Annotated in this window: 43 protein-coding genes (2 of these 43 cut by a window edge); 23 read left to right on the top strand and 20 right to left on the bottom strand. The window is 62.3% G+C overall.

The features are described 5' to 3' along the window. From BM046_RS07175 to BM046_RS07165, 3 genes are all read left to right on the top strand, one after another. A protein-coding gene (locus BM046_RS07175) for a transglycosylase domain-containing protein (protein WP_090538400.1) crosses the window boundary here: on the top strand, window positions 1-380 show its 3' portion. Its footprint begins 2,605 nt before the window's first position; 380 of the gene's 2,985 nt are visible here — the last part of the coding sequence; its start codon lies off the left edge, out of view; the stop codon is at window positions 378-380. Window positions 381-446: 66 nt separating this feature from the next. Then, window positions 447-1,310: a uroporphyrinogen-III synthase gene (locus tag BM046_RS07170; RefSeq protein WP_218150010.1), complete on the top strand. Its 864-nt coding sequence runs from the start codon at window positions 447-449 to the stop codon at window positions 1,308-1,310. Between the two features lie 31 nt (window positions 1,311-1,341). Next, window positions 1,342-3,774, top strand: coding sequence for a Lon protease family protein (locus BM046_RS07165; RefSeq protein ID WP_090538398.1), 2,433 nt, complete (start codon window positions 1,342-1,344; stop codon window positions 3,772-3,774). Between the two features lie 1,309 nt (window positions 3,775-5,083). On the opposite strand, the gene radA is transcribed toward BM046_RS07165, so the two are convergent. Further along, window positions 5,084-6,457, bottom strand: coding sequence for a DNA repair protein RadA (gene radA / locus BM046_RS07160; RefSeq protein ID WP_090538397.1), 1,374 nt, complete (start codon window positions 6,455-6,457; stop codon window positions 5,084-5,086). A gap of 155 nt (window positions 6,458-6,612) precedes the next feature. On the opposite strand from radA, the gene BM046_RS07155 reads away from it, so the two are divergent. Next, the gene (locus BM046_RS07155; protein WP_090538396.1) at window positions 6,613-7,731 is read left to right on the top strand and encodes a methyltransferase; all 1,119 of its coding nucleotides are present in this window, start codon (window positions 6,613-6,615) and stop codon (window positions 7,729-7,731) included. A gap of 5 nt (window positions 7,732-7,736) precedes the next feature. Here BM046_RS07155 and BM046_RS07150 read toward each other — a convergent pair whose 3' ends face one another. The 3 genes from BM046_RS07150 to ettA all read right to left on the bottom strand — a co-directional run bounded on the left by BM046_RS07150 (window position 7,737) and on the right by ettA (window position 11,509). After that, window positions 7,737-8,096: a PilZ domain-containing protein gene (locus BM046_RS07150; protein ID WP_090538395.1), complete on the bottom strand. Its 360-nt coding sequence runs from the start codon at window positions 8,094-8,096 to the stop codon at window positions 7,737-7,739. Window positions 8,097-8,235: 139 nt separating this feature from the next. Next, complete coding sequence (gdhA, locus tag BM046_RS07145) at window positions 8,236-9,576, bottom strand: NADP-specific glutamate dehydrogenase (protein ID WP_090538394.1); 1,341 nt, start codon at window positions 9,574-9,576, stop codon at window positions 8,236-8,238. A 268-nt stretch (window positions 9,577-9,844) separates the two neighbouring features. After that, complete coding sequence (gene ettA, locus BM046_RS07140) at window positions 9,845-11,509, bottom strand: energy-dependent translational throttle protein EttA (RefSeq protein ID WP_090538393.1); 1,665 nt, start codon at window positions 11,507-11,509, stop codon at window positions 9,845-9,847. Between the two features lie 215 nt (window positions 11,510-11,724). Here ettA and glyA point away from each other — a divergent pair, with 215 nt between their 5' ends. Together glyA and BM046_RS07130 are read left to right on the top strand one after the other, a co-directional pair. Continuing rightward, a complete protein-coding gene (glyA, locus tag BM046_RS07135; RefSeq protein WP_090538392.1) occupies window positions 11,725-12,981 on the top strand; it encodes a serine hydroxymethyltransferase in 1,257 nt (418 codons plus the stop codon). A 116-nt stretch (window positions 12,982-13,097) separates the two neighbouring features. After that, window positions 13,098-13,832, top strand: a complete 735-nt coding sequence (locus BM046_RS07130; protein ID WP_090538391.1) for a substrate-binding periplasmic protein — start codon at window positions 13,098-13,100, stop codon at window positions 13,830-13,832. A gap of 43 nt (window positions 13,833-13,875) precedes the next feature. On the opposite strand, the gene mqo is transcribed toward BM046_RS07130, so the two are convergent. The 4 genes from mqo to BM046_RS07110 all read right to left on the bottom strand — a co-directional run bounded on the left by mqo (window position 13,876) and on the right by BM046_RS07110 (window position 19,306). After that, window positions 13,876-15,363, bottom strand: coding sequence for a malate dehydrogenase (quinone) (gene mqo / locus BM046_RS07125; protein WP_090538390.1), 1,488 nt, complete (start codon window positions 15,361-15,363; stop codon window positions 13,876-13,878). Window positions 15,364-16,123: 760 nt separating this feature from the next. Next, complete coding sequence (locus BM046_RS07120; protein WP_090538389.1) at window positions 16,124-17,467, bottom strand: sigma-54-dependent transcriptional regulator; 1,344 nt, start codon at window positions 17,465-17,467, stop codon at window positions 16,124-16,126. Between the two features lie 35 nt (window positions 17,468-17,502). Continuing rightward, window positions 17,503-19,095 carry a sensor histidine kinase gene (locus tag BM046_RS07115; protein ID WP_090538388.1) on the bottom strand — a complete coding sequence of 531 codons (1,593 nt, stop codon included), beginning with the start codon at window positions 19,093-19,095 and terminating at the stop codon, window positions 17,503-17,505. Continuing rightward, on the bottom strand, window positions 19,076-19,306 hold the full coding sequence (locus BM046_RS07110; protein WP_090538387.1) for a PP0621 family protein: 231 nt from the start codon (window positions 19,304-19,306) through the stop codon (window positions 19,076-19,078). Before BM046_RS07110 ends, BM046_RS07115 begins: the two co-directional genes overlap by 20 nt. A 135-nt stretch (window positions 19,307-19,441) precedes the next feature. Between BM046_RS07110 and BM046_RS07105 the strand changes: the two genes are divergently transcribed. After that, window positions 19,442-21,073 (top strand): NAD+ synthase, encoded by a 1,632-nt coding sequence (locus BM046_RS07105; RefSeq protein ID WP_090538386.1) that lies wholly within the window; start codon window positions 19,442-19,444, stop codon window positions 21,071-21,073. 449 nt (window positions 21,074-21,522) lie between these two features. Here BM046_RS07105 and BM046_RS07100 read toward each other — a convergent pair whose 3' ends face one another. After that, window positions 21,523-22,524 (bottom strand): outer membrane protein assembly factor BamD, encoded by a 1,002-nt coding sequence (locus tag BM046_RS07100; RefSeq protein ID WP_090538385.1) that lies wholly within the window; start codon window positions 22,522-22,524, stop codon window positions 21,523-21,525. Window positions 22,525-22,706: 182 nt separating this feature from the next. On the opposite strand from BM046_RS07100, the gene rluD reads away from it, so the two are divergent. The 4 genes from rluD (at window position 22,707) to BM046_RS07080 (ending at window position 28,075) form a co-directional block, all read left to right on the top strand. After that, complete coding sequence (gene rluD / locus BM046_RS07095) at window positions 22,707-23,666, top strand: 23S rRNA pseudouridine(1911/1915/1917) synthase RluD (protein ID WP_090538384.1); 960 nt, start codon at window positions 22,707-22,709, stop codon at window positions 23,664-23,666. Continuing rightward, entirely contained in the window at window positions 23,663-24,394 is a 732-nt protein-coding gene (pgeF, locus tag BM046_RS07090) for a peptidoglycan editing factor PgeF (RefSeq protein ID WP_090538383.1), read from the top strand. The genes rluD and pgeF overlap by 4 nt, the downstream gene beginning before the upstream one ends. 97 nt (window positions 24,395-24,491) lie before the next feature. Further along, the gene (gene clpB, locus BM046_RS07085; protein ID WP_090538382.1) at window positions 24,492-27,059 is read left to right on the top strand and encodes an ATP-dependent chaperone ClpB; all 2,568 of its coding nucleotides are present in this window, start codon (window positions 24,492-24,494) and stop codon (window positions 27,057-27,059) included. A 404-nt stretch (window positions 27,060-27,463) separates the two neighbouring features. Continuing rightward, window positions 27,464-28,075, top strand: coding sequence for an REP-associated tyrosine transposase (locus tag BM046_RS07080; protein WP_090538381.1), 612 nt, complete (start codon window positions 27,464-27,466; stop codon window positions 28,073-28,075). Between the two features lie 314 nt (window positions 28,076-28,389). On the opposite strand, the gene aceF is transcribed toward BM046_RS07080, so the two are convergent. Both aceF and aceE read right to left on the bottom strand, forming a co-directional pair. Further along, a complete protein-coding gene (aceF, locus tag BM046_RS07075; RefSeq protein WP_090538380.1) occupies window positions 28,390-30,036 on the bottom strand; it encodes a dihydrolipoyllysine-residue acetyltransferase in 1,647 nt (548 codons plus the stop codon). Window positions 30,037-30,047: 11 nt separating this feature from the next. Then, complete coding sequence (aceE, locus tag BM046_RS07070; RefSeq protein WP_090538378.1) at window positions 30,048-32,699, bottom strand: pyruvate dehydrogenase (acetyl-transferring), homodimeric type; 2,652 nt, start codon at window positions 32,697-32,699, stop codon at window positions 30,048-30,050. Window positions 32,700-32,944: 245 nt separating this feature from the next. Here aceE and glnE point away from each other — a divergent pair, with 245 nt between their 5' ends. The 9 genes from glnE (at window position 32,945) to BM046_RS07025 (ending at window position 44,424) form a co-directional block, all read left to right on the top strand. Further along, complete coding sequence (glnE, locus tag BM046_RS07065; RefSeq protein ID WP_090538376.1) at window positions 32,945-35,887, top strand: bifunctional [glutamate--ammonia ligase]-adenylyl-L-tyrosine phosphorylase/[glutamate--ammonia-ligase] adenylyltransferase; 2,943 nt, start codon at window positions 32,945-32,947, stop codon at window positions 35,885-35,887. Between the two features lie 101 nt (window positions 35,888-35,988). Then, complete coding sequence (locus BM046_RS07060) at window positions 35,989-36,912, top strand: branched-chain amino acid transaminase (protein WP_090538435.1); 924 nt, start codon at window positions 35,989-35,991, stop codon at window positions 36,910-36,912. 395 nt (window positions 36,913-37,307) lie between these two features. Then, on the top strand, window positions 37,308-38,354 hold the full coding sequence (gene waaF, locus BM046_RS07055; RefSeq protein WP_090538374.1) for a lipopolysaccharide heptosyltransferase II: 1,047 nt from the start codon (window positions 37,308-37,310) through the stop codon (window positions 38,352-38,354). Between the two features lie 2 nt (window positions 38,355-38,356). After that, on the top strand, window positions 38,357-39,421 hold the full coding sequence (gene waaC, locus BM046_RS07050; protein WP_090538372.1) for a lipopolysaccharide heptosyltransferase I: 1,065 nt from the start codon (window positions 38,357-38,359) through the stop codon (window positions 39,419-39,421). Window positions 39,422-39,550: 129 nt separating this feature from the next. Further along, window positions 39,551-40,672 (top strand): glycosyltransferase family 4 protein, encoded by a 1,122-nt coding sequence (locus BM046_RS07045; protein ID WP_090538370.1) that lies wholly within the window; start codon window positions 39,551-39,553, stop codon window positions 40,670-40,672. After that, on the top strand, window positions 40,669-41,487 hold the full coding sequence (gene rfaP, locus BM046_RS07040) for a lipopolysaccharide core heptose(I) kinase RfaP (RefSeq protein ID WP_090538368.1): 819 nt from the start codon (window positions 40,669-40,671) through the stop codon (window positions 41,485-41,487). The genes BM046_RS07045 and rfaP overlap by 4 nt, the downstream gene beginning before the upstream one ends. Continuing rightward, window positions 41,484-42,230, top strand: a complete 747-nt coding sequence (locus tag BM046_RS07035) for a lipopolysaccharide kinase InaA family protein (RefSeq protein WP_090538366.1) — start codon at window positions 41,484-41,486, stop codon at window positions 42,228-42,230. The genes rfaP and BM046_RS07035 overlap by 4 nt, the downstream gene beginning before the upstream one ends. Then, window positions 42,227-43,003 carry a lipopolysaccharide kinase InaA family protein gene (locus BM046_RS07030; protein ID WP_090538364.1) on the top strand — a complete coding sequence of 259 codons (777 nt, stop codon included), beginning with the start codon at window positions 42,227-42,229 and terminating at the stop codon, window positions 43,001-43,003. Before BM046_RS07035 ends, BM046_RS07030 begins: the two co-directional genes overlap by 4 nt. After that, a complete protein-coding gene (locus tag BM046_RS07025; protein WP_218150009.1) occupies window positions 43,003-44,424 on the top strand; it encodes a lipopolysaccharide kinase InaA family protein in 1,422 nt (473 codons plus the stop codon). Before BM046_RS07030 ends, BM046_RS07025 begins: the two co-directional genes overlap by 1 nt. Here BM046_RS07025 and BM046_RS07020 read toward each other — a convergent pair whose 3' ends face one another. Next, window positions 44,425-45,171 (bottom strand): RES family NAD+ phosphorylase, encoded by a 747-nt coding sequence (locus BM046_RS07020; RefSeq protein ID WP_090538362.1) that lies wholly within the window; start codon window positions 45,169-45,171, stop codon window positions 44,425-44,427. Then, the gene (locus tag BM046_RS07015; protein WP_090538361.1) at window positions 45,171-45,542 is read right to left on the bottom strand and encodes an MbcA/ParS/Xre antitoxin family protein; all 372 of its coding nucleotides are present in this window, start codon (window positions 45,540-45,542) and stop codon (window positions 45,171-45,173) included. The genes BM046_RS07020 and BM046_RS07015 overlap by 1 nt, the downstream gene beginning before the upstream one ends. 167 nt (window positions 45,543-45,709) lie before the next feature. Here BM046_RS07015 and BM046_RS07010 point away from each other — a divergent pair, with 167 nt between their 5' ends. The 3 genes from BM046_RS07010 to BM046_RS07000 are packed head-to-tail and all read left to right on the top strand — an operon-like array spanning window position 45,710 to window position 49,459. Next, entirely contained in the window at window positions 45,710-47,455 is a 1,746-nt protein-coding gene (locus BM046_RS07010) for a carbamoyltransferase family protein (RefSeq protein ID WP_090538360.1), read from the top strand. Then, window positions 47,452-48,591: a glycosyltransferase gene (locus BM046_RS07005; RefSeq protein WP_090538358.1), complete on the top strand. Its 1,140-nt coding sequence runs from the start codon at window positions 47,452-47,454 to the stop codon at window positions 48,589-48,591. The genes BM046_RS07010 and BM046_RS07005 overlap by 4 nt, the downstream gene beginning before the upstream one ends. Further along, on the top strand, window positions 48,581-49,459 hold the full coding sequence (locus BM046_RS07000) for a DUF6625 family protein (protein ID WP_407920437.1): 879 nt from the start codon (window positions 48,581-48,583) through the stop codon (window positions 49,457-49,459). Before BM046_RS07005 ends, BM046_RS07000 begins: the two co-directional genes overlap by 11 nt. Before the next feature lie 4 nt (window positions 49,460-49,463). On the opposite strand, the gene BM046_RS06995 is transcribed toward BM046_RS07000, so the two are convergent. From BM046_RS06995 to BM046_RS06965, 7 genes are all read right to left on the bottom strand, one after another. Next, entirely contained in the window at window positions 49,464-50,780 is a 1,317-nt protein-coding gene (locus BM046_RS06995) for an O-antigen ligase family protein (protein WP_090538356.1), read from the bottom strand. A gap of 360 nt (window positions 50,781-51,140) precedes the next feature. Next, window positions 51,141-52,289: a glycosyltransferase family 4 protein gene (locus tag BM046_RS06990; protein WP_090538431.1), complete on the bottom strand. Its 1,149-nt coding sequence runs from the start codon at window positions 52,287-52,289 to the stop codon at window positions 51,141-51,143. Beyond that, window positions 52,289-53,425 carry a glycosyltransferase family 4 protein gene (locus BM046_RS06985; RefSeq protein ID WP_090538432.1) on the bottom strand — a complete coding sequence of 379 codons (1,137 nt, stop codon included), beginning with the start codon at window positions 53,423-53,425 and terminating at the stop codon, window positions 52,289-52,291. Before BM046_RS06985 ends, BM046_RS06990 begins: the two co-directional genes overlap by 1 nt. 1 nt (window position 53,426) lies before the next feature. Beyond that, window positions 53,427-54,770 carry a glycosyltransferase family 4 protein gene (locus tag BM046_RS06980; protein ID WP_090538355.1) on the bottom strand — a complete coding sequence of 448 codons (1,344 nt, stop codon included), beginning with the start codon at window positions 54,768-54,770 and terminating at the stop codon, window positions 53,427-53,429. Further along, window positions 54,754-56,016, bottom strand: coding sequence for an ABC transporter ATP-binding protein (locus BM046_RS06975; RefSeq protein ID WP_090538353.1), 1,263 nt, complete (start codon window positions 56,014-56,016; stop codon window positions 54,754-54,756). Before BM046_RS06975 ends, BM046_RS06980 begins: the two co-directional genes overlap by 17 nt. After that, the gene (locus tag BM046_RS06970; protein WP_090538350.1) at window positions 56,016-56,813 is read right to left on the bottom strand and encodes an ABC transporter permease; all 798 of its coding nucleotides are present in this window, start codon (window positions 56,811-56,813) and stop codon (window positions 56,016-56,018) included. Before BM046_RS06970 ends, BM046_RS06975 begins: the two co-directional genes overlap by 1 nt. Beyond that, window positions 56,813-57,671, bottom strand: partial view of a mannose-1-phosphate guanylyltransferase/mannose-6-phosphate isomerase gene (locus BM046_RS06965; protein ID WP_090538348.1) — the 3' portion only. 590 nt of this gene lie beyond the right edge of the window; 859 of the gene's 1,449 nt are visible here — the last part of the coding sequence; its start codon lies off the right edge, out of view; the stop codon is at window positions 56,813-56,815. The genes BM046_RS06970 and BM046_RS06965 overlap by 1 nt, the downstream gene beginning before the upstream one ends.

Genomic DNA, 57,671 nt, shown 5'->3' with positions numbered 1-57,671 from the left:
CGCTGCGCGGTGCGCTGTCGGCGGTGGTGCTGGATGGTACCGGTCGCCGGCTGCAGGGCGTGTTCACCGATGCCGAGGGCCAGCCCCTGGTGGTCGGTGGCAAGACCGGCACCGGTGACAACCGCATCCATACCGTGACCCGCTCGGGGGCCATCGTTGCCTCTTCGGTACTCAACCGCACCGCGACCTTCGTGTTCTTTATCGGCGACCGCCACTTCGGCACGCTGACCGCCTTCGTTCCGGGGGAGGATGCCGGGTCCTTCCACTTCACCTCGGCGTTGCCGGCGCAGGTGCTGAAAAGCATGGCCCCGGTACTGGCGCCACATCTGACTTCACCCGACTCGGTCGGCGAGCTGCAGGCCCGGGCGTCGCTGCCCTGAGGGGCGACGGCCCGTGGCAAACCGGTTAGCATTGACCCCCTGTGATTCCCGGAACGGATGCTTGCCATGTCTGACAATCTGCCCCTCAGCGGGCGCCGTATCGCCCTGCCCGAGAGCCGTGAACTTGATCTGTTTGCCGATATGCTGCTCAAACGTGGTGCTCAGGTATTGCGCTGCCCGCTGGTCTCCATCCATGACGCCCCCGACCAGCAGCCGGTCCAGGAGTGGCTGGTCCGTTTCACCAATGAGCCCTGGGATGACTTCATTGCCCTGACCGGTGAGGGTATCCGCCGGCTGCTCGCTGCCGCCGAGCGAGCCGGAGGCACCCTGCGCGAGGATTTCATCGCCCGGCTGGCGCAGGTACGCAAGATCACCCGCGGCCCCAAACCCGGTGCAGCGCTGCGCACTATCGGTCTCAAGGCTGACCTGGTAGCGGTGGAGCCGACCACCGAAGGCGTGATCCGCACCCTGGCGGACGAGAACCTGCAGGGACGGCGGATTGCCGTGCAGCTCTACGGGACTGATCCCAACCCGACACTGATGGATTTCCTCCGTCAGGCCGGGGCGGTGACCGCGCCGGTGGCCCCCTACGTCTACGCCGACGATGTGGAAAATCGGCAGGTGGAGGAGCTGATACAGGAGCTGGGCTCCGGCACACTGGATGCCATTGCCTTTACCAGCGCTACCCAGGTTCGCCGGCTGTTCCAGATCGGTCGGCGCAGTGTCGGCGAAACGCAGCTGGTTTCAATTCTGAGAGGGGTGGCCGTTGCCGCGGTCGGCCCCGTCGTGGCCGAAGAGCTGCGCGATCGCGGTGTTGAGGTGGATCTGATGCCCGAGCAGAGCTTCTTCATGAAGCCGCTGGTGCGCGAGCTGGTACGCCGGTTCGCCAACCCGGCCGCAGGTCCGGGCTCGGATACTGGTTTACACTGATCCCATTCACCTCGTTACCAAAGGAAGTTTGATGAGCAAATCCGGTCCGCTTCGTTTGCTGCCAGAGCAGCTGACTGTTCCGATCGATCTGGAGAGCCTGGGCTTTTCCACCACTGATGATCTGGAGCCCTTCAAGGGCATCCTCGGTCAGGATCGGGCCGTCGAAGCCATGCATTTCGGGGTGGCCATGAAGCGCGCCGGTTACAACATGTTCGTCATGGGTGAACCGGGTACCGGGCGTTTTTCCTATGCCATGCGCTATCTGAAGGCGGAGGCCAAGCGCATGCCGACGCCGCAGGACTGCGCCTACGTCAACAATTTCGAGGAGAGCCGTGCACCCCGTGCGCTGCATATGGCTGCCGGGACCTCCGGGCGCTTCGTCGAAGACATCGAGAATCTGGTGGACAACCTGCTGGCGACCTTTCCGGCGGCCTTCGAGCACCCGGCCTTCCAGCAGAAGAAGAACGCCATCGACCAGAAATTCAACCGCCGCTATGACGCCGCCATAGAGAGCGTCGAACGTCAGGCCCTGGAACGCAACATCATGCTCTACCGGGACAACGGCAACCTGGCGTTCACCCCCATCCGTGAGGGCAGGGGATTGGAGGAGGCCGAGTTCGCACAGTTGCCCGAGGCCGAGCGCGAGCGCTACCACGCCGATATTGCCGAACTCGAGGATCTGCTCAGCGAGGCACTGTCCAGCCTGCCGCAATGGAAGCGCGAGTCCAGCAACGAGCTGCGCGAGCTGAACGAGCAAACCATTACCGAGGCGCTCAACCCACTGCTGGTGCCATTGACCGAACGCTACTGCGACAACCCGGCGATGTGCGAGTACATCCAGGCTGTACACCAGAACCTGCTCAAGGTGGTGGTGGAGCTGCTGGTCGACGAGCGCGCCGAGTTGCGCTCCGATGCGGTGAAGAAAGCGGCCCTGATCGACCATTACAGTCCCAACGTCATCGTCGAGCACAGCGGTTCACCGGGGGCGCCTGTGGTCCACGAGCCGCACCCGTCCTATGACAACCTGTTCGGACGGGTGGAATACACCTCCGAGCAGGGGGCGCTGGTCACCAGCTACCGAAATATCCGTGCCGGTGCGCTGCACCGGGCGAACTACGGTTACCTGGTCCTGGAGGCTGACAAGCTGCTGGCCGAACCCTTCGCCTGGGAGGCGCTCAAACGGGCGCTGCATTCCCGCCAGCTGAAGATGGAATCACCCTGGGCGGACCTCGGTCGGCTGACCACGGTCACCCTGACGCCCCAGGTGATTCCGCTGTCGGTGAAGGTGGTGCTGATCGGATCGCGGCGCGCCTACTACATGCTGCAGGATTACGATCCGGACTTTCAGGAGCTGTTCCGCGTGCTGGTGGACTTCGATGACCACCTGCCACGTACACCCGACAGCATCGAGGGCATGGCCCAGTTGCTCAAGACCCGCGTCGACGAGGAAGGCATGGCTCCTCTGACCGTCGCTGCGGTGGCCCGCATCCTGACCTACAGTGCGCGCCTGGCTGAACACCAGCAGCACCTGTCCGCCAGCATCAGCGACATTTTCCAGCTGGTAGCCGAAGCGGATCTGGTGCGGGAGCTGGCCGGCGACCGCATCACCGACACCGGCCATATCGAGCGCGCGCTGCAGGCCAAGGAGAACCGCACCGGCCGAGCCAGCGCGCGGATTCGCGAGGACATGCTGTCCGGCGTCATCCTCATCGATACCGACGGCGCCGCTGTGGGCAAGTGCAACGGCCTGACGGTGCTGGCCATCGGTGATTCGGTGTTCGGCGTGCCGGCCCGCATCAGTGCCACGGTGTATCCGGGCAGCAGCGGCATCGTGGATATCGAGCGGGAGGTCAATCTTGGTCAGCCCATCCACTCAAAGGGGGTGATGATCCTCACCGGCTATCTGGGCAGCCGCTACGCGCAGGATCATGAGCTGGAGATCTCCGCGAGCATCGCCCTTGAGCAATCCTACGGCTATATCGACGGCGACAGCGCCTCGCTGGGCGAGGTCTGCGCACTGATCTCCGCCTTGGCCAAGGTACCGCTCAAGCAGTGCTTCGCCATCACCGGCTCGATCAACCAGTTCGGCGAGGTCCAGGCCATCGGCGGGGTCAACGTCAAGATCGAGGGCTTCTTCCGCCTGTGTCAGGCCCGCGGCCTGACCGGGGAGCAGGGGGTGATCATTCCCCGCTCCAATGTACCCAATCTGATGCTGCATCAGACGGTACTGGATGCAGCACGCGAGGGACTGTTCCATATCTACGCGGTGGATAACGTCGATCAGGCGCTGAGTCTGCTGGCCGGGGAGGACGCCGGAGAGCCGGATGAGGACGGCAACTTCCCCGCCGGCTCCATCAATGACCGGGTGGTACGACGACTCCAGGCGATCAGCCAGCGCAACCAGCATGATGACCGGGAAAGCCCCGGCGAAGCGCCCGGCATCGAGCCCCTGCTCAAACCCTGATCAGCCCTTTCCAAGCCAGAGCTGACAAGCGTTCGCGCTGTATTTCCCATGAATGCTCACAGGGTTATCCACAGTTTGTGTGGATTACCCTGTTGGCTCTGCTGGCGTGAATTGCTGTCAATCACCCTTTCCGGTGATCCGTGAACCAGTCGACCTTTTTTCTTATCAGCGAGGCGGCAGCCCCGTAATGGTGCGGCTTTGAGCTGCAGCTGCCCCCCTTTTTGAGACCAGCCGGTCGGGGTTGTCCATTTTTTGAACGAATTGCCTCACAGCCTGTCGTGGCGTGGCCCAGCGGCAGTTGCTCCTAGGCTGCTCACAGAGTTATCCACAGATTGTGTGGGCAACTGCGACGGGGATCGTCCATCACCCCGTTCGCACCCGGGGCGGGTGCTCCTACGGTTGGCGCGTGCTGATTGTAGGAGCACCGCCCTCGGTGCGAAGGGTGAAGCCAGAACACCGAGCCAGCCGTTGTTCGCACCCGGGGCGGGTGCTCCTACGGTGGGTTCGTGTTTGATTGTAGGAGCACCGCCCCCGGTGCGAAGGGTGAAGCCAGAACACCGAGCCGGCCGTTGTTCGCACCCGGGGCGGGTGCTCCTACAGGAGAGGCGTGTGTTGATTGCAGGAGCACCGCCCCCGGTGCGAAGGGTGAAGCCAGAACACCGAGCCGGCCGTTGTTCGCACCCGGGGCGGGTGCTCCTACGCAGGAGGCGCGTGCTGATTGTAGGAGCACCGCCCCCGGTGCGAAGGGTGAAGCCAGAGCACCGAGCCGGCCGTTGTTCGCACCCGGGGCGGGTGCTCCTACGGTGGAGGGGTGTGTTGATTGTAGGAGCACCGCCCCCGGTGCGAAGGGTGAAGCCAGAACACCGAGCCGGCCCTTGTTCGCACCCGGGGCGGGTGCTCCTACAGGAGGGGCACGTGTTGATTGTAGGAGCACCGCCCTCGGTGCGAAGGGTAAAGCCAGAACACCGAGCCGGCCGTTGTTCGTACCCGGGGCGGGTGCTCCTACAGGAGAGGCGTGTGTTGATTGCAGGAGCACCGCCCTCGGTGCGAAGGGTGAAGCCAGAATACCGAGCCGGCCGTTGTTCGCAGCCGGGGCGGGTGCTCCTACGCAGGAGGCGCGTGCATGATTGTAGGAGCACCGCCCCCGGTGCGAAGGGTGAAGCCAGAACACCGAGCCAGCCGTTGTTCGCACCCGGGGCGGGTGCTCCTACAGGAGAGGCGTGTGTTGATTGTAGGAGCACCGCCCTCGGTGCGAAGGGTAAAGCCAGAACACCGAGCCGGCCGTTGTTCGCACCCGGAGCGGGTGCTCCTACTCGAACAGCACCCCCAGCGCTTCATCCAGGCGGGTGACGGCAACCACCTGCATGCCCTTGGGGGCCTCCTTGGGGGCGTTGGCCTTGGGCACTATGGCGCGGGTGAAGCCATGCTTGGCTGCCTCCTTCAGGCGCTCCTGACCGCTGGGTACCGGGCGGATCTCGCCGGACAGTCCCAGTTCACCGAATACCATAAGATCCATCGGTAGCGGGCGGTTGCGCAGGCTGGAGATGACCGCGGCAAGCAGCGCCAGGTCGGCGGCGGTTTCCAGCACCTTGACCCCGCCGACCACATTGACGAATACGTCCTGATCATAGGTGGCCACCCCGCCGTGGCGGTGCAGTACGGCGAGCAGCATGGCCAGGCGGTTCTGATCCAGCCCCAGGGTCACCCGCCGCGGGTTGCCCAGATGGCTTGTGTCGACCAGTGCCTGCACCTCCACCAGCATGGGTCGTGAGCCTTCCCAGGTAGACATGACCACACTGCCGGGGATGGGCGCGTCGTAGCGCGACAGGAAGATCGCCGAGGGGTTGGCTACCTCCTTCAGGCCCTTGTCGGTCATGGCAAAGACGCCGAGCTCGTTGACTGCGCCGAAGCGGTTCTTCACCGCACGCAGCATGCGCAGACGGCCATCGGATTCGCCCTCGAAATAGAGCACTGTGTCGACCATGTGCTCCAGTACGCGGGGCCCGGCCAGGGAGCCTTCCTTGGTCACGTGGCCGACCAAGAAGATGGCTGTGCCGCTCTGTTTGGCGAAACGTACCAGCAGGGCGGCGCTCTCGCGGACCTGGGCGACCCCGCCGGGGGCCGACTGTAACTGTTCTGTGAAAATGGTCTGGATGGAGTCCACCACCATGACTCGGGGCTGCTCACGGCGGGCAGTGGCTATGATGTTCTCGATACAGGTCTCGGTCATGACCTTGAGCTGGTCCCGTGGCAGGCCGAGGCGTTCGGCGCGCATGGCCACCTGCTGCTGGGATTCCTCACCGGTCACATAGAGTGCGGGCATGCTGCGGGCCAGCTGACACAGGGTCTGCAGCAATATGGTGGATTTGCCGATACCCGGATCGCCGCCGATCAGCACCACGGATCCGCTGACCAGCCCACCGCCCAGTACCCGGTCCAGTTCCGAGGAGCCGCTGGGCTGGCGTGGTGTTTCCTCCGTGGAGACCTCGGCCAGGGTCTTTACCTGCGCGGCTTCGCCGGCCCAGTGGCTGCTGCGTCCGGCACTGCTGCCGCCGACCGGGGTAGTGTCGATAACCGTCTCCACCAGTGTGTTCCAGGCCTGGCATTCCGAGCATTGGCCGGCCCATTTGCTGAAGGTGGCACCGCATTCGGTGCAGCCGTAGAGTCGCTTGTTCTTCGCCATCGTTGATCCAGTTGGAATTCGTGCAGCGCTCACTATACCGGTCACCATCGAATAAATCCGGTGGTGGTTGGCGATATCGAGCCGGGCCGCCGCCAGCCCGTCGGTCCCGGCGCTGGGGTATACTGTGCGCCCCCGAAATCGACCCCCGGTAATCCATGCAAGAATGTGAAACTCCTTTCGGCGTGCTGACGCTCGACCGCTATCCGCCGACCGCCAACCCAACCCTGCAGGCCTGGGATGCGGCAGACCTTCATATGCTGCAGCAGTGCCATCCGGGGACTGGCGGGCGTGTGCTGGTGATCAATGACAACTTCGGCAGTCTGGCCTGCGCCCTGGCCCGGGGCGGCTGTCAGGTCATCAGCTGGAGCGACTCCTTTCTTGCCGAGCAGGCCCTGCGACTGAATCTGGAACGCAATACATTGGCCGCCGATCAGGTGGACTTTGTCGACAGCCAGCAGCTGCCAATCGGGCCGGTTGACCGCGTTCTGCTGCGCATTCCCAAGAGCCTGGCGCTGCTGGAGGACCAGCTGAGCCGGCTGCGCCCGCTGCTGGGTGCCGGCGTGGCGGTGGTGGCGGGCGCCATGCTCAAGCACCTGCCGCCCACGGCGGGTGATCTGCTGGAGCGCCATATCGGCCCCTATCAGGCAAGCCTGGCCTGGAAGAAGTCCCGCCTGCTGATCGCCACAACCAGTGAAGCCCCTGCACCGGAGATTCCTGATCTGGTCACCCGGTACGAGCTGGCAGATACCGGCTTTCTGCTGACCAACCGGCCCGGCGTTTTCTCCCGGGAGCGACTGGATATAGGGACCCGGGTGCTGCTGCCCTGCATCCCTGTCGGTGTGAAGGCAGCACGGATCGTGGATCTGGGCTGCGGCAATGGCGCCCTGGGTATCCAGGCCGCGCTGCACAATCCCGATGCGCAGCTGCGCTTTATTGACGAATCCTATGTGGCGGTGGCCTCGGCCCGGGACAACTTTGCCGCAGCCTTTCCCGGGCGGCAGGCGCAGTTCCAGATCGCCGATGGTCTGCTGGATGCTGTGCCGGGCTCGGCCGATCTGGTGCTGTGCAACCCGCCATTTCACCAGCAGCAGGTCATAGGTGATGAGATCGCCATGCGCCTGTTCCAGCAGAGCCGGCGGGCACTGGTCGAGGGCGGTGCGTTGCTGGTGGTGGGCAACCGGCATCTGGGCTACCACGTCAAGCTGCGACGATTCTTCCGCCGTGTTGAGCAGGTAGGGGGCAACAACAAGTTCGTGGTGCTGCGGGCCAGCTGAGCGGGTCAGTGGTAGAGGGCGGCCAGCTCGCGCTCGGCCAGTGCCTCGTCACCCAGGTTGAGCATGATCAGGCGCTTGAGGTGGCTGATCGAGTCCAGATCCATGTGTTGACACTCCAGCCCGACCAGTCCCTCGCGGGCGAAGGCCATGCGGACGTCCATATGGATATGCTCGACAGGTGATAGTTCGATCACGGCATGGAACGGCTGATCAGGCTGGATCCGGGACCAGCCATCCGGCTGGAGTATCAGCAGACCGCGCAGGGAAATATCCACCAGCCCGGCCACCGCATGCCAGTCCTCCTGGTGCAGACGCACGGGGGCATCGAAGGGGATACGGCTGAAACGGCGGCGGTCATCAGGCATGGCGGCCCTCACTGATGGAGTGGGCATTGGGCTGAGTATAGCCGCTGCAGGGCGCAGCACAGAAGAGCGCGACAATTTGCAGCGGTGGGTCCGCAGGCGTAGCGCAGGCGCGCCACACCCCCGGTGATCTCCGGCAGAGTCAGACCACGCCCTGGGCCAGCATGGCGTCGGCTACCTTGACGAAGCCGGCAATGTTGGCGCCCTTGACGTAGTCGATGTAGCCGTCCGGGCCCTTGCCGTAGCGCTCGCACGCAGAATGGATGGACTGCATGATGGCGTGCAGGCGGGTATCCACCTCGCCGTCGCTCCACTGCATGCGCATGGCGTTCTGACTCATTTCCAGGCCGCTTACCGCTACGCCGCCGGCGTTGGCAGCCTTGCCAGGTGCGAACAGGATGCGGGCTTCCTGGAACACGTCGATGGCCTCCAGGGTGGAGGGCATGTTGGCACCTTCTGCGACGCAGAAGCAGCCGTTGGCGACCAGCGTGCGGGCGTCATCACCGTTCAGTTCGTTCTGGGTAGCGCAGGGCAGGGCGATGTCGCAGGGCAGGTGCCAGGGACGCTGACCGGCCAGGAATTCCAGCTGCAGCTCGTTGGCCATGTCCAGCAGGCGTGCGCGCCGCTCGTTCTTCAGGTCCATCAGGTAGTGCCAGTGCTCAGCGGTCATGCCTTCGGGGAAGTACAGGGTGCCGCCGGAGTCGGACACGGTAATGACCCTGGCACCCAGTTCCATGGCCTTCAGTGCCGCGTACTGCGCCACGTTGCCGGAACCGGAAATCGCCACGCGCTTGCCTTCGAAGCTGCGGTTGCACTCCTTGAGCATTTCCTCGGTGAAATACACGCAGCCGTAACCGGTTGCTTCGGGACGGATCAGGCTGCCACCGTAGGTCAGGCCCTTGCCGGTCAGTACCGAAGTGAATTCGTTGCGCAGGCGCTTGTACTGGCCATACAGGAAGCCGATCTCCCGGGCACCGACGCCGATGTCACCGGCGGGGATGTCCAGATTCTCGCCGATGTGGCGCGACAGCTCGGTCATGAAGGACTGGCAGAAGCGCATTACTTCAGCGTTGCTCTTGCCCTTGGGGTCGAAGTCCGAGCCGCCCTTGCCGCCGCCCATGGGCAGGGTGGTCAGCGCGTTCTTGAATACCTGCTCGAAGGCCAGGAACTTGAGCACGCCCAGGTTGACCGAGGGGTGGAAACGCAGGCCGCCCTTGTACGGGCCGATAGCGCTGTTCATCTGCACGCGGTAGCCGCGGTTGACGTGAACCTGACCGTTATCATCCATCCACGGCACGCGGAACATGATGACCCGCTCGGGCTCGATCAGGCGCTCGATGATGCCCGCCTTGAGGTACTTGGGGTTTTCTTCCAGGAACGGCCACAGTGTGGACAATACCTCTTCGGCTGCCTGGTGGAATTCGGGTTGGTCTGGATCGCGCAGCTTCAGGTGCGCCAGGCAGGCGTTCAGGGTGTCAGTCATGGAAGTCTCTTTTTTGCAAGTTTAAGACGTAATGGCGCAAATTTATCAGAGGCGAGTGCACTCTGAAATAGCAGGGAAAGAAATTTCTGCACCCTTTCTGCGCTATTGATTGGAGGAGAAAGCTCAGCGCCACCCGCGCCCCGGGGTGGGTTTTTCATGCTATATGATTGTTTTGCAAGAATTTTTTCTGATTCGGGAGGGCTGCATTGCCTGCGCCATTCGGTCGCAGGCAATGCACCAGAAAAGTTCCCGAAAAATGTGACTTTTCTCAGGCCAGCTTCTTGTAGCGTACGCGATGCGGCTGGGCAGCGGCCTCGCCCAGGCGTTTCTTGCGGTCTTCTTCGAACTCGGTGTAGTTGCCCTCGAAGAATACCACCTTGGCGTCGTCCTCGTAGGACAGGATGTGGGTGGCGATCCGGTCAAGGAACCAGCGGTCGTGGGAGATGACGATGGCCGAGCCGGGAAAGTCCAGCAGAGCCTCTTCCAGCGCGCGCAGGGTTTCCACGTCCAGATCGTTCGAGGGTTCGTCGAGCAGCAGCACGTTGCCGCCCTGCTTCAGCGTCAGCGCCAGGTGCAGACGACCGCGTTCACCGCCGGACAGATCCTTGACGAACTTCTGCTGGTCGGCGCCCTTGAAGTTGAAGCGTCCGACGTAGCCGCGGGAGGGCACTTCGTAGCTGCCCACGGTGATCATGTCGAAGCCGTCGGAGACCTGTTCCCAGACGGTCTTGTTGCCATCCAGGTTGTCCCGGCTCTGATCCACGCTGGCGATCTTCACCGTTTCACCAATGATGATCTCACCGCTGTCGGGCTGTTCCTTGCCGGTGATCATGCGCAGCAGGGTCGACTTGCCTGCACCGTTGCCACCGATCACCCCCACGATGGCGCCCTTGGGAATGCTCAGACTCAGGTCGTCGATCAGCACACGGTCGCCATAGCTCTTGGTGACGTTGTGCAGCTCGATGACCTTGTCACCCAGTCGCGGACCGGCGGGAATATAGATCTCGTTGGTTTCGCTGCGCTTCTGGAACTCCTGGGACTGCATCTCTTCGAAGCGTTGCAGACGGGCCTTGGACTTGGCCTGACGCCCCTTCACGCCCTGACGTACCCACTCCAGCTCGGCCTTCATGGCCTTGGCATGGGCGGCTTCCTGCTTGGCCTCCTGCTCCAGACGCGCGGCCTTGGATTCCAGCCACTGGGAGTAGTTGCCCTCGAAGGGGATACCATGGCCGCGGTCCAGCTCGAGGATCCAGCCGGCGACGTTGTCGAGGAAGTAACGGTCGTGGGTGATGGCTACCACGGTGCCGGGGAAGTCGTGCAGGAAACGCTCCAGCCAGGCGACCGAGTCGGCGTCCAGGTGGTTGGTGGGTTCGTCCAGCAGCAGCATGTCCGGCGCGGACAGCAGCAGACGGCACAGGGCGACGCGGCGCTTCTCACCACCGGACAGGTGGCCGATCACCGCATCCCAGGGCGGCAGCCGCAGGGCGTCGGCGGCCACTTCCAGCTGACGGTCGAGGTTGTGCCCATCGGCGGCCTGGAGGATGGCCTCCAGCCTGGCCTGCTCGGCGGCCAGGGCGTCGAAGTCCGCATCCGGCTCGGCATAGGCGGCGTAGACTTCATCCAGACGGGCCTGGGCGTCCTTGATCTCGCTCACGGCCTCCTCGACGATCTCGCGCACGGTCTTGTCCGCATCCAGCTCCGGCTCCTGGGGCAGGTAGCCGACCTTGATCCCGGGCATGGGCCGGGCTTCGCCATCGAACTCCTTGTCAACGCCGGCCATGATGCGCAGCAGCGTGGATTTGCCCGCGCCGTTGAGGCCGAGCACGCCGATCTTGGCGCCGGGGAAGAACGACAGGGAAATGTCCTTGAGGATCTGCCGTTTGGGCGGCACTACCTTGCTCACCCGATGCATGCTGTATACGTATTGGGCCATGTGGAAATAACCTTGATTACGAAGTAGAGGGAGTGGCACCTCGAACGGGTGCGGAATGGTGGGCAAGGCTAGCTGAAGTCGGGGGTGAGGGCAAATGTGGCACCATGAACCCAACCATTCGACCGCCTGAATCCTTTTCATGTGCCAGTCTGTAACGGTTTGAGGTAAAATGCGGCCTCTTTTTTATTTGTACATCTCTGGCAGAGGGCCGTGACATGTTTAGCCGTTCCAACGATATTGCCTCCTTCGACCCCGAGCTGTGGTCTGCTATGCAGCAGGAAGCTCAGCGGCAGGAAGAGCACATCGAGCTGATCGCTTCCGAGAACTACACCAGTCCTGCGGTCATGCAGGCGCAGGGTTCGGTGCTCACCAACAAGTATGCCGAAGGTTACCCGGGCAAGCGTTACTACGGCGGCTGTGAGTTTGTCGACGTGGCCGAGCAGCTGGCGATCGACCGTGCCAAGGCCCTGTTCGGTGCCGATTACGCCAACGTTCAGCCCCATGCCGGCTCCCAGGCCAACAGTGCCGTGTTCCAGGCGCTGCTGCAGGCCGGTGATACCGTACTGGGCATGAGCCTGGCCCACGGTGGCCACCTGACCCACGGTGCAGCGGTCAACTTCTCCGGCAAGATGTACAACGCCATCCAGTACGGTATCGACACCGAGACCGGTCTGATCGACTACGACGAGGTCGAGCGCCTGGCGGTCGAGCACAAGCCGAAGATGATCATTGCCGGCTTCTCTGCCTATTCCCAGATTCTGGATTTCGCCCGCTTCCGCGAGATCGCTGACAAGGTCGGTGCCTACCTGTTTGTCGACATGGCCCACGTGGCCGGTCTGGTCGCCGCTGGCGTCTACCCCAACCCGGTGCCCTACGCTGACGTGGTCACCACCACTACCCACAAGACCCTGCGTGGCCCCCGTGGTGGTCTGATCCTCGCCCGTGCCAACGAGGAGCTGGAGAAGAAGCTGAACTCCGCCGTATTCCCCGGTGGTCAGGGTGGTCCGCTGATGCACGTGATTGCTGCCAAGGCCATCTGCTTCAAGGAAGCCATGAGCGACGAGTTCAAGGCCTACCAGCAGCAGGTAGTGAAGAATGCCCAGGCCATGGCCGGCGTATTCATCGAGCGCGGCTTCGACGTGGTTTCCGGTGGCACCCAGAACCACCTGTTCCTGCTGTCCCTGATCAAGCAGGACATCACCGGCAAGGATGCGGACGCCGCCCTGGGTCGCGCCTTCATCACCGTGAACAAGAACGCGGTGCCGAACGATCCCCGTTCGCCCTTCGTGACCTCGGGTCTGCGCATCGGTACTCCTGCCGTTACCACCCGTGGTTTCAAGGAAGCCGAGTGCCGCGAGCTGGCCGGCTGGATCTGCGACATCCTGGACAACATGGGCGATGAGTCCGTGGTGGATCGGGTGCGCGATCAGGTCAAGGCCATCTGCGCCCGCTTCCCGGTGTACGTCGACTGATTCGACTGCTCCCGCAGTAGCTCAGACCCCCTGTCGGCAATCCGGCAGGGGGTTTTTTATTGCAATTTATACCGGGCTGGGTAGGCTGGGATGATCGGGACTGCGGAGATAAGGACATGCGCAACGCGGCAATCGGCCTGATACTGATGCTGGCAGGGATGGGCGTACTGCGGGCCGAGGGCAAGCCGGAAGTGAATCTGGTTTTCCTCGGGCTTGCCGGGTACTCGGAGCTGTCGCCCTCCGGTGAGGTGGTCGGTCGCGGCGTGGAGATGGTGGAGAGAATCTTCGCCGAGGCCGGCTACCCGATAAGAAAGTCGATACTGCCGCCGGCGCGCATCTGGCGGGGGCTGGAAAACGGCAGCATCCATGCCTGGCCGGGCATCTTCAACAAGCCCGGGCTCATCGAGCACACCATCCAGACCGAACGCGATCTGGGCTATGTCGGCATCAACCTCTATTACCTGCCGGGGCGGGCGCCCCCTGTATGGCCGGATGACCTGCGTAACGGCAGCGTCATCACCATCACCAACTACACCTATACCGAGGAGCTGCGCAATCTGCTGGCAGATCCGTCGCGCAATCTGGCGATTCTTCGCAGCAATTCACATACCGGGGCAGTGAAGATGCTCAGGCAGGGGCGAGGGGATTATCTGCTGGATTATCGCAGCCAGGTGCAGTCGGCACTGGGGTCGCTGGAGATGGAACCTTTGCCCTGGGTGCCGGTAGTGGAATTGCCGATGCGGCTTCTGCTGTCACGGCATTCGGGCTTTGCAGAGCAGCTCAAACAGGATCTGGATGAAGCCTTCGACCGCCTGAAGGCGAGGGATGCACAGATGGAGGTGAATCTCTGATCAACGCAGGCAGACGGGCCGAGGCCCGCCTGCTGCAGGTGGCTCAGTCGCGACGCAGGTTCAGCGTGCTCAGGGTGCGCTCGCGCACCTTCTTGAGCAGTTCGGCGTCCTCGACCAGGGACTGGCCATAGGAGGGCACCAGTTCCTTCATGCGGCTCTGCCATTGGGCTGAGGCCATGCGCTCGGGGAAGCAGCGCTCCAGCACATCGATCATGGCCTGCACCGCCGTGGAGGCCCCGGGGGAGGCGCCCAGCAGTGCAGCCAGGGTGCCATCCTTCGCGGCGACGATTTCGGTACCGAACTCGAGCTTGCCGTGGCCCTTGGCGTCCTTCTTGATGATCTGTACCCGCATGCCGGCATTCTGCAGGGTCCAGTCTTCTTCCTTGGCGTCAGGGAAGAAGTTGCGCAGGGAGGCCACACGGCTCTTGTGCGACTGCAGTGATTCGGCGATCAGATAACGGGTCAGGTCCATGTTGTCGCGACCCACCGCCATCATCGGCGCCAGGTTGTTGGGCTTGACCGAAGTGAACAGATCCAGCACCGAGCCCTTTTTCAGGAACTTGGTAGTGAAACCGGCAAAGGGGCCGAACAGCAGTGCGGGCTGGCCGTTGATGATCCGGGTGTCCAGGTGGGGCACCGACATGGGCGGAGCGCCCACGGCTGCCTTGCCGTACACCTTGGAATGGTGCTGCTCGACGATTTCCTGTTTCTTGCATACCAGCCATTGACCGCTGACCGGGAAGCCGCCGTATCCCTGGCTCTCGTCGATCCCGGACTTCTGCAGCAGGGGCAGGGCGCCGCCACCGGCGCCGAGGAACACGAAGTTAGCCTTGAATACCTTGTCTTCGCCGCTCTGTTCGTCGCGCACGGTGACACGCCAGCGACCGCTCTTGCTCTTGCGCAGGCTCTTGACCGAATGGCTCAGGTGCAGCTGGAAGTTGTCCAGGCTGGTGAGGTGCCGGACCATGTTACGGGTCAGGGAGCCGAAGTCGACGTCGGAGCCGTACTCCACGCGGGTGGCGGCGATGGGCTGATTGAGCTGGCGCTGCTGCATGACCAGCGGCATCCACTCGGCGATCTGTTCCGGCGACTCGCTGTACTGCATGTCTGCGAACAGGTGATGGGCGCTGAGCAGTTCATGCCGCTTGCGCAGGAAGGCAACGTCCTTTTCACCCCAGACGAAGCTCTGATGAGCGGTGGGATTGATGAACTTGGTGGGCGCCGGCAGTATCTGCTGCTCCACGAGGTGGGACCAGAACTGCAGGGTCACCTCGAAGTTGGCATTGATAGACAACGCGCGGTTGATAGTGATGCTGCCATCATCGGCTTCGGGGGTGTAGTTCAGCTCACAGTAACCGGCGTGCCCAGTGCCGGCATTGTTCCAGCCATCCGTGCTCTCGTGAGCAACGTGATCCAGACGTTCGACCAGGGTAATGGCCATATGCGGATCCAGCTGTTTGAGCAACATTCCGAGCGTGGCGCTCATGACGCCACCACCGACAAGCAATACGTCTACATCTTTTGCTGTCATTAACATGTCGCCTCTTACAAAAAACTGCGCGTATCATACCCGTTTTATTCCGCCGAGTGTCATAAGCTTTAGGTCTATTCAAACGGGTGTTTAGTGGGGGAAGGGCTGAAGTGTCAGCCTGGGGAGTGCGGTGATTCCAGACCCTGTTCGTGCTAGCGGAGGGCACCTGTTCGCACCCGGGGCGGGTGCTCCTACGACTAAGGTGCAGGTTCGGTTTTACCGGGGTGGTTGGGCTCAATTGTAGGAGCACCGCCCTCGGTGCGAAGCGGGCGGGCATTTGTTCGCACCCGGGGCGGGTGCTCCTACGACTAAGGTGCAGGGTCCGATTTTACCGGGGTGGTTAGGCCCAATTGTAGGAGCACCGCCCCCGGTGCGAAGCGGACCGGCATTTGTTCGCACCCGGGGCGGGTGCTCCTACGGCGAAGGTGCAGAGGTCGATTTTACCGGGGTGGTTGGGCTCAATTGTAGGAGCACCGCCTCGGTGCGAATTGGGGCGGGCATTTGTTCGCACCCGGGGCGGGTGCTCCTACGGCGAAGGTGCAGAGGTCGATTTTACCGAGGTGGTTGGGCCCGATTGTAGGAGCACCGCCCCTGGTGCGAAGCGGGCCGGCAATTATTCGCACCCGGGGCGGGTGCTCCTACGACTGAGGTGGCAGGCGATTTACGAAGGGGTGGTTGGACCCGATTGTAGGAGCACCGCCTCGGTGCGAACCGGGCGAGCACCTGTTCGCACCGGGGCGGGTACGGCTGTCCCGCCGGTTCAATCCTCCAGCCCCAGTTTCTTTAACCGGTAGCGCAGCGAGCGGAAGGTCAGCCCGAGGCGGCGGGCGGCGGCGGTCTTGTTCCAGCGGGTTTCTTCCAGGGCCTGGGTCAGGGCCTTGCGTTCGATGTCATCAAGGAAGTCCTCCAGCGAGTCGATCTGGGTCAGGTCGGTTTCGTCGCCGGGAACCGGGGCGGTGTTGAGCTGGATATCCGCCGCGGTAATGACGTCGTTGTCGCACAGGGTGAAGGCGCGCTCGAGGATGTTCTCCAGTTCCCGCACGTTGCCGGGGAAGCGGTAGTTGCTCAGGCGTTCCATGCAATCGGGGTGAACATTCGGCGGCTCCACGCCGACCCTAGCGGCAAGTTGCTGCAGTATGTGCTGGACCATCAGCGGGATATCCTCGCGCCGCTCACGCAGCGGGGGTACGCGCAGCTCGATGACATTGAGACGGTAGAACAGATCCTGGCGGAAGCGGCCCTCGGCCACTTCCAGGGCAAGATCCTTGTGGGTCGCGCACAGCAGGCGGACGTTGACCGTTTCTTCCTGTTGAGTGCCGACCGGGCGCACGGCCTTTTCCTGGATCGCACGCAGCAGCTTGACCTGCATCGGCAGCGGCAGGTCGGCCACCTCGTCGAGGAACAGGGTGCCTCCGCAGGCGGCCTGGAACAGGCCTGGCTTGTCCGCCACGGCCCCGGTGAAGGCGCCCTTGCGGTGACCGAAGAATTCGCTCTCCATCAGCTCGGAGGGAATGGCACCGCAGTTGACCGGCACGAAGGGGTGACAGGAACGGGGACCCAGCTCGTGGATTCGCCGGGCCACCAGCTCCTTGCCGCTGCCGGACTCGCCACTGATATAAATGGGCGCCTCGCTGCGGGCCAGCTTGAGGATCTGACGCCGCATCTGCTGGATCGGCGGCGAGGTTCCGAGGATGGGATCGTCGTCCGCAGTGGCAGCGTCGGCCTTCTGCCTGGGGCCGGCCAGGCGCAGGGCGGTGTTGACCAGCTCGCGCAGACGCTGCAGTTCCACCGGTTTGGTAACGAAGTCGAAGGCGCCGGACTTGAGCGCGTTGATGGCGGTGTCCAGGCTGCCGTAGGCGGTGATCATGGCCACCGGGGTGGCAGGGTAATGCTGCTGTATGTGCCGGACTATGCTCAGCCCTTCGCCATCGGGCAGGCGCATGTCGGTCAGGCAGAGATCAAACTGCTGTCGGGCCAGCAGGTCGAGGGCTTCGGCAACCGTTGTAGCCGTTCGGGTCTGGACGTTCATGCGGCCGAGGGTCAGATCCAGAAGCTCGAGAATGTCCGGCTCGTCGTCAATGATCAGTGCCAGCGGTTTGTTCACTGGATGCTCCGTGCGTAAAAACTATCTGACCGACATCATACCAGTCGTTTGGGGTGGGCGAAGACAATCCGCATGCAGCTGCCCCGGGGTTCCAGTCGCCGGTACTCCAGTCGCGCCTGGTTGCTCTCACACAGTTCCCTGGAGATATACAGGCCCAGTCCCGTGCCGGTGCTTTCGGTGGTAAAGAAGGGCTCGAAGACCTGGGGTATGTTGCGGTCGTCGATCCCGGGACCGTGATCTATCACTTCGAGAATCGGCAGACCGCTTTCCCGGTCCTCATACAGCTTCAGCCAGATGGTGCGGGGGCTGCCGGGTTCGCCGCTGTAGCGGAAGGCGTTCTGGCAGAGATTGGTCAGCACCTGGTTGAGCTGGTTCGGGTCCATGCGGGTGAGTATGCCTTCCTTCTCGAACTCGCACTCGATGATGTCGGTGCTGGGATTGGCCAGCTCGTAGTCGCGGACGAAATGCGCCAGCCACAAGGTCAGATCCAGCAGCTGGGGATCGCTCTGGCGGCGGCGGGACAGTTCCAGCACGGTTTCTATCACCCGGTTCATGCGGCGGGAATGCTGCTGGATGATGTCGGTGAGGCGGCGATCCTGGTCCTGGAAGCTGGGGGATTCGGCCAGCAACTGCGCCGCATGGCTGATGGCGCTGAGCGGGTTGCGGATCTCGTGGGCAATGCTGGCGGTCAGCCGCCCCAGGGAAGCCAGCTTGAGTTGCTGGGCCTGCTGCGCCACCACGGTGTTGTCATCCAGAAATACCAGGGTCGACTCGTTGTCCTCTTCGGGCAGGCGCTTGAAGCTGGCCATGATTTCAACGCCGCCCACGTGATTGCGAAAGGGCAGACCGCGGATGCAGGGGTTGATCTGCCACTGGCGCAGGCGCTGGCCCAGCTCCGGTGCCAGTCGGTCCAGCTCCATGCCACGGATCACCGCCTTGCCCAGCATCTCCGCCGCCGCTTCATTGGCCAGCAGGACCTGATGGTTGTTGTTGAGCACCATGATGCCGGTACGCATGCGCTGGATGATCACCTGGTTGAGCTTTTCCAGGCTGGCCAGGCTGGCGGCGTGCTGTTGAGCCAGGCTTTCCGAATGACGCAGGCGGCGGCTCAGGCGCTGCACGAACAGGGCAACGGCAAAATAGATGCAGCCCAGCACGCCGACCTGCAGGTAGTTCTGGTTCAGTGCGGGGTCGGAGAGGCTGAGGAAGAAGGTCAGGTAGATGAGCGCCATGCTGGCCAGTGCCGCCAGCAGCAGACCGATGCGCCCATGCAGCAGGATGTTGCCCGAGGCCACCGGTATGATCAGCAGGTTGCCCAGACCGCTGGCGGCGCCGCCAGCGGCGTAGAACAGCATGGACAGGAGGAAGATATCCACTGCAGCGAGCACGAACAGATGGATGTCCTTCTTGCCCTGATGCAGCAACAGTGCGATGAGCACGTTGACGATCAGGTAGATCCAGCTGAGGCTCTCGTAGAGGTCCGCGTTGCGCAGGTCGATCAGCCCATCGCGCAGGGCGGAGCTGGTCAGCAGGGTGAGGAAGAACCCCAGTACCACCCGATAGATATTGTAAACACGCAATATTTTCGGGCGTTGGGAGTCAACCGTATCAGGTGCGCTGGTCCACATCGCGATGCTCGCTGCAGCAATACCATTTGCCGTCCTGGTACAGGGCCAGGTTTTCCGGGAGATGCAACTGACACTGGGCGCAGCGGACCATACGCTCTGGCTCGGGGGCGTCGTGGCGCCGCGATTCGGCCCTGGCCGCCTTGAAGCGACGCCACAGCAGGTAGGCCACGTAGGCCAGTGCCAACAGAATGAGAAACCTGATCAAGCCCATGTGTACCGTTGTCCCTATGAAAACAGCCCGTAGTGTATCCCACCGGGGCACTGTACCAAACAGATCTGTCGCCCTCGTTGCGACGCCTTCGGGCTTGATCGACAATATGCCCATTATCGAGACAGGAGATCGGCGATGACAGCCCGTGTGCGAATGGTTTTGGCTCAACTCAACCTGCGGGTCGGTGATATTCACGGCAACCTGCAGCGTCTGGTGGACGCGGCGATCCGCGCGCGGGATGAGCTGCAGGCGGATGCCATCATGTTCCCCGAGCTGGCGCTGTGCGGCTATCCGCCGGAGGACCTGCTGCTGCGTTCGAGCATGCAGCAGCGCATTGAGCGCGCGTTGGCGGAGCTGGCCGAACGGGTGCCGGACATCCACATACTGGTCGGCTACCCCTGGCAACAGGACGGTCACTGCTTCAACCGCGCGGCGCTGCTGTTCAATGGCCAGGTGCAGGCGACCTACGACAAGCAGAAGCTGCCGAACTACAAGGTGTTCGACGAAAAGCGCTACTTTGCCGAGGGCGACAGCGCCTGCGTCACCGAGATCAAGGGGCTCAAGGTGGCCCTGAGCGTATGCGAGGATATCTGGCACCCCGAGCCCATGCAGCAGGCGCGGGAGGCCGGAGCCAGGCTGATGCTCAATATCAATGCGTCACCGTTCCACATGGGCAAGCAGATCGAGCGGGAGGACACCCTGCGCCTGCGCTGTGCCGAAGGTGGCATGCCGGTCCTCTATGTCAACCAGATCGGCGGGCAGGACGAGCTGGTATTCGACGGCGGGTCCCTGGCCATGGCGGCCAATGGGGATATTGCCCTGCGTGCGCCGGCATACGACGAAGGGCTGTTTGCGGTGGACGTGGACTTCGACGAGCAGGGCGTGCGATTGCAGCAGGGCCGGCTCGAGCCGCTGCCGGAGCTGGAGGCCAGCATCTATCAGGCGCTGGTGGTCGGCGTTCGCGACTACATCGGCAAGAATGGCTTCAAGGGCGTATTGCTGGGGCTGTCCGGCGGTATCGACTCGGCCCTGACCATGGCGGTAGCGGTGGATGCCCTTGGGGCGGAGCGGGTGGAAGCGGTGATGATGCCCTACCACTACACCTCGGAAATCAGCATCCATGATGCCGCCGAGCAGGCCACCCAGCAGGGGGTGACCTACCGGGTACTGCCGATCGCCCCCATGGTAGAGAGCTTCATGGCGACGCTGGCCCCGGTGTTCGAGGGTACTCAGCGTGATACCACCGAGGAGAACCTGCAGGCACGCTGCCGTGCCGTGTTGCTGATGGCCCTGTCCAACAAGAGCGGGGCCCTGGTGCTGACCACCAGCAACAAGAGCGAGTCGGCGGTGGGCTACTCGACCCTGTACGGCGACATGGCCGGGGGCTTCTGTGTGCTCAAGGATGTGCCCAAGACCATGGTCTATCGGCTGGCCGAGTACCGTAACAGCCTCGGACCGGTGATTCCGCAGCGGGTCATCGACCGCCCGCCGTCAGCCGAGCTGGCGCCCGGGCAGAAGGACGAGGATTCCCTGCCGCCCTATCCGGTGCTGGACGAGATACTGCGCCTGTACGTGGAGCAGGATCAGTCGGCGGACGACATTGTCAGAGCGGGTTTCGACGCGGAGCTGGTGCACAGGGTGCTGACCCTGGTGGACCGCAACGAGTACAAGCGGCGCCAGGCGCCGATAGGCCCCCGAGTGACGCAGCGCGGCTTTGGTCGAGATCGGCGGCTGCCGATTACGGCCAGGTGGGCGCTGGAGGGGTAACAGCGACCCGGGAGGGACGGGCATCGGCTCGTCCGCGTCATCGAGCTGGTGCTCGACGTTCCCGGGAAGCTCGACGTTCCCCGGAGTTCAACGTTGCTGGGAGGGTGTTCCGGGGGTTGCCTGGGAGGGGCGAGCACTGGCTCGTCCACTTCATCGAGCTGGTGCTCGACGTTCCCAGGAAGTTCGACGTTCCCGGGAAGCTCGGTGTTCTCGGGAGTGGGGAGTCCGGGGTTGCCTGGGAGGGGCGAGCACTGGCTCGTCCACTTCATCGAGCTGGTGCTCGACGTTCCCGGGAGTTCTACGTTTTCGGGAAGCTCCGTGTTCTCGGGAGTGGGGAGTCCGGGGTTGCCTGGGAGGGACGAGCACTGGCTCGTCCGCGTCATCGAGCTGGTGCTCGACGTTCCCAGGAAACGCGACGAGGAAGCTCGACGCTCCCCGGTGGTAGCGTTTCAGTCAAACAATCCGAAGGTCATGCGGCTCCAGATCGAGCGCTTGGGCTGCTGCTCTTCCCGCTGGGGTGCGCGGATGTCCTTGGGCAGGGCGCTGCGGGCATTCTGGTACTGCTGCTCCATCTCCCGCTCCATCTGTGTCTCGCGGTTCATCGACGGCGGGGTCAGTGCCTTGTCCAGCAGGCCGGTGGTCATGGACTTGAACCAGCCCGCATCCTTCTGTGCCGGCTCCACATGGTGACGGAACTCGCCATCCTTCAGGCTCGGGTGATCGGGGTAGTTGGTCTGCAGGGTCAGCAGGGCATTGTCGGCCAGATCATCCATCGCCAGCCGGCGGTAGGCTTCCACCATCAGCGCCAGGCCGTCACCCACCGCCGGGGTTTGCTGGAAATTCTCGACAATGTAACGGCCACGGTTGGCCGCCGCCACATAGGCGCCACGCTTGAGATAGTAGTGGCCGACGTGGGCGTCGTAGGCTGCCAGCAGGTTGCGCAGGTAGACCATGCGCAGGCGGGCATCCGGCGCATAGCGGCTGTCCGGGTAGCGGCTGACCAGCTGAGCAAACTCGTTGAAGGAGTCGCGGGCGGCGCCCGGGTCGCGGCGGGTCATGTCCAGCGGCAGGAAGCGCTCGAACAGGCCGCGGTCACGGGTGAAGGAGGTCATGCCGCGCATGTAGTAGGCGTAGTCCACATCGGGATGCTGCGGGTGCAGACGGATGAAACGGTCTGCCGAGGACTTGGCGGCCTCCAGCTCCATGCTCTGGTAGTAGGCGTAGATCAGCTCCAGCTGGGCCTGTTCGGCAAAGCGGCCGAAGGGGTAGCGCGACTCCAGCGCGCGGAGCGAATCGATTGCCATGCTGTAGTTGTTGGCATCCAGATTCCTCTGGGCCATCGCATACAGTTCGGACTCGCTGAGAGACTCATCCAGTACGTTTGCCTTGTTTGATGAGCAGGCTGCCAGCAGTACCACCAGACCCACCAGCATGAGATGTTTTATCGACATATGTTGACATCCGGAGGGACGACCTTGTGCTGTTGCCGTGACAGCCGTCCTGTTATAGTTGGCTACTGTTGCCGGACACCTCTTGTGCCCGCACAGAAGCCGTATTTAACCACAGCGTCGAGCCGAAACCAAAAGGGATTGCGTGTCATCTCTGCGCCTCGGCGCATGCCAGCGAGCCTCAGATGTCAGAACGAATCCGCCTGTCCGCGCAGGTCACTCCCGAGTGTGGTGGTCAACGCCTTGACCAGGCCGCAGCCCAATTGTTCCCCGGCCACTCCCGTTCCCGTCTGCAGGGCTGGATCAAGGACGGCAGCCTGACCGTGGACGGCAAACAGATCCGTCCCCGGGACATGGTCTATGGCGGCGAGATGCTGGAGCTGGATGCCGAGCGGGAAATCCAGGGCGACTGGCAGCCACAGGACATCAAGCTGGACATCGTCTATGAAGACCACGCGCTGCTGGTGATCAACAAGCCCGCCGGTCTGGTGGTACATCCCGCCGCCGGCCATCAGGATGGCACCCTGCTCAACGCGCTGCTGCATCACGCCCCGGAGCTGGCCACCGTGCCGCGGGCGGGCATAGTGCACCGGCTGGACAAGGACACCACCGGGCTCATGGTCGTGGCCAAGACCCTGGAGGCGCAGACCGATCTGGTCGTGCAGCTGCAGAACCGCACCGTGACCCGGGAATACGAATGCGTGGTGGTCGGTGTCATGACCGCTGGTGGCAAGGTGGATGCGCCCATTGCCCGACATGGTACCAATCGCCAGAAGATGGCAGTGGTGGCCGGCGGCAAGGAGGCAGTCAGCCATTACCGGGTAATCAGTCGTTTCCGTGCCCACACCCATGTACGGGTCAAGCTGGAGACCGGCCGCACGCACCAGATCCGTGTCCACATGAGCCATATTCATTATCCGCTGGTGGGCGACAGCACCTATGGTGGTCGGCTGCGCATACCGGCGGGCGCATCGTCGGAACTGATCGCGATGTTGCGCAACTTTCCGCGCCAGGCGCTGCATGCCCGGCGACTGGAACTGGAACATCCTGACGACAACCGGCCCATGCGCTGGGAGGCCCCGTTGCCGCAGGATATGGTGGAACTGCTGGCGCTGCTGCGCGCCGATGGTGAACAGGAAGAATGAAGGATTTCTGGTTGAAGGCCGACTGGCCTGCTCCCGAATGGGTAAGAACCTGCGTGACGACGCGCCAGGATGGCTGCAGTCAGGGACGCTTCAAGGGGTTCAATCTGGGCAACCATGTGGGCGACGATCCTAACCACGTGCTGGCCAACCGCGCCGAGCTGGCGCGGCTGACCGGTAGCCGCATTGCCTGGCTGGACCAGACTCACAGTACCGATGTGGTCGAGGCTGCCCCCGGCCTGGTGGAAGAGGCTGACGCCAGCTGGACCACCGAGCCGGGTGTAGCCTGCGCGGTGATGACTGCCGATTGCCTGCCGGTCCTGTTCTGCGACCGCGCCGGTACCCGGGTGGCAGCAGCCCATGCCGGATGGCGGGGGCTGGCCTCCGGCATTCTGGAAAATACCGTGGCTGCCATGCAGGTGCCCCCGGAGGAACTGCTGGTCTGGCTGGGGCCGGCGATCGGTCCCGACGCCTTCGAGGTCGGGCCGGAAGTCAAGGAGATCTTCGGCAGCATCGCCGCTGCGGACTGCTTCAAGCCATCGGCAAGGCCGGGGCACTATTTGGCGGATATCTATCAGCTGGCGCGACTGCGCCTGCAGGCGCTGGGGATAGAGGCCATTCATGGTGGTGGCTGGTGCACCGTGAGCGACTCGGTACGCTTCTACTCCTATCGCCGGGACGGTCAGACCGGTCGTTTCGCTTCACTGATCTGGATTGAAGCGTCAATCTGACAGAAAATTGACGCTCGTCAGGTTTTTGCCCTTGAAAGCGGGATAATCATCCTTATCTATCATTCATCTCATATGAATCTGTTAAGGATGGATACTCATGCGTATCGACCGTCTCACAAGCACTCTGCAAGTGGCCCTGTCCGATGCCCAGTCCATGGCGGTGGGACGGGACCACAACCAGATTGACCCCCTGCACCTGATGCTGGCCTTGATGGAGCAGCAGCACGGCTCCATTCGACCGCTTTTGCTGCAGGTGGGCTTCGATCTCAACGCGCTGCGCCAGCAACTCAGCGAGGCCATGGAGCAGCTGCCGACCATCAGCAACCCCACCGGGGATATCAACCTGTCCCAGGATCTGGCGCGCCTGCTGAACAAGGCCGATGCCCTGGCGCAGAAGCGGGGCGACCAGTTCATCTCCAGTGAGCTGGTGCTGCTGGCTGCCATGGACAGCAACACCCGCCTGGGCAAGATACTGCTGGGGCAGGGTGTGTCTGCCAAGGCCCTGGAAACCGCTATCGACAACCTCCGAGGAGGCGAAGCCGTGACGGATGCCAACGCCGAAGAATCCCGTCAGGCCTTGGACAAGTACACTGTTGACCTGACCCGTCGTGCCGAGGAAGGCAAGCTCGATCCGGTGATCGGTCGGGATGACGAGATTCGCCGTACTGTCCAGGTGCTGCAGCGCCGTACCAAGAACAACCCCGTGCTCATTGGCGAGCCCGGGGTGGGCAAGACCGCGATTGTCGAAGGTCTGGCCCAGCGTATCGTCAACGGCGAAGTGCCGGACGGCCTCAAGGGTAAACGTCTGCTGTCGCTGGACATGGGCGCGCTGATCGCCGGGGCCAAGTTCCGCGGCGAGTTCGAGGAGCGCCTGAAGGCGGTCCTCAACGAGCTGAGCAAGCAGGAAGGGCAGATCATCCTGTTCATCGACGAGCTGCACACCATGGTCGGGGCCGGCAAGGCCGAGGGCTCCATGGATGCCGGTAACATGCTCAAGCCGGCGTTGGCCCGTGGCGAACTGCACTGCGTGGGTGCCACTACCCTGGATGAATACCGTCAGTACATCGAGAAGGACGCCGCGCTGGAGCGCCGCTTCCAGAAGGTGCTGGTGGATGAGCCGAGCGAGGAGGACACCATCGCCATTCTGCGTGGCCTCAAGGAGCGTTACGAGGTTCACCACAAGGTGGCGATCACCGACGGCGCCATCATCGCTGCGGCCAAGCTGTCGCATCGCTACATCACCGACCGCCAGCTGCCGGACAAGGCCATCGATCTGATCGACGAGGCTGCCAGCCGCATCCGCATGGAGATCGACTCCAAGCCCGAGGAACTCGACCGTCTCGACCGTCGCCTGATCCAGCTCAAGGTGGAGCAGGAGGCGCTGAAGAAGGAAGAGGACGAAGCTGCCCGCAAGCGTCTGGAGAAGCTGAAGGAAGAGATTGCCCGGGTCGAGAAGGAATACGCCGATCTGGAAGAGATCTGGAAGGCCGAGAAAGCCGAGGTGCAGGGCACTGCCCAGCTGCAGGAGAAGATCGAGCAGGCCAAGGCCGAGCTGGAACAGGCACGGCGCAAGGGTGACCTGAATCGCATGGCCGAGCTGCAGTACGGCATCATCCCCGATCTGGAGCGCAGCCAGCAGATGGCCGAGCAGCACAGCAAGACCGAGAACCAGCTGCTGCGCAACAAGGTGACCGACGAGGAAATCGCCGAGGTGGTCTCCAAGTGGACCGGTATCCCGGTATCTAAGATGCTCGAAGGCGAGCGGGACAAGCTGCTGCGCATGGAAGATGAACTGCACAAGCGGGTGATCGGCCAGCACGAGGCCGTGGTTGCCGTATCCAACGCGGTGCGCCGTTCCCGTGCCGGGCTGTCGGACCCGAACCGGCCCAGTGGCTCCTTCCTGTTCCTCGGCCCCACCGGGGTGGGCAAGACCGAGCTGTGCAAGGCGCTGGCGGAGTTCCTGTTCGACACCGAAGACGCCATGGTGCGCATCGACATGTCCGAGTTCATGGAGAAGCACTCCGTGGCCCGGCTGATCGGGGCGCCTCCGGGTTATGTGGGTTATGAGGAGGGGGGCTATCTGACCGAAGCCGTTCGCCGCAAGCCCTACTCGGTGATCCTGCTGGATGAGGTGGAGAAGGCGCACCCGGATGTGTTCAACGTGCTGCTGCAGGTGCTGGAGGATGGTCGCCTGACCGACAGCCAGGGCCGTACCGTGGACTTCCGCAACACCGTGGTGGTGATGACATCCAACCTCGGTTCGGCGCAGATCCAGGAACTGGCCGGTGACGTGGAAGCACAGCGGGCGGCGGCCATGGACGCCATTGGCCAGCACTTCCGTCCCGAGTTCATCAACCGGATCGACGAAGTGGTGGTGTTCGAACCGCTGGGCAAGGAGCAGATCGCCGGCATCGCCGACATCCAGCTCAACCGCCTGCGTCAGCGTCTGGCCGAACGCGACCTCAACCTGGAGCTGAGCGGCGAAGCGGTGGAAAAACTCATCGCCGTCGGCTACGACCCGGTCTACGGCGCCCGCCCGCTCAAGCGCGCGATCCAGCGCTGGATCGAAAACCCGCTGGCCCAACGCATCCTCGCCGGCGACTTCGAACCCGGCGCGGTGATCAAGGCTGGCGTCGAAGGCGACGAGTTCAGCTTTACCAGCTGAGTCGGTTGAGGGGTATTGGGGGTGGACGAGCTGGTGCTCGTCCGTCCCGGGTCACTCCCTTGACACCGCACTCCCCGGTAATGCCGAGCGTCGAGCCCTCCGAGAGTGTCGAGTTTCCTGGGAACGTCGAGCACCAGCTCGATGACGCGGACGAGCCAGTGCTCGTCCCTCCCGGGCCACTCCCTTGACACCGTACCTCCCGGTAATGCCGAGTGGCTGGCATCCTGGGAACGTCGAGCACCAGCTCGATGACGCGGCCACCCAGTTCCTATTCCTTCCCGCAGGCCAAACCGCGACTCGGCTCACACAATCCCCTACTCATCCACTCGAAACCCCAACCCGTTCACTGCTCCTTTCCGTCCCTGCAATTAATCTTGCAGGCGGTTACAGAGTGGACTCCTCCCATGACTCCAGCCCCCAATCAACACCTCGGCTGGTATCAGGCGCGCAAGCTGCCGCATTACGATGCCCCGCATGTGCTGCAGTTCATCACCTTCCGCCTGGCGGACGCCTTGCCGATCACCAAGCTCAGACAAATTGAAGCGGAGCTGCGAATGCTGCCAGCCGCGGAGCAGGAGATTCAGCGCCGACGCAAGGTGGAGTACTGGCTGGATCAGGGCCTGGGTTGCTGCGCACTGGCAAGACCCGAATTGGCCCGGGTATTCCGCCAGGGGCTGCTCCTGCACCATGGCCGCCGTTATCGGCTGATGGCCTGGTGCATCATGCCGAACCACGTGCATGTCCTGATCGAATGCCGTTACTCGCTGGCGCGCATAGTGCAAAGCTGGAAGTCCTACAGTGCCCGCTGGGCGGTGGAGCATAACGAACGGCTGGGTCTGGGGCTGCAGGGTGGACGCGTCTGGATGCGAGGTTATTGGGATCGCTATATCCGCGATGAGCGTCATCTGGCTGCGGCAGTGCACTACATTCATTCCAATCCGGTAACGGCGGGGCTGGTGAAGCGGGCTGAGGACTGGCAGTGGTCGAGTGCGGGCAGGGAGTTGGATCTGCTCTGAGGTAAGCGGCTGAGAGGGAAGAGTAGTCCGCACCATCGAGCTGGTGCTCGACGTTCCCAGGAAACTCGACGTTCATGGAGGGCTGGACGCTCGGCGTTGCCGGGGAGTGCGGTGTTTCGGCGGTTGCCTGGGGGGGGACGAGCACTGGCTCGTCCATCATCGAGCTGGTGCTCGACGTTCCCAGGGCTCGGCGTTCCCAGGGGGGGCTCAACGGTCCCAGGGAGTGCGACGTTCTCTGGAAGCTCGACGTTCCTGAGGGGTGCCAACAACAGAAAGGCCGACAACTGTCGGCCTTTCTGATTACTGCACATCTCTTACAACAACATCGACCTGATGTCGCCCAGCAGTTCGCCGAGTCGGCGGGTGAACTGGGCGGCGGCGGCGCCGTTGATGGCGCGGTGGTCGTAGGACAGGGACAGCGGCAGCATCAGCCGCGGCTGGAAGGCCTTGCCATCCCAGACCGGTTGCATGGTTGCCCGGCTGACGCCGAGGATGGCCACTTCCGGTGTGTTGACGATCGGCGTGAAGTAGGTGCCGCCGATGTGCCCCAGACTGGAGATGGTGAAGCAGGCGCCCTGCATGTCGTTGGCGCTGAGCTTCTTGTTGCGCGCCTTGTCTGCCAGTGCGGCCGCTTCGGCTGCCAGCTCCAGCAGGCTCTTCCTGTCCACGTCGCGGATGACCGGGACCAGCAGGCCGTCCGGGGTGTCCACGGCGAAGCCGATGTGCACGTATTTCTTCTCGATCAGCTGCTTGCCGTTGGCGGCCAGCGAGACGTTGAAGTTCGGCTGCTCGCGCAGCAGATGGGCACAGGCCTTGAGCAGGAATGGCAGCACGGTCAGCTTGACCCCGGCTTTCTCGGCGACGGCCTTCTGCGCCTTGCGGAAGTCCTCGAGCTCGCTGATGTCGGCCTGGTCGAACTGGGTGACGTGGGGCACGTTGAGCCAGCTGCGGTGCAGGTTGGTGGCGCCCATCTGCTGCAGGCGGGTCATGTCCTTGACTTCCACTTCGCCGAAGCGGGTGAAGTCGACCTCCGGCACCGGCGGGATGCCTGCGCCGCCAGCGGCAGCCGCGGCACCGCCTTCCTTGCGCTGGCGCATGATGGCCTGCACATGGGCCTGGACATCTTCCTTGAGGATGCGGCCTCGGGGGCCCGTGCCGCTGACCTCGGTCAGGTCGATGCCGAACTCGCGGGCCAGCTTGCGTACCGCCGGGCCGGCGTGGACCTTCTTGCCGCCACGGCTCGGGGCGCCGACCGGAGCAGGGGTGGCCTGCGGCTGGCTTGCAGCCGGAGCCCGTTCTTCCTTGGCCGGGGCGACAGCTACCTCGTCTTCGGCTTCCTCGACGATGGCAGCCGGTGCCGATTCCTCTTCACCGGCCTCGCCTTCCACGCGCATGCGCAGCATCAGGTCGCCGGTCTGGACTTCCTGCTCCAGCTTGACCTCGATGGCTTCGATCACGCCGGCAGCGGGGGAGGGGATCTCCATGCTGGCCTTGTCCGACTCCAGGGTCAGCAGGCTCTGGTCGGCCTCGACCTTGTCACCCACCTGAACCAGCAGCTCGATTACCCGTGCGCTGCCATCGCCGATATCCGGGATGTTGAAGCTCTGCACGCTGCTCTCGGCCTTCTTCGCCGCCGGCTTTTCGGCTGCGGCGGGGGCCGCCTGGGGCTTTTCCTCGGCCGGTTCTTCGGCCTCGGCGGGCTCGGCCGGCTGCTCGGCAGCGGCGTCGGCGCCTTCGACCTCCAGCTCGATCAGATCGTCACCCTCTTTCAGGGTGTCACCGATATTGACCTTGATGGCGGTGATGGTGCCTGCCTTGGGGCTGGGCACCTCCATGCTGGCCTTGTCCGATTCCAGCGTGACCAGACTCTGCTCCACCTCGATGCGGTCACCGACCTGCACCAGGATCTCGATGACTTCGCCTTCACCGCCGATGTCGGGTACCTTGATCAATTCACTCATGGTAGCTCTCCTCAGCAGTCCAGCGGGTTGGGTTTGTTCGGGTTCAGGCCGAAGGTGGTCTGGGCTTCAACCAATACCTCGGGCTGCAGGTCACCGTTCTCGACCAGCGCAACCAGCGCGGTGTAGACGATCCAGCGGCGGTCGACTTCAAAGAAGTCGCGCAGCTTGCGTCGGGTGTCGCTGCGGCCGAAGCCGTCGGTGCCCAGCGCCTTGAAGTTACCCGGTACCCACTGACGGATCTGGTCGGCGAAGAGCTTCATGTAGTCGGTGGAGGCAATCACCGGCCCGGTACGGCCGGCCAGGTTCTGCTCGACATAGCTCAGACGCTTGGGCTCGGTCGGATGCAGGCGGTTCCAGCGCTCCACGGCCAGGCCATCGCGGCGCAGTTCGTTGAAGCTGGTCACGCTCCAGATGTCCGAGCTGATGCCGTAGTTGTTCTGCAGAATGGTTGCCGCCTCGCGGACTTCGCGCAGGATGGTGCCACTGCCCATCAGCTGTACGTGATGCTTGCCTTTCTCGGTGGCTTCCTCCAGCAGGTACATGCCGCGGATGATGCCTTCCTCGACGCCTTCGGGCATGGCCGGCTGGGCGTAGGCTTCGTTCATCACGGTGATGTAGTAGAAGATGTTCTCCTGCTCTTCCATCATGCGCCGCGCGCCTTCGCGGATGATCACCGCCAGCTCGTAGGCATAGGTGGGGTCATAGGTGCGGCAGTTGGGAATGGTGGAGGCCAGGATGTGGCTGTGTCCGTCCTCGTGCTGCAGGCCCTCGCCGTTGAGCGTGGTGCGCCCGGCGGTGCCGCCGATCAGGAAGCCCTTGGCGCGGCTGTCGCCGGCGGCCCAGGCCAGATCGCCGATGCGCTGGAAGCCGAACATCGAGTAGAAGATGTAGAACGGCAGCATGGGCTGGTTGTAGGTGCTGTAGGCGGTGGCCGCAGCGATCCAGCTGGACATGGCGCCGGCTTCGTTGATGCCCTCGTTGAGGATCTGGCCCTTCTTGTCCTCGCGATAGAACATCACCTGGTCCTTGTCGACCGGGGTGTACAGCTGGCCGACCGAGGAGTAGATGCCGAGCTGGCGGAACATGCCTTCCATGCCGAAGGTGCGCGCCTCGTCCGGCACTATGGGCACGATGCGCTGGCCGATTTCCTTGTCCTTGAGCAGTTGCGCGAGAATGCGCACGAAGGCCATGGTGGTGGAAATCTCACGCTCGCCGGTGCCGTCGAGCATGGCCTTGAGGGTTTCCAGCGGCGGTACCGGAATCGATTTGCTGCTGACGCGGCGCTGGGGCATGTAGCCGCCCAGGGCCTGGCGGCGCGAGTGCAGATACTTGTATTCGGCGCTGCCTTCCTCGGGACGGTAGAAGGGCAGGTTCTCCAGATCCTCGTCGCGGATCGGAATGCCGAAGCTGTCGCGGAATTTGCGCAGGCTCTCGGTATCCACCTTCTTGGTGTTGTGGGCGATGTTCTGACCCTGGCTGGCGCCGGTGCCGTAGCCCTTGATGGTCTTGGCCAGGATCACGCTGGGCTGACCCTTGTGGTTGGTCGCAGCGTGATAGGCGGCATACACCTTGTAGGGGTCGTGACCGCCGCGGTTGAGTTTCCAGATTTCCTCATCGGACATGTTCTCGACCATCTTCTTCAGCTCCGGGCGGGCACCGAAGAAGTGTTCGCGGACATAGGCTCCGTCGTTGGCCTTGTAGTTCTGGTAGTCGCCGTCGACCGCTTCTTCCATGCGGGCCTGCAGCAGACCGTCGTGGTCGCGGGCCAGCAGCGGATCCCACAGGCGGCCCCAGATGACCTTGATGACGTTCCAGTCGGCGCCGCGGAAGTTGCCTTCCAGCTCCTGGATGATCTTGCCGTTACCGCGCACCGGACCGTCGAGGCGCTGCAGGTTGCAGTTGATGACGAAGATCAGGTTGTCCAGCTTCTCGCGGCCGGCCAGGGAGATGGCGCCCAGGGATTCCGGCTCGTCACACTCGCCGTCGCCCAGGAAGCACCAGACCTTCTGCTTGCCCGGCTCGATGAAGCCACGGCTTTCCAGGTACTTCATGAAACGTGCCTGGTAGATGGCCTGAATCGGACCCAGCCCCATGGACACGGTGGGGAATTGCCAGAACTCGGGCATCAGCCAGGGATGGGGATAGGAGGACAGGCCGTTGCCGTCCACTTCCTGACGGAAGTTGGCCATCTGCTCTTCGCTGATGCGACCTTCGAGGAAGGCGCGGGCATAGATGCCGGGGGCAGCATGGCCCTGGAAGAATACCAGGTCGCCACCGTGCTCTTCGGTAGGCGCCTTGAAGAAGTAGTTGAAGCCGATATCGTACAGCGTGGCGCTGGAAGCGAAGGTGGAAATGTGGCCGCCCAGATCCGGGTCCTGCAGATTGGCGCGCATGACCATCGCCAGCGCGTTCCAGCGCACCATGGAGCGAATACGGCGCTCCATGAACAGGTCGCCGGGCATCTGCGCTTCGTGGGTTACGGGGATGGTATTGCGGTACGGGGTGGTGATGGCATAGGGCAGCTGGGTGCCGCTGCGGCTGGCCAGTTCGCCCATCCGCTGGATCAGGTATCCGGCCCGTTCCTCACCTTCGTTCTCGAGGACGGACTCCAGGGCATCGAGCCATTCTTGGGTTTCGAGTGGATCGATATCGTCATGCTTCATATTTTTCTCCAGACCTTGTGAGTCCCAGATGAAAACTGTCACATCGCCCGAGCATGGAGTATTGACTCTGGGGTGCGGCAGTCGAGGGTGTGTGTAGTTTTACTACATTTTTGAGAAAAAGACTATCCGGTCATCATCTGTTCTGTAGTTAAACTACACAGGGGTGTTCGAATTTCGGCTTCGCCCTTTTCCGCCCGTTCCGCCCGTGGCAATCTGCATCTTTCGATGTGTATTCAGGATAGACCATGCCATTTTCATTGCCCGTCACTTTGCCCGACACCCTGAGCGCGGTGGTTGATCACCATCTTGGGCAGTGGCTGGGGGCCGTTCATCAGGCGGGGCTGGAGCCGGACCTGCAGCAGCTCGGCGACAGCTTCATGGCCGAACTTCAGCTGGTTCTGGCGGGCAGCGATTTCGTTGCCGAGCAGTTGCGGCGCGATCCGGTCATGGCCTGGCGGCTGGTGGAAGACCAGCGGCTGAGTCGCTCCCTGGCACCGGGTGAAATGGCGCAGCTGCTCAGCCAGCAACTGGACGCCGCTCTGACCGAGGAGCAGTTCGCCCAGGCGCTGAGGCGCTTCCGCCAGCAGCATCAGGTGCGCATCATCTGGCGCGATATCACCCGTCAGGCCTCCACAATGGATACCACCCGGGATCTGTCGGACATGGCAGACGCCTGTCTGGAGCAGGCCTACCGCTGGGTATATGCGCAGCTGGAGTCCGAGTTCGGCACACCCTGCAGCGAGGAGGGTGAGCAGCAGCACCTGGTGGTGCTGGGCATGGGCAAGCTGGGTGCGCAGGAGCTGAACCTGTCCTCGGATATCGATCTGATCTTCGCTTTTCCGTCCCAGGGCGAGACGCAGGGTGGGCGGCGCAGTCTGTCGAATCAGGAGTTCTTCACCCGGGTCGGGCAAAAGCTGATCAGGCTGCTGGACGAGGTCACCGTGGATGGCTTCGTGTTCCGGGTCGACATGCGCCTGCGTCCCTACGGCGACAGTGGCGCCCTGGTGTTCAGCTTCAATGCCCTGGAGCAGTACTACCAGAGCCAGGGTCGTGACTGGGAGCGCTACGCCATGATCAAGGCGCGGGTGGTGGCCGGCGATCAGGTCGCCGGGGCCGAGCTGATGGAGCGGCTGCGGCCCTTCGTTTACCGCCGCTACATCGATTTCGCTGCGATCGAGGCACTGCGCAACCTCAAGCAGCTGATTCAGCGGGAGGTGCAGCGCAAGGGGCTGCACGACAACGTCAAGCTGGGTGCCGGCGGCATACGCGAGGTGGAATTCATCGGTCAGGCCTTCCAGCTGATCCATGGCGGGCGTGACCGCAGTCTGCAACAGCGGCCGATCCTGGCGGTGCTGGACATGCTGGCGGCCAATGTCTATCTGCCCGACGAGACGGTGGACGAACTCAAGGGCGCCTATCTGTTCCTGCGTGACACCGAGCATGCGCTGCAGGCCATCGATGACCGCCAGACCCAGATGCTGCCGACCGACAGCCTGACCCAGGCCAGGGTGGCGATGATCATGGGGTTCGACAGCTGGGCGGAATTCCGTCGCCAGCTGGAGCTGCAGCGCAGTCGGGTAGCGCGGCACTTCGCCGGGGTGATTGCCGATCCGGACGAAGAGGAGGAGCGTGAGCAGGCGCCCTATACCCAGTGGCTGACCCTGTTTACCGGCTTCCCCGAGCCGGAGCAGGCCTGCGAGCAGCTGGTCGAAGGCGGCTTCAAGGACGGAGCCCGGGCCTGGGAGCTGCTGCAGCATCTGCTGCGCTCGCCGCGGGTGCGGGCAATGCAGCGCATGAGTCGCGAGCGGCTTGATGTCTTCCTGCCCCGGCTGCTGGCGATGGCCTGCGAACAGGACGATCCGGATCTGGCACTGGAGCGAGTCATTCCGCTGGTGGAAGCCGTGGCGCGCCGTTCCGCCTACCTGGTACTGCTGACCGAGAACCCCGGTGCCCTGCGCGAGCTGCTGGTGCTCTGTTCCGCCAGTCCGCTGATCGCCGAGGAAATTGCCCGCTATCCCGTGGTGCTGGACGAACTGCTCAACGCCGGCCGCCTGTATCGCCCGCCGGAAACCGCCGAGCTGATCGACGAGCTGCGTCAGCAGCTGCTGCGTATTCCCGAGGATGATCTGGAACAGCAGATGGAGGCCCTGCGCTATTTCAAGCGGGCCCACTCACTGCGCGTGGCCGCCTCGGAGATTGCCGGCAGCCTGCCGCTGATGAAGGTCAGCGATTATCTGACCTGGATTGCCGAGGCCATCTTGCAGCAGGTACTGCAGCTGGCCTGGCAAGACATGGTCCGCCGCCATGGCGTGCCCAAACGCCACGATGGCACGCCCTGTGAGCTGGACTTCATCATCGTCGGCTATGGCAAGGTCGGCGGCATCGAGCTGGGGCACGGTTCGGATCTGGATCTGGTGTTCATCCACGATGGCGATACCGAGGCCGAGACCGACGGCCCCAGACCCCTGGATGGCGGGCGCTTTTACACACGTCTGGGGCAGCGCATCATCCACATACTCAACACCCATACCACCGCCGGGGTGCTCTATGACGTGGATATGCGTCTGCGCCCGTCCGGGGATGCGGGTCTGCTGGTTACCTCGCTGGAGGCCTTTGCCCGCTACCAGCGCGAGGTGGCCTGGACCTGGGAGCACCAGGCCCTGGTGCGTGCCCGGCCGCTGGCCGGCTGCGTGCAGCTGGGCGAGCGGTTCAACCGCCTGCGGGCCGAGGTGCTGGGACGTCAGCGCGACGAGGAAGAGCTGCGCACCGCGGTACGGGACATGCGCAAGAAGATGCGCGATAACCTGGCAACCCAGGCCACACATGGCGGGTTGGACCCGACTGCCTTCACTGCCGAAGCGGCTTTTGATCTGAAGCAGGACGCGGGAGGTATCGTCGATATCGAATTTATGGTGCAATATGCCGTTCTGGCCTGGTCGTGCCGGTACCCAGAGTTACTGCGCTTTACGGACAACATCAGAATATCGGACGGGCTGCGTGACGCCGGATTGATCCCCGGTGAGGACGTTCAGCACCTGCAGGAGGCTTACAAGGCCTACCGGGCAGCGGCCCATCGCCTGGCATTGCAAAAGCAGCCAGGGACAGTACCAGGCGACCAGTTTCATGACTACCGACACCATATCATTCGGCTCTGGCAGCAACTGCTGCCCGACGCAGCGGATGCATGATTACCCAGAGATTCGGCGGGCATGACCGGGGCCAGAACCCAACGGACAGGCACAGTGCCTGAAGCAGATGAATAGATAGATGAAGAATGGAGCTGGTTGTTATGTCGATGGCTGATCGTGACGGTGTTATCTGGTTTGATGGAAAAATGGTTCCGTGGCGTGAGGCCAACGTCCATGTGCTGACCCACTCGCTGCACTACGGCATGGGTGTGTTCGAAGGCGTGCGTGCCTACAACACCGATCAGGGCACGGCGATTTTCCGCCTGCAGGCCCACACCGACCGTCTGTTCGATTCCGCCCACATCATGGGCATGAAGATCCCCTACACCAAGGAAGAGATCAACGAAGCCTGCCGCGCTGCGGTACGCGAGAACAACCTGGAAACCGCCTATATCCGCCCGCTGGCCTTCTACGGCTCGGAAGGCATGGGTATCCGCGCCGACAATCTCAAGGTACACGTCGTGGTTGCTGCCTGGTACTGGGGCGCCTACATGGGCGAGGAAGCACTGGAGCAGGGCATCCGCATCCGTACCAGTTCCTTCACCCGTCACCACGTCAACATCACCATGACCCGGGCCAAGTCCAGCGGCGCCTACATGAACTCCATGCTGGCCCTGCAGGAAGCGGTTTCCGCCGGCGCCGACGAGGCCCTGCTGCTGGATCCGGAAGGCTATGTGGCCGAAGGCTCCGGTGAGAACGTCTTCATCGTCAAGAACGGCGTGATCTACACCCCGGAGGTGACCGCCTGCCTGAACGGCATCACCCGTGCCACCATCCTCACCCTGGCCGGGGAGCTGGGTATTCCGGTGGTCGAGAAGCGCATCACCCGTGATGAGGTGTACATCGCCGACGAGGCCTTCTTCACCGGCACCGCCGCCGAGGTTACCCCGATTCGCGAAGTGGACTGCCGTCAGATAGGTATCGGCCGCCGCGGCCCGGTTACCGAGAAACTGCAGAAGGCCTATTTCGATCTGGTCAATGGCAAGAATGCCGCCCACGCTGAGTGGCTGACCTCGGTCCGGTAGGAGCGCCGCCGGGACGCCGGACCGCCTCGGTGCGAGAGGGTTTCAGCCGGCAAGCCCACATTCGCCCCCGGGGCGGGGGCTCCTACAGTCGGGGCAGGATCAGTCTGCCTTTGTAGGAGCACCGCCCCGGTGCGAAAGGGTTTCAGCCGGCAAGCCCACATTCGCCCCCGAGGCGGGGGCTCCTACAGTCGGGGGGCAGGATCAGTCTGCCTTTGTAGGAGCACCGCCTCGGTGCGAAAGGGTTTCAGCCGACGAGCCCGCATTCGCCCCCGGGGCGGGGGCTCCCACAATCAGGCGGGCGTCTGTAGGAGCGCCGCCGGGACGCGACCGCCTCGGTGCGATGAGGTGTCAGCCGGCCGGACGGCCTGCTGCCAAGGCCCTAGAGGTGACATTGGATGAAAGTGTTGGTTATCGGCCCCAGCTGGGTCGGCGACATGGTCATGGCGCAGACGCTGTTTGCCTGCCTCAAGCTGCGTCACGGCGCGGATTGCCTGATTGATGTGCTGGCTCCCGAGTGGAGCCGGCCTATCCTCGAGCGTATGCCCGAGGTGAACCAGGCGCTGAGCTTCCCCCTGGGGCACGGCGTGCTGGATATCGCCACCCGCCGACGCATCGGCAAACAGCTGGCCGGTCAGTACGACCAGGCCATACTGCTGCCCAACTCCCTGAAGTCTGCACTGGTACCCTTCTTTGCCGGCATACCCAGGCGTACCGGCTGGCGCGGTGAGATGCGCTATGGCCTGCTCAACGACCTGCGACTGCTCGACAAGCAGCAGTATCCGCTGATGATCGAGCGTTTCATGGCGCTGGCCTATGAGCCGGACCATCAACTGACCCGCCCCTATCCCCGGCCCACGCTGCAGATCGATCCGGCCAGCCGGGACGCGGCGCTGGCCCGGTTCGAGCTGGAGCTGGACAGGCCGGTGCTGGCAATGTGTCCGGGCGCCGAGTTCGGTGAGGCCAAGCGCTGGCCGGCCGAGCACTATGCCGCCGTCGCCGACCAGAAGGTGCGGCAGGGCTGGCAGGTCTGGCTGTTCGGCTCGAAGAACGATCATCCGGGCGGAGAGCAGATCCGCGACCGCCTGCGTCCCGGGCTGCGCGAGGAAGTGGTGAATCTGGCAGGGGAGACCAGTCTGGCCGAGGCTATCGACCTGCTGTCCTGTGCTACGGCCGTGGTCAGCAATGATTCGGGCCTGATGCACGTGGCGGCGGCGCTCAACCGCCCGCTGGTGGCCGTCTATGGGTCCACTTCCCCCGAGTTCACCCCACCGCTGGCCGAGCAGGTGGAGATCGTACGCCTGGGACTGGATTGCAGCCCCTGCTTTGATCGCACCTGTCGGTTCGGTCATTACAACTGCCTGCGCGAGCTCGAGCCGCAGCGGGTGATAGATGCTCTGGATCGTCTGGTGGGTGAGCCCCTGGCCGATCCCTTTCCGGACTGACCATGCGCGTCCTGCTGATCAAGACCTCTTCACTGGGTGATGTCATCCATACCCTGCCGGCGCTGACCGATGCCCTGGAAGCCATACCGGGGATCCGCTTCGACTGGGTGGTGGAGGAAGGCTTTGCGGAAATCCCGGTTTGGCATCCGGCGGTGGCGGAGGTCATCCCGGTGGCCATCCGGCGCTGGCGCAAGAGCCCCCTGAAGACCCTGCGCAGCGGCGAGTGGCAGCGTTTCCGCGAGCGTCTGCACAAACACCAATATGATCTGATCATCGATGCCCAGGGGCTGTTCAAGAGTGCCATTCTCACCCTGGGGCTGAAAGTCCCGGTAGCCGGTCTGGACCGGCGCTCCGCCCGGGAACCCCTGGCCAGCCGTTTCTACGACAAGCGTATCGCCGTGCCGCGTGATCAACATGCGGTGGAGCGGGTACGCCAGCTCTTTGCCCAGGCTCTGGGTTACCGGCTGCCGGCGCGGGTGGGCGATTACGGTCTGGATCGGGCCTGGATTGCCGGTGAGCAGAGCGGGGCGGATTATCTGGTGTTCCTCCACGGTACCACCTGGGTGACCAAGCACTGGCCGGAACTCTACTGGCGGCAGCTGGCCGAGTTGGCTTCGGCCCGGGGGTTTCAGGTCAAGCTGCCCTGGGGCAACGACGCCGAGAAGGCCAGGGCGGAGCGGATCGCCCAGGGGCTCGAAGGTGTTCAGGTGCTGCCCAAGCTGCCGCTGGCGGGGGTGGCAACCCTGCTCGCCGGCGCCCGCGCCTGCGTGGCGGTGGACACCGGGCTGGGCCACCTGGCCGCCGCGCTGGATGTGCCGACTCTGTCGCTTTACGGGCCGACCAATCCCGGCTGGAGTGGCGCCTATGGTCGCAGCCAGGTGCATCTGGCCAGCGACTTTCCCTGCGCACCTTGCATGAGCAGGAAGTGCAAGTACGAACCAACCCGTGAAGATGCCCGGCAATTCGACCTGCGCCAGGAGCTGCCGCTGTGCTTTACCCGGTTGCAGCCTGAGCGGGTGATGCAGGAGTTGCAGGCGCTGCTGTCTCCCCGGCCAACCCCGAGATAGCGGCCAGCGCGTGAAGCCAGGCCTGACCGGCGCGGATTGCTCCGCCCCGTTCCGGCGCATCCTCTGCGATATTGTCAGCTATGGTAAACTTTAGCGCTTTGACTCAGAGCCCTGCCCAAGAGAGCCCCGATGCAACTGGCGTTCGTACTGTATAAATACTTCCCTTTTGGCGGCCTGCAGCGGGATTTCCTGCGCATCGCCCAGGTCTGCCAGCAGCGCGGTCATGGCATCCGGGTCTACACCATGGGCTGGGAGGGCGAGCGCCCGACCGGTTTCGATATCCGCATTGTCAAGGCCGGCGCCCTGACCAGCCAAGGGCGTAACGAGAAGTTCGTCGCCCGGGTGCAGGCCGATCTGAAGCGTGATCCGGTGGATCGGGTGGTCGGTTTCAACAAGATGCCGGGGTTGGATATCTACTACGCCGCTGACGGCTGTTATGAGGACAAGGCCCAGAACCAGCGCAGCTGGTTCTACCAGTTCGGTCCGCGCTACCGCCATTTCTCTGCCTACGAGCGGGCGGTATTCGCGCCAGAGGGTCGCACCGAGATACTGATGATCTCCGAACTGCAGCTGCCGCTGTTCATGAAGCATTACCGTACCCCGCTGGAACGTTTCCATATGCTGCCGCCGGGTATTTCCCTGGACCGGCGGGCGCCGGCCAATGCGGGCGAGATCCGTGCCGGTCTGCGCGCCGAGTTCGGCCTGAAGGAGGACGATCTGCTGCTGGTGCAGATCGGCTCCGGTTTCAAGACCAAGGGGCTGGATCGCACCCTGGAGGCGCTCGCGGCTCTGCCGCAGGCGCTGCGCCAACGCACCCGGTTGATCGTCATGGGCGCTGATGATCCTGCACCTTTCCTGCGCCAGAGCCGCGCCCTGGGCATTGCCGATCAGGTACAGATCCTCAAGGGTCGCAGTGACGTGCCGCGCTTTCTGCTGGGGGCGGATCTGCTGATTCACCCTGCCTACAACGAGAACACCGGGACGGTGTTGCTGGAGGCACTGGTGGCCGGGCTGCCGGTGCTGACCACGGCGGCCTGCGGTTATGCGCACTATATCGAGGAGGCCGACTGCGGCCTGGTGGTGCCGGAGCCCTTCGAGCAGAAGACCCTCAATGAGTGGCTGGCGCGCATACTCGATGATCCGGAAACTCGCAGGGAATGGCAGGAAAACGCGCTGGACTATGCCGAGCATGCCGATCTTTACAGCATGCCGGAGCGGGCCGCTGACGTGATTCTGGGAGACCTGGGTTGAGACTGGTATTGCATGAGCCGTTCAAGCGACTCTGGGCCGGGCGTGATGCCTTTGCCGAGGTCGAGCAGCTGCAGGGCGAGGTGTTCCGCGAACTGGAAGCCCGCCGCACCCTGCGAACCGAGGTGGAGGGGCGGGGCTACTTCGTCAAGATCCATCGGGGCGTTGGCTGGGGTGAGATCCTCAAGAACTGGGTGACCCTGAAGAAGCCGGTGCTGGGCGCAGATCAGGAGTGGGATGCGATTGCCGCACTGGCCGCGGCCGGGGTGCCGACCATGACGGCGGTGGCCTTCGGCGAGCGCGGCGCGAATCCGGCCGCTCGGCATTCCTTCATCATCACCGAGGAACTGGCGCCAACCATCAGCCTGGAGGACTTCACCCGGGACTGGCGCGCATTGCCGCCACCGGCTGCGCTCAAGCACGCGTTGATTCGCCGGGTCGCGGAGATGACCGGGCGCATGCACCGGGCCGGCGTCAATCACCGGGACTGCTATATATGTCACTTCCTGCTGCACACCGACACGCCGCCCACAGCGGACAATCTGAGATTGTCGCTGATCGACCTGCACCGGGCTCAGGTGCGTCCGAGCGTGCCACGTCGCTGGCGCGACAAGGATCTGGCCGGTCTGTACTTCTCGGCGCTGGATATCGGCCTGACCCGACGGGATCGGTTGCGCTTTCTGAAGCACTATTTCCAGCGCCCGCTGCGCCGGATTCTGGCTGAGGAAGCTGCACTCCTGACCATGCTCGAGCGCAAGGCAGCGCGTCTGCAGGAACGGTTCGAGCGCAAATATGCCAAGGATGCCACTGGCGCATGACGGACTGGACTCTCAACCCCGAATACGCGGTGGGACCCACCGGAGAGGCCTTTGCCTCGCTGGATTCGGTCTTTGCCCTGCAGGCTGAATTCATCACCCGCGACCCGCTCAGCGAAGTGATCCGCGTGCAGGTGGGGGACCGCCGCTACTATCTCAAGCGTTATCACGGCAGCGGCAAGCATCTGCGCCGCTTCATCGGCCGCCCGCGGGTATTGTCCGAATGGCGCAATCTGATGCTGTTCCGGTCCTGGGGTATCCCGGCGGCCACCGTGGTGGCCTTCGGGCTGGAGCGCAGGGGTGGGCTCTTCCATCGCGGTGCATTGATTACCGAGGAGCTGCAGGATACCGCTGACCTGGCCGAGCTGGCCGCAGCCGGCGACCCGCGTCTCAAGGATCCGCGCTGGGTGGACCGGGTGTCCCGCCAGCTGGCCCGGGCCACCCGACTGATGCACAGTCACGGGTTTGCCCATAACGACCTGAAGTGGCGCAATGTGCTGGTGGAGCAGGGGCCGGGGGCCGACATCCATCTGATCGACTGCCCGGGCGGCACCTTCTGGTGGGGACCTTTTCTCCAGCGGCGGATCATCAAGGATCTGGCGTGCCTGGACAAGGTTGCCAAGTATCAGCTGAGTCGCACCCAGCGTTTGCGCTTCTATCTGTATTACACCGGCCAGGCACGCCTGCAACCGGAGGACAGGCGCAGGCTGCGCCGTATTGTCGAGTACTTCGAGGGTCGTGAATGAGTTCCGCGCCTTTCATTGCGGTCAACGCCGAAGCCATCCTGCGGCGCCATGGGCTGACCAGTTTTGCTGCCCTGTGGGATCTTGACGCCGAGCTGGTGGATGAGCCCAACCGCGCCCGGGGCGGCATCAGCAGCGTCAGTCGGCTGCGGCTGGCCGACGAGCAGGGTCAGGAGCAGGTGTTCTATCTCAAGCGTCAGAGCAACTACCTGATCCGCACCCTGCGCCATCCACTGGGCCAGTCCACCGTGGCGCGCGAGTTCCAGAATATCGAAACCTGCGCGCGGCTGTGCATCCCGGCGCTGGACGTCGCCTTCTTCGGCGAGCGGCGGCAGAACGGCGAGCTGCAGGCGATTCTGCTGACGCGCGATCTCGAGGGTTACGCGCCGCTGGATTACTGGTACCAGCGCTGGGATGAGCTGGACTATCGGCTGCGGCAGAACATGATCCGCGCCAGTGCTGCGCTGGTCGCCCGCCTGCATGCCAGCAGGGCGGTGCACTTCAGTCTTTATCCCAAGCACGTGTTTCTCAAGCCTCTGCCCGATGGTATGGGGGCGCGCTTCATCGATCTGGAAAAGTTGCGGCTTCAGCACTTCTCACGGGGCGGTTTCCAGCGCGATCTGGATGCCCTCAACCGGCGCAGCAAGGAGCCCAGCCGCACCCAGCGCCTGCGTTTTCTGCTGAGTTATCTGGGCAAGGAACGCGTCGATGCAGAGGTGCGCCGCTGGGTAGCGCGGGTGCTGAAGCGCTCGGCGCGAAAGAACAAGGGGCGCTGATGAGTCATCTGACCGCACGGCTGCGCGAATACGGCCGCACGCCCCCCGAGCCCATGACCCTGCCCCTGGCAGAAGGGGAGCTGCGTATCCGGCGCTGGTTGCGGGTGCTGCCGGGCAAGCGGCTGGTCGGCCATGGCGAGCTGAACGGACAGCCGGTGTTGGCCAAGCTGTTCATTGCCACCGGGGCGCAGCGGCACTGGCAGCGCGAAAGTGTCGGCATCCAGGCGTTGCAGCGGGCAGCCCTGAGTACGCCTTCCTTGTTGGCCTGCGGCGAGCTGGAAGGCGGTGGTCGCTATCTGCTGACCGAGTATCTGACGGATGCGCGCAGCCTGCAGCAGCTGTGGGACGAGCTGGCCGATCAGCAGCCGGGCAGCGCCGCTGCCGAGGCCATATTGCACCATGCCCTCACTCTTATCGGCCGCATGCACCAGCAGGGGTTGCAGCAGACTGACCTGCATCTGGGCAACTTTCTGCAGCAGGACGACGAGCTGTACGTCATTGATGGCGATGCCATCGAGGTGTCCGATCCCGGTCGGCCGCTTTCTGACGCGGCACGGCTGGACAATCTCGGGCTGTTCTTTGCCCAGCTGCCGCCGGAATGGGATCAGCGGATGCGCGAGCTGATGGGCGCCTACATGGTCTCGTGCGACGGTGGGCTGGACGCGACGGCCGTCGTTGCCGCGACTGCCCGCCGGCGCCAGGCGCGCCTGCAACAGTTCCTCGACAAGACCCTGCGCGACTGCACCCAGTTTGCCGTGAGTCGGCGCTTCGATCGTTTCATCAGCGTGCTGCGCAGCGAGCAGGCGCTGCTGGCGCCGCTGCTGGCTGACCCCGACAGCGCCTTTGCCGGCCAGCCACTGCTCAAGGACGGCGGCAGCAGTACTGTTACCCGTGTCACTCTCGGCGGTCGCGAACTGGTGGTCAAACGCTACAACATAAAGGGTCCCGGTCATTGGCTGAAACGCTTCTGGCGCCCCAGTCGTGCCTGGCATTCCTGGCTGGCAGCCTGGCGTCTGGACTTCCTCGGCATTGCCACTCCCCAGCCACTGGCCATGATCGAACGTCGTTTCGGCCCCCTGCGCTCTCAGGCCTGGCTGATCAGTGAGTACTGTCCCGGTGAGAATCTGTTGCAGCATCTGGGTGAACAGGGTGAGCGGGTGCCGCAGGGCAGGGAGGCGCAGCAACTGCTCAGGCCATTCCACCAGTTGCATGCGGCAAGGATCAGCCATGGTGACTTCAAGGCGACCAATCTGCTCTGGCATCAGGAGCAGGCGGTGCTGATCGATCTTGACGCCATGCAGACCCACAACGAACCGGCAGCTTGGCAGCGCGCCTGGCAGAAGGACCGTGCCCGCTTCATCCGCAACTGGCCGGAAGGCTCGGCCCTGCGTCTCTGGCTGGAGGCCAATCTCCCCGGTTGATCAGGCGGGCAGGGGCAGCTGGCCGCCGTGCAGGAAGTCCGCCAGATCGAAGCGGGTCAGGGTATTGCTGGCGGTCTGGCGAAAGGTAGCCGATGTGGCATCCAGCTCGCACTGCCAGAGGCTGATGTCGCCCGGCTGGCGCCCCTGAAAACAGGTTGGCGTGAAGAGCGCCACGCAGAAGCCGCCCTTGCCATCGCGCGCCGATTGATACTGGAATGCCTCCACCCCGGCTTCACGCATGGCGGTACCCAGCTGCTGGCATACGGAGTAGTCGCTGGGGTGGGTCAGCTCATGCCGGTTGGCCGAGAACGGCGCCTTGTGCAGCTGTACTCCTTGGGAGGTACGATAGCGGGCCGAGAACAGGGTGTGTTCCGTATGGATGCGGTCTCTGACGGGCGGGCTCTCCATGGAATGCCAGAACAGGAAGCGGTAATAGGCCGACTCGGCCAGGGTGGTATGAATGGAGCCGCCACCATAGAACAGGCTGGGTTCATGGGTGCGGCCGAAGCGCGAGCCCCAGGGCAGGGGCGGATAGCGAAACGGGCTGCGCAGCAGGTAATGCAGCTGGTGCAGCTCGTCCCGGTAGGCCGGTTTGGCGGTCTCCAGCAGCTCCTCGAGCAGAGCCTGTTCCTCCAGCGTATCCACGTAATCCAGGGTAGCCACCTTGGCCTGGCTCTCCACCAGCCTGAACAAGGTTCCCTGAATGGGTTTGATGTGGCTGGCTCCCTGTAGCTGCTGCCACAGCATCAGGTCTTGCCCCGCATTGCGTCAACGAACTGCAGTACGGTCATCAGCCCCTGAATACGAGTGATCTGCTCGGCGGGGATGCCGCCGGTAATCCGGTTGGGCGTGCGCATGAAATGCCTTATCCACTCCTCATCTCCGCCAGTCAAGGCATGCAGCGCCCGGGCAAGGCGAATCAGCAGCAAGGCCAGCTCGCCCTGCTTGCTGGTCGGGGCCAGCGCCTGGCTCTGCTTGAGGCGACTGACGGCCGTACGATGAATGCCGAGCACATCCCCAAGCTCGGCTTGTCGCAGGCCCAGCTGTGCAGCGGCCCGCAGTACGGCCTTGGCCAGTACCGACTCGGCAGAGGGAGCGAAGCGTTCGGCTGTATGCATGACATTCTCCTGTTCGTTATGCACATTGTAGTAGTATTTGTTGCATGTTGCACATGTGCCGATCAGCTGCCTGCTCTAATGCCGAAGCCGTTCGGGTACAGGGACAAGCCAGCGCTCCGCAATTGGGATAAAATGCCCGCTTTTACTTCTACCTGAGAGGTGCATCCGTGGGATTGACCGTTCTGGGACTGTCCGGCGCTTTGAGCCATGATCCGTCCGCTGCCCTGTATATCGATGGCAAGCTGATTGCTGCCGTGGAGGAAGAGCGCTTCGTGCGGGACAAGCATGCCAAGAACCGCATGCCCTACGAGTCGGCCAAATTCTGCCTGGAGCAGGCCGGAATCACTCCGGCGGACGTGGATATCGTCGCCATACCCTTCGCACCCATCAGTATCTTCGAGAAGGCCCGCTGGCACTACGCCAAGCGCTACTGGTATGCGCCTGACCGCTCGCTGGATGCCATTCTCATGGGCAACCGCCGTTACCACCGCTACAGGAAACGCATCCAGTGGTGCCTGCAGCAGCTGGGTTTCGATCTGAAGAAGGTCAAGCTGGAGTCGGTCGAGCATCACCTGGCGCATGCCTCCAGCGCGTACCACTGTTCCGGCTTCCAGGAGAAGACCGCGATTCTGGGCATCGACGGCAAGGGTGAGTATGCCACCACCTTCTTCGGTTACGGTGAGAATGGCCAGATCCACAAGATCAAGGAATTCTATGACCCGGACTCCCTGGGCGGCCTCTATGGCGCGCTGACCGAGTACCTGGGCTTCGAGATGCTGGATGGCGAGTTCAAGGTCATGGGCATGGCGCCCTATGGTGACGCCGCCAAGTACGATTTCTCCCGTCTGGCCAGGTTCGAGAACGGCGAGCTGATCATCAATACCGACTACGCCAACGTCATCGGCTTCCGCCGTTACAAGGAAAAGGGCAAGGGCTACTACTTTTCGCCCAAGCTGATCGAGTGGCTGGGGCCCAAGCGCGAAGGCGACATCGCCGACGATCCCTACATCCATTATGCCGCCAGCATGCAGGCCCTGTTCGAGAAGCTGGCGCTGGAAATGATGGACTACTACCTGGGCGATATCATCCGTGAAACCGGCAAGATCGCCTTTGCCGGCGGCTGCGCGCTGAACGTCAAACTCAACCAGAAGATCATTGCCCGCCCCGAGGTCAAGGAGCTGTTCGTCCAGCCCGCTTCCGGCGATGCCGGTACCGCTGTCGGTGCCGCCGCCTACATCTCGGTGAAGAATGGCGTGCCGGTGGAGAAGATGGAACACGTCTACCTCGGTCCCAGCTACAGCAACGAGGATGTCATTGCCGCCTGCGCCCGCCACCCGAACAAGCCCCAGTGGCAGAAGATCGACGATGTGCCCGAGCGTATCGCCAGGATCATGGTGGAGGGCAATCCGGTCGCCTGGTTCCAGGGGCGCATGGAGTTCGGCCCGCGGGCCCTGGGTGGTCGCTCCATCATCGGCTGCCCGAGCGTCAAAGGTGTGGCCGACCGGATCAACGAACAGATCAAGTTCCGCGAACGCTGGCGCCCGTTCTGCCCTTCCATGCTCGATACCGTGGCGCCCAAGATGCTCAAGGTCGACCACCCCAGCCCCTTCATGACCTTCACCTTCGAGGTCAATGAGGAGTGGAAGGACCGGGTACCCGAGGTCGTGCACGAGGATGGTACCTCCCGCGCCCAGGTACTGGAGCGCCGCCACAACCCACGCTGGTACGACCTGATGGTGGAGCTGGAGAAGCTCACCGGCAACGGTGTGTCCCTCAATACCTCGCTGAACCGTCGTGGTGAACCCATGGTGTGCTCACCCACCGACGCGCTGAACATGTTCTATGGCTCGGATCTGCAGTATCTGATCATGGAGGATGTGCTGGTAGTGAAGGAGGGCGCTCGCGGATTATGAAATCGCCTGAAGGCGGGTCGACATCACAACCCTGGGTGCTGCAATTCTGTCACGGCTACGATGGACCGTTTCTGGATTGCGCTCGTCAGTACGCTGCGCTTTTTTCTGGATCGCAATATAAAGTCTGCACGGTATATTTGACCGGTTCGCCGAGCGACGAGGTCGTTCGCGGCTCAGCGTCTGACGAAGTAGTCTTCCTTGATTACCATAGCAGGGACATCCGCGGGTTGAAGCTTGATGCAATACGCTGGGTACGCGAACTGGTAAGTGGGCGGGAGTTTCATTTCTGTATAGCCCATCGCTTCAAGCCGATCTATATCAGTCTGTTCGCTACGCGTTTGCCGGTTATCGGCGTCCACCACGCGTTCGGGGTATATCAGCGCAAGATGCGGCGCTGGTTCGTGAGGCGTTTTCGCGCGCGATTGTTGCTGCTCGGGGTATCCGATGCAGTTCGGGATGATATTGGACGCTGCCTCCCCGGCTGGGACAGCGCCGGTCTCGCGACTCTCTACAACCGTATTGATGTGACGGCTATTCAGGCTGAACAGCTGACGCGTGAACAAGCGCGCGCGCATCTTGGGCTACCTCGTGATGCTTGGGTCGTGGGTAATGTGGGCAGACTGCACCCGGACAAGGATCAGGCGACGCTCATCCGTGGCTTCGCAGCCGCGCTACCTGGCCTCCCCAACGGAAGCGTGCTGGCGATCATGGGTACGGGGCGGTTGAAGGACAAGCTCAAGGACTTGGCAATGCGGTTAGGGGTGGCGAGCCAGGTCCTGTTTCTGGGTCAGGTCAAACATGGCAGACGTTATTTCAAGGCCTTTGACGTGTTTGCGCTTACCTCAGACCACGAGCCGTTTGGTATGGTCCTGCTCGAGGCCATGGCGGCTGGAGTGCCGCTGTTGAGTACCGATTGCGGAGGCGCCAAGGAAATCGTCGAGGGTATCGGGCCGTTGTTCCCGTTGGGAGATGCAGATACTCTGGCAACCGTTCTGCTGGAATTGTCCCACCTGACAGAAGCGGATGTGCAGTTGCTGAGACAGCGAATGTTGCAACGTCTGAACGAGCATTATGTGGATGATGCGATTCGCCCGCTGTTTTTTCAGATACTACGGGAGAGTGGTCGTGTCAGCTAAGCCCCCCAGTCTGTTGATCCTGATACCTTATTTCGGGCAATGGCCTTTCTGGATGCCCCTTTTTCTAAAGAGTTGTGAATTCAATCCCGATATCAATTGGCTGCTTATCGGAGATTGCGGTGAGCCTTTGGGCTTGCCGGGGAACGTCCAATATCGGTATTGCGGGTATGCTGAATACTGCGACCATGTGTCAGCGCTGTTAGGACTGGAGTTTTACCCTCAAAACCCCTACAAGCTTTGTGATCTCAAGCCCGCGCTTGGTTTTATCCATCAGCAAGAGACCGAAGGCTACGATTTCTGGGGGTTTGGTGATTTAGATTTGGTCTATGGCGACCTCAGGTCCTACTTCACGGAAGAAAAGCTCCGCCGCTACGACTTCTTTTCGACCCATGCGCGCCGGGTATCCGGTCATCTCTGTTTACTGCGCAATAACGAGCGTATGCGCAATCTGTTCTGGCAGATCCCAATGTTCCATGAGCGGATACAGGATCAGCAGCATCATGCCTTGGATGAGGGCGGGTTTTCTCGCCTGTTCCTGAAGCGGAAGAACTTCCCTGAGCCATTGTTCAAGCTGGTAGGGCTCTTCAATCCCCTGCGCCGCGCTGCCGAGTTCCAAGAGGCCTTCAGTACGCCCAATGGCAAGGTAGCTTGGGTTGATGGTACCCGCGATTTTCCGGACTGTTGGCAATGGGAAATGGGTCGACTGACTAACGACCGCATGCTCGGAAAGACCTACCCCTACTTTCATTTTCTGGGTTGGAAGCGTCTGTTCGGCGAGAACAGCGAGCTGACTGATCCTGTCCGGATCAGCGCCCTAGCTGCAGCGCAGAAGTGGCGTATCGACTGTCGGGGATTTCATCCAGCCTGATGATTCAGGCCAGACGTTCTCTATGCCGCAGGCAGAATGAATAGAAAAATCCACCCACTAGACCGATCACATAGGTGCCGGTCGGATAGATGATATAGGACTCGAAGCAGCTGACGACCAGCCAGAAGACGAAGAATGTCCAGGCAAAGAGAAAGACGTCTAACGGCATCTGCTTTTGTTGATAGGCTTTGATAGTCGCGCGACCGACCAGAGTGATGAGCGCTACAATAAACATCGCGCCGATCAGACCTATTTCCACCAGCGTCTGAAGGTAGGAGTTATGCAGGTGGTTAAACTGTTTTTTGAAGGCATCGCTGAACAGATCTGAGTTGCGAATCAGGGGTCTGGACCCGCGCCCGCCCCAACCCATGAAGGGCTTCTCCATTATCCAGCCGGCTGCAGCTGACCAGCTGGCAACGCGAATCTCGATACTGCTCAAATCACGCTCCTCATGGCTAGCGGCTTGTCGCAAGCTCTCCCATGTAACCTTCTCTGACTCGAGGCGGTCGCTAACCAGCTCGGGGATGTCAAAGCTGCTGGCCAGCAGAACCAATAGCGCCCCAGCTGTGATACTCGCCAGCAGCGGTTTGCGCAGCGAGAGTTGAGGCCGCCCCTGGAGCCAGTAAGCGGTTCCAAGCAATGCGGGAAGCACAAGCAGAGTAACGCATAATCCCAGCCAGACCGCGCGTGTCTGAGAGACAAAGATTCCCCAGAAGGAAAACAGCCAAGCCAGTGCCCAGAGTATTACGCCAAGAGGAGCAGCAGGCCCCCACCTGCGCCTTGTCCAGATAAACAGACGCGGTGCGAAAGCGGTCAATGCCAGGGCGCAGGTCGCAAACACGATACCCGTATGCTGGGCATTGTGAATACCGAAGTCGACACGTTCACCCTGCCAGGCGTTGCGCCATTCGGTGGGGTTGAACTGCACTACCAGGTACACCAAGAGCCCAGCGAACGCTACCCAGAGCAGTCGCCACGCGGTCAGCAGACTGCTTCGGGATATGGCATATGCGATAGCGACGAAGTAAAGGACCCTGAGGAAACGACGGTCACTGGTCGTGGGAGGGAAGTGATCGGGCAGTGTCAGCCGGTGCCAGATGATCGAGAAGACAACGAACAGGAAGAACGCAAAACCAAGGAGAATCACCGGATCCTTCCGAAGATCCGCATTTGATGGCGCCACGGTCATAGGTACAAACAGCAGAATCAGCAGGTAACAGGCGACATCAAACAGCCTGGGAACCGGAAGCCAGAAAAACGCAAATGCGAGGCTACTGGCTCCCAGCGCGGAGTAGAGTGCTTCTCGTTTGTTCATCATCATCCGTTGTGACTACAGGAGAGCCTCTGCGCGGCTTCTGTACTCGTGATCAATTTACCTTCACCTTTCCTTGAGTATTGCCAAAATAACAGGGTGCAGGAGCTTATCAAATGTATTTGCGGGTTTCTATCCGTTTGAGATTGACCTCGGGGACGACAAGGTTCCTCTGCATCGCTACTTCAACTGACCAAACCCTCTGATTTCCATAACCAGTTGTATCTGGTCGCTGACCGGCGTCACCAAGTGCTGATCGACGTTGACTGCGGTTGACCAGCAATCAAGGGGCTAGTGTTGGTGGCCATAATATCATCCGGGAGTTATGTAATCCGGAAGACAGCATGGCGCCGTATATTTCTGGTCCTGTCATCCCTGCTGTTGACTAACGCGAGTGCTCTGAGCTTCTCCAATCAGCAGCTTGCGGTACAGGTTGTGGAACTGTTCTCCCATCCTTTCGGCGGTGAACAATTGCCGGTAACGTTCGGCTGCAGCCAGGCCGAGCTTTTCGGCAAGCTCCCGGTCATGCCAGAGCTGGTGCATGGCGGCCCTCAGCGCTGCGGCATCGCTGGGCGGGACCACCAGTCCGGTCTGCCCGGAGATATTGATATAGCTGGTACCTGTGCCGATCTCGCTGGAGATCATCGGCTTGCCGAACATGGCCCCTTCCAGCAGGGATACGCCAAAAGCTTCGGAGCGCAAATGGGATGGGAATACGATCACCCGGCTGAGCTGCAGCAGGACGTTCTTCTCGGTATCGGACAGGGGGCCAAGAAAGTGAACATTATTCAAGCGCAGACGCCGGGCCTGTTCGCGCAGTCGGGCTTCCATGGGACCCGCGCCAACAATCACCACCGGGTATTCGGTATTCCTGCAGGCGTCGAGCAGAATATGCAGTCCCTTGTAATAGCGCATGACGCCGACGAAGAGGAAGAAGCCATCGGGAAAGCGCTGTTGCCAGTAGGCCATGCGTTCCACATCCACGGGGGCGTAGCCGCTGCGGTCCAGTCCGTAGGGAATGACATCGGTCTTGTCCCGATAGTGCGCGAGAATGTCGCTGGTGGCCAGGTAGTTGGGTGAAGCCGTCACTATGCGGTCCACCGAGCCGAGGAACTGGTGCATCAGTGGACGATAGAACTGCAGCAGCACCCGCTGACGTACGATATCCGAGTGGTAACTCAGGACGCTGGGTTTGTCGTGACGTGCGTGCAGATGCAGCAGGTCCATCAATGGCCAGGGGAAGTGGTAGTGGACGACGTCATGCTCCCGGGCCAGCTCCCGGAAGCGGCCGAATACTTCCCGGGACAGTCCGGTCGACGCTATATGGGCATCGAGTTTCGCTTGGTACACCAGGTGGTTGCCTACCTTGATGGGGTTTGGAGATGGTTCCGCACTAAGGGTCAGGACACTGCTGGTGACTCCCCAGGGCTTACAGGCCTCGCACAGCTGAAAGATGGTCTGCTCAATACCACCCGTGGACTCAGGCATGTAGGCCTTGAACAGATGCAGCACGCGCATCATGAATACCTCGCTGCCTTGTATGTGTCTGTAGTGATCCGGGCACAGCGCTCCCAGCTGAACTGGCGTGACCGCTCCAGCCCCCCCTGGCGCAATCTCTCCTGCAGCTCGCTGTCTTCTATCAGGCGCAGCATCTGGGTGCGATAGCCATCGGAGTCCTCTGCATCGGCGTACAAGGCCGCGTCGCCAGCTACCTCGGGTACGGCTGCATGATCGCAAGCGATGACAGGGGTTGCGCTGGCCAAGGCTTCAAGTACTGGTAGACCGAACCCTTCATAACGTGATGGAAACAGCAGTGCGTGGGCGCCAGCCAGCAGCTGGGCTACACATTCCCCGCTCTGATACCCGAGCAGACGTATGCGCCCTGATGATAGCTCCCGGGCCGGGATGTACTCCAGCTGCTCCTGACGCCAGCCTGCTCCCCCGACGATCACCAGTGGCATCCTTTCGCGAAGGCTTTTCGGTAGTCCCAGATAGGCACCCACCGCCAGCTTCAGGTTCTTGCGCGGCTCAAGGGTGCCTACGCACAGGTAGTAGCTGCGCATCCCGACGCCAAAAGAGGTCAGACACTCTTGTAACTCGTGTTCATCCCGGGGATGAAAGCGTGGCGCCGCTCCCAGGGGGGCGACCTGTAATTTGTCTGCGGGGAGGCTGTAATGCTGTATGGCTTCCTCCGCGATGAACCTGGAGTCGACCAGGATGCGGCTGGCTCGCTGGAGGCTTGCTGGAAGCCGCCGCTCGATTTCCCTGAGGCGATCACGCGGTTGGGTTTCGGGGTAATGAACATGGGTCAGGTCATGCAGCGTCATGACCGTAGGACCATCGAACTCCAGCGGCCACAGCGTGGGCTGATGGTACAGTTCGGGTTTCAAACGCCGAATGCCCTGGTTGAAGCGCAACTGCATGAGGGCGCGCCGGGCAGGATAGGCGCCGGGCAGAAGCGCCTTGATGAGTCGGCTTGTTCTGCCGTACCCGCTACGCGGGGTTTGGGGGAATGTATCAGGCCAGCCCAGTCCATCGAACAGACAGAGTTCCATTTCCGGGAGCTGTTGCAGCGCCTGCCCCAGCTGCAGCGTGTATTCTCCCACGCCGGTCCGAGGTGCCTGGAGTACGCTGGCATCAAAGGCGATCCGCACCTCAGCCTCCGGCTGCCGCTCGAGTGCGGGTTTGCACCCGTGCAATCAGCTGAACTGTTGCTTCCTGCCAGCTCTGCCATCGCCATTGGTCTGCTGTATCTGCAGTTGGAAACTGGCCGCTGTCCTCAAACTGGATAACAAGCTGGACGAGAGAGGCGGGATCGCTCAGGTCGAAGTAGGCCATACTGTTTTCACCGATTTCTCGGAAAACCGGGATATCGCTTGCCATCACCGGCAGGTTGCGCTGCATGGCCTCTACCAGGGGGAGCCCGAAACCTTCGACATGTGAAGGAAAGACCAGTGACCTTGCGTGCAGATAACAATGCTCAAGCTCGCGATCGTTCAGATCGTTCAGCATGAACAGACGCTGGCCCAATTGCGGATGCTGGCGTATGCGTTCGATGAGCCGTTCCGTTTTCCAGCCGATCTTTCCGACAAAACACAGGGCCACATCTCGATTCTCGGACCACAGCTGATCGAATGCATCCAGCAGATAGGCATGATTCTTACGTGGCTCGATGGTGCTGACCATCAGGTAGACGGGGCGTTGCCGGAATACGCTTTCCACCTCGGGACGCACTGTGCTGTTCGGCGCTATCTGATCAAGGTCACTGCCCAGGTGAAAATAGTCGAACCAGCGCTGTTGTGCTGCGTCCTCCCCCAGCCGGCGGCATACCTCGCCTCGAACCTGCTCGATAATGGTGCGAGAAATGGCGACATACCCATCCGCGGTTCGGGTTATCCAGTCAAACCAGTGGTCGAAGACCCTCACCAGACCGTCATCACAGAATTGAGGATGGGTCAGGGGAATGAGATCGTAGATGACAGCCACAATCTTGACGCCTTCTGACTTGAGCCGCTCCGCCATTGGAAAGAAATCAGCGTGCCACGACGAATCCAGCAGTATAAGTACGTCCCCGGGCTTATAGGTCAGGGGTTCTAACCGGTTGGTTTCGGCATAGTTGAGTGACATCCATGACAGGCACTTCATAACCACTCTCAGCGCCAGCTGCATAACCAGACAGGCCAGCTGCTTAACGCTGCGGACGATCGAATAATTGCCTTCTCGCAGGGAGGCGCGGTACAGGGCTGTGCGCTCTCGTAATCGGCCAAGCCGATTGTGCTGTCGGGTCAGCCAGGCGTGTACGCGCGACTTGAACTTCTGATCCGGATCAGGTTGGAGTTGATTGACACGGTAAATCTCACCCGGTGTCAGGATGACGGGAATGCATTCCGGTGCGTGGGCTTGCTCCAGGTTGTTGATAACGTTGCGTACCACCCGCTGGATGCCCGAGTTGACATTGGGATGCTCATAAACATAGGTACATTCAACGAGAAAGCGCATCCGCTGCCGCTCCTTGTACGAGTTGAGGCCGTTCAATTTCCAGCTGCGCATCCAACGAGGCGCAGCCGACGAAGTCCGGCTTTCGCGTGTTGATGACATGGAAAATCAGAGCGAAATCACGCCATTCATAGTTCTTGTCCAGGTGTGAGTCCAGGCGCGACAGACTCAGGGCCACGGAGTAATTGCCCTTGCCCAGGTCAGCATTGAACCGGTAGCTGTAAACCACCTGTTCGCCGGCCCGCAGGTTCTCAAGCGGACGGTTGATCCTGTGGGTGTTGATGCCGTAAATCGCCTGACCCATGCGGTCTTTTATCATGAAGCCGAGAACCAGCCGTTCGATGTCGGCGTGGATGTCGACGGTAATCCTGAGAGTGACCGGTGTGCCTGTTTCCAGCACATCAATGGGCTTGCCCTGATCGTTGAGCAGTGTGACGTCAGCGATGCTTGCTTCGCCAGTGCCGGATATGGTGCGAACGCGATTGTTCGGTAGACGTTCCTGACGGATGGTGCTCTGTTCGCGCTCGGCAATCATCGCACTGAAGAAGTCCATGACCTCTTCGGGGGCGCCAGCGAGGGCCACTCGGCCCCTGTCCAGCAGCAATGCCCTGTCGCATATGGTCTGTATCGCCTGGCGATCATGGGAGACGATCAGGAGGGTAGTGCCGGCCTTGCGGAATTCACGGATACGGTCAAAGCTCTTGTGTTGGAAATAGGCGTCACCCACCGAGAGTGCTTCGTCGACGATGAGTATGTCGGGCCTGCGGCAGGTGGCCACGCTGAATGCCAATCGCATCTGCATGCCACTGGAGTAGGTGCGCACAGGCTGATCCATGTACTCCCCGATCTCGGCAAAGCCTTCGATTGCCGGCATGAGGTGGTGCAGTTCTTCCACGCTCATGCCCAGCAACTGCCCTGCCATAATGGCGTTCTGGCGTCCGGTGAACTCCGGATGAAAGCCCATACCCAGTTCCAGCAGGGCCGCTACCTTGCCTTCTAGCCTGATGCTGCCGGCGGTTGGCTGTGTAGTACCGGTGATCATCTTCAACAGGGTGCTCTTGCCGGCACCATTGACACCGATGATGCCGAGAGCTTCTCCCGGAGATACCTGGAAACTCACATCCTTCAGTACCCAGTGCAACTGATGTCGGGGTCTGGCGCCGGGCAGGAGCCATTCGGCCAGCCGCGACCAACGGGTCGGGTATTGTCTATAGGCCTTGCCCAGTTCTGAAACAATGATGCTGCCCATCAGAGTTCATCCACCATTTCACCGGAGCGTTTACGGAACAGTGACAGCGCAACCAGGCATAGCAGGACAGAGATCACTGCCATCGGCCACAGGCTTTGCCATTGGGGCCAGGCGGCGTTGACGAATATGCCCTGATAAGCCTGGACCAGCGGCACCATCGGATTCCAGCGCAACAGCTCTGCTGCGCCTTCGGGCAGAATGGTGGGTGGGTAGATGATAGGGGTGAACCAGAACCAGAACTGCAGAACGATGCCGGTCATCTGCCCGACGTCACGAAAAAAGACGTTCAGTACACCGAGGATGATGCCCAAGCCCACCGCGAATACCACCTGAACCAGCAGGACGGGCAACATGCCAAGCACCACCCAGCCGGGGAAATTGCCGGTGACCACCAGAAAGCCCAGGAACAGCCCGAAGATGATGGCAAAGTTCAAAAGCGCATTGAGTACCACTACCAGCGGCAGACAGATTCTTGGAAAGCTGAGCTTTTTCAGCAGGTTGGCATGTTCCAGGAAGACAGCCTGGCCGCGGCCCAGTATCTCGGCAAACAGGCCCCAGGTGAGCAGGCCTGCACACAGGTAGATGCCGTAGCCCAGATCGTTATCCACACCCGGCAGGCGTGCCTGCATCAACCGGGAGAAGATCACGGTGTAAACGATGATCATCGCCAGCGGGTTGATGATGGTCCACAGGGCGCCGAGCAGAGAGTTACGGTAGCGTGACTGGAACTCTCTCTGCACACTGCCCAGCACGAAACCCCGGTAATGCCAGAGCGAGCTTAGTATCGCCATCGACATCAGGTCGCCCGCCCGTACTTGTCATCCAGGCGAACGATGTCATCCTCGCCAAGATATTCGCCACTCTGCACCTCAATGAGCACCAGATCGATTACCCCGGGATTGCTCAAGCGGTGCTTGTGCCCGGCGGGTATGAAGGTCGACTCGTTGGTGTTCACCATACGCGGCTGATCCGACCCGTTGACAATCTGAGCCATGCCCTGAACAACAATCCAGTGCTCGCTTCGGTGATGATGCAACTGCAGGGAAAGCGCTGCGCCGGGCTTGACCACAATGCGCTTTATCTTGAAGCGTGGCCCTTCTTCCAGCACGGTATAGCTGCCCCAGGGGCGGTTCACCGTGTTGTGCAGATGGTATGCCGGATGCTTTTCATGCTTCAGGCGTTTGGCGATCCGGCCTACGTCCTGTACGCGATCCGCGCGGGCGATAAGAACAGCGTCATCGGTATCCACAATGATCAGATCTTCCAGCCCCAGAGTAGCGACCAGACGACTTTCACTGTGCACCAGAGTATTGCGGGTGTCTTCCAGCAAGGCATCCCCGGTGACCCTGTTGCCCTGTTTGTCGGCAGGCACCAGGTCCCCCAGAGCAGTCCAGGAGCCAATATCGCTCCAGTCGAAGGCGGAGGGGACTACCGCGACCCTGCTGGAATGTTCCATGAGGGCATAATCGATGGAGATGTCCGGGAGCTGCACGAAACTCTCGCAATGCAGCTCCTGAAGTCTGATGCCTCCGCTGTCATGGGCAGGACTGGCGTTCAGACAAAGTTCGGCCGCATCCAGGATGCCGGGGGCGTGGAGGCGCAGCTCGGTCAGGAAGGTGTCGATCCGGAAACAGAAAATGCCGGCATTCCACAGA

The organism is Halopseudomonas formosensis (assembly GCF_900115905.1).
Taxonomy (GTDB): Bacteria; Pseudomonadota; Gammaproteobacteria; order Pseudomonadales; family Pseudomonadaceae; genus Halopseudomonas; species Halopseudomonas formosensis.
Note: the sequence above shows the minus strand (reverse complement) of the source record. Positions and strands in the feature narration are given on the sequence as shown.

What these genes read in the sequence shown, in the direction of transcription:
- aceF (WP_090538380.1), bottom strand. Translation starts at nt 30,036, where the DNA reads ATGAGTGAATTGATCAAGGTACCCGACATCGGCGGTGAAGGCGAAGTC.
- BM046_RS07170 (WP_218150010.1), top strand. Translation starts at nt 447, where the DNA reads ATGTCTGACAATCTGCCCCTCAGCGGGCGCCGTATCGCCCTGCCCGAG.
- BM046_RS07105 (WP_090538386.1), top strand. Translation starts at nt 19,442, where the DNA reads ATGACAGCCCGTGTGCGAATGGTTTTGGCTCAACTCAACCTGCGGGTC.
- BM046_RS07005 (WP_090538358.1), top strand. Translation starts at nt 47,452, where the DNA reads ATGAAATCGCCTGAAGGCGGGTCGACATCACAACCCTGGGTGCTGCAA.
- BM046_RS07045 (WP_090538370.1), top strand. Translation starts at nt 39,551, where the DNA reads ATGCAACTGGCGTTCGTACTGTATAAATACTTCCCTTTTGGCGGCCTG.
- BM046_RS07020 (WP_090538362.1), bottom strand. Translation starts at nt 45,171, where the DNA reads ATGCTGTGGCAGCAGCTACAGGGAGCCAGCCACATCAAACCCATTCAG.
- BM046_RS07035 (WP_090538366.1), top strand. Translation starts at nt 41,484, where the DNA reads ATGACGGACTGGACTCTCAACCCCGAATACGCGGTGGGACCCACCGGA.
- ettA (WP_090538393.1), bottom strand. Translation starts at nt 11,509, where the DNA reads ATGGCCCAATACGTATACAGCATGCATCGGGTGAGCAAGGTAGTGCCG.
- waaF (WP_090538374.1), top strand. Translation starts at nt 37,308, where the DNA reads ATGAAAGTGTTGGTTATCGGCCCCAGCTGGGTCGGCGACATGGTCATG.
- pgeF (WP_090538383.1), top strand. Translation starts at nt 23,663, where the DNA reads ATGAAGGATTTCTGGTTGAAGGCCGACTGGCCTGCTCCCGAATGGGTA.
- glnE (WP_090538376.1), top strand. Translation starts at nt 32,945, where the DNA reads ATGCCATTTTCATTGCCCGTCACTTTGCCCGACACCCTGAGCGCGGTG.
- BM046_RS06975 (WP_090538353.1), bottom strand. Translation starts at nt 56,016, where the DNA reads ATGGGCAGCATCATTGTTTCAGAACTGGGCAAGGCCTATAGACAATAC.
- BM046_RS07115 (WP_090538388.1), bottom strand. Translation starts at nt 19,095, where the DNA reads ATGTGGACCAGCGCACCTGATACGGTTGACTCCCAACGCCCGAAAATA.
- mqo (WP_090538390.1), bottom strand. Translation starts at nt 15,363, where the DNA reads ATGACAGCAAAAGATGTAGACGTATTGCTTGTCGGTGGTGGCGTCATG.
- BM046_RS07080 (WP_090538381.1), top strand. Translation starts at nt 27,464, where the DNA reads ATGACTCCAGCCCCCAATCAACACCTCGGCTGGTATCAGGCGCGCAAG.
- BM046_RS07130 (WP_090538391.1), top strand. Translation starts at nt 13,098, where the DNA reads ATGCGCAACGCGGCAATCGGCCTGATACTGATGCTGGCAGGGATGGGC.
- BM046_RS07025 (WP_218150009.1), top strand. Translation starts at nt 43,003, where the DNA reads ATGAGTCATCTGACCGCACGGCTGCGCGAATACGGCCGCACGCCCCCC.
- gdhA (WP_090538394.1), bottom strand. Translation starts at nt 9,576, where the DNA reads ATGACTGACACCCTGAACGCCTGCCTGGCGCACCTGAAGCTGCGCGAT.
- BM046_RS07100 (WP_090538385.1), bottom strand. Translation starts at nt 22,524, where the DNA reads ATGTCGATAAAACATCTCATGCTGGTGGGTCTGGTGGTACTGCTGGCA.
- BM046_RS06980 (WP_090538355.1), bottom strand. Translation starts at nt 54,770, where the DNA reads ATGCGCTTTCTCGTTGAATGTACCTATGTTTATGAGCATCCCAATGTC.
- radA (WP_090538397.1), bottom strand. Translation starts at nt 6,457, where the DNA reads ATGGCGAAGAACAAGCGACTCTACGGCTGCACCGAATGCGGTGCCACC.
- BM046_RS07060 (WP_090538435.1), top strand. Translation starts at nt 35,989, where the DNA reads ATGTCGATGGCTGATCGTGACGGTGTTATCTGGTTTGATGGAAAAATG.
- BM046_RS07015 (WP_090538361.1), bottom strand. Translation starts at nt 45,542, where the DNA reads ATGCATACAGCCGAACGCTTCGCTCCCTCTGCCGAGTCGGTACTGGCC.
- BM046_RS06970 (WP_090538350.1), bottom strand. Translation starts at nt 56,813, where the DNA reads ATGTCGATGGCGATACTAAGCTCGCTCTGGCATTACCGGGGTTTCGTG.
- aceE (WP_090538378.1), bottom strand. Translation starts at nt 32,699, where the DNA reads ATGAAGCATGACGATATCGATCCACTCGAAACCCAAGAATGGCTCGAT.
- clpB (WP_090538382.1), top strand. Translation starts at nt 24,492, where the DNA reads ATGCGTATCGACCGTCTCACAAGCACTCTGCAAGTGGCCCTGTCCGAT.
- BM046_RS07150 (WP_090538395.1), bottom strand. Translation starts at nt 8,096, where the DNA reads ATGCCTGATGACCGCCGCCGTTTCAGCCGTATCCCCTTCGATGCCCCC.
- BM046_RS07110 (WP_090538387.1), bottom strand. Translation starts at nt 19,306, where the DNA reads ATGGGCTTGATCAGGTTTCTCATTCTGTTGGCACTGGCCTACGTGGCC.
- BM046_RS06990 (WP_090538431.1), bottom strand. Translation starts at nt 52,289, where the DNA reads ATGCGCGTGCTGCATCTGTTCAAGGCCTACATGCCTGAGTCCACGGGT.
- BM046_RS06995 (WP_090538356.1), bottom strand. Translation starts at nt 50,780, where the DNA reads ATGATGATGAACAAACGAGAAGCACTCTACTCCGCGCTGGGAGCCAGT.
- glyA (WP_090538392.1), top strand. Translation starts at nt 11,725, where the DNA reads ATGTTTAGCCGTTCCAACGATATTGCCTCCTTCGACCCCGAGCTGTGG.
- BM046_RS07155 (WP_090538396.1), top strand. Translation starts at nt 6,613, where the DNA reads ATGCAAGAATGTGAAACTCCTTTCGGCGTGCTGACGCTCGACCGCTAT.
- BM046_RS07030 (WP_090538364.1), top strand. Translation starts at nt 42,227, where the DNA reads ATGAGTTCCGCGCCTTTCATTGCGGTCAACGCCGAAGCCATCCTGCGG.
- waaC (WP_090538372.1), top strand. Translation starts at nt 38,357, where the DNA reads ATGCGCGTCCTGCTGATCAAGACCTCTTCACTGGGTGATGTCATCCAT.
- BM046_RS07165 (WP_090538398.1), top strand. Translation starts at nt 1,342, where the DNA reads ATGAGCAAATCCGGTCCGCTTCGTTTGCTGCCAGAGCAGCTGACTGTT.
- rluD (WP_090538384.1), top strand. Translation starts at nt 22,707, where the DNA reads ATGTCAGAACGAATCCGCCTGTCCGCGCAGGTCACTCCCGAGTGTGGT.